The following is a 56,911-nucleotide window of genomic DNA, read 5'->3' on the forward strand; positions in this document are numbered from 1 at the left end:
GCACGGTGCGACGCGAGACGACGATATTGCCGCGCCGGCGGTCCATCTTCAGGATGTGGAACGGCTGCGGCACGTTCATCAGCGGGCCGACGTCGCGGATCGGTCGGATGTCGACCTGGCTGCGCGGTAGAAAGGCCACGGCGCCGTCGAGGTCGACGGTGAAGCCGCCCTTGACCTGATTGAAGATGACGCCCTCGACCTTTTCATTGGTCTCGAAGGCTTTTTCGAGCTTGACCCAGCTCTCTTCGCGCCGCGCCTTGTCGCGCGAAATGACGGCTTCGCCGAGCGCGTTCTCGACGCGCTCCAGGTAGACTTCGACCTCTTCGCCCACTTGGGGAGCGGGGTCGCGGCCATAGCCGGTGAATTCCTTGATGGCGACGCGGCCCTCGGTCTTAAGGCCGATGTCGATGACGGCGACATCCTTTTCGATGGCGACGACGCGGCCCTTGATGACGGAGCCTTCGAAGGCCTCGTTCTGGCCATAGCTCTCATCAAGCAGAGCGGCGAAATCTTCGCGCGTAGGCGCGCGATCGGTCGTAGCGGACATTTGTTCTCCCGAGAGCCCAGAGAGGGCGGCGCCGGCAAGGGTTAGCGTTGCAGATCGGCTTTCGGCGATCGGACGTCCCCCGCGGCTAAAACGCGAGGCTGGACGAAAAGTTCGCTAAGCGAACTGCCGGCGCGGCCCGATGTCGAAAACCAAAGCGAATGCCCCAGCTTGGTTACCGAGGCGGGGCCTATCTACCAGCGGCGCGCCGCCGTCGCAAGCGCGCCGAAAAGAAAAGAGTCGACGCGGCCTGCGCAAAGCCATGATATTGCACTGCAATAAGTTAACAATATACTGTTTTAATATAATAATCATAATGCAAAAGGGCTCGTTTGTTGGCGAATTTCTCGCTAGCGGAATCGCAGCCGCACGCATAGTCTGCGTCCTACTGCCACGCTTCGGCGCGCCGCCAAGCGTCAGCGCCGGCGCGCCCGCCGCCCGGAGCAACATTGGCGCGCCGGGCCGCTTGGCCGAAGCCCAGTAGAACTTCGCTCTCGCCGTCCAGACGGCGAGAGCGTCGACTTCCCGTCGTTGCGACGGGGATATAAAGAGGAGAAGAGATGAAGACGAATATTATTTCAGGTTCGGCTCTTGCCGCCGCCGCCGTCGCCCTTGCTCTGAGCGGCGCATCGGTTGCGCCCGCCCACGCGCATTCCGCGAAGTCGACCCACGCGAAGACCCATTGCGGCGCCAAGGGAACATGCCGCGGCATGGCCAAGTGCCACCACAAGGCGCAGTGTCACCATCACAAGGGTCGCTGCAACATGAAGAGCCGCTGCCACAGCAAGTAATCGGCTTGCGCGGGGGCGGCGCCTACGGCCGTCCCCGCCACGCTGATGCGGCTCCGGCATGAGCGGCGATGCCTGAGAGGGGAACACGTCATGGAAAAACCCGCGCCGCTTGGCTACGGCTTGGGTCTGCGGCCAATCTATTATGAAGAGATCCTGTCGTCGCGCCCGCCGATCGACTGGTTCGAAATCATTTCTGAAAACTACATGCTCGCCGGCGGCAGGCCTTTGGCGATGTTGGAGCGGATACGCGCCGATTATCCCGTCGTCATGCACGGCGTCTCGATGTCGCTTGCGTCAACCGATCCGCTCAACTTCGACTATTTGCGGCAGTTGAAGGCGCTCGCCGAACGCGTCCAGCCGGCATGGGTTTCAGATCACATCGCCTGGACAGGCGTTCATGGCGTGACGCTCCACGATTTGCTGCCGATTCCCTATACGCGCGAGTCGCTTGCGCATGTTGTCGAGCGCATCCAGCGGGTGCAGGATTTTCTCAAGCGTCGTCTGGTCGTTGAGAACGCCTCGACCTACGTGTCCTTTGTCGATTCCGAGATGAGCGAACACGAGTTCGTTCGCGAAATGGCCGAGCGCGCCGACTGCCTGTTGCTGCTCGACGTCAACAATGTTTTCGTCTCGAGCTTCAACCACGGCTTCGATCCGGTCGCGTTCATCGATGGCGTTCCGGCCGATCGCGTCGTGCAATTTCACATGGCGGGTCACACCAATAATGAGACGCATCGCGTGGACACACACGACCAGCCGGTCTGTGATGAGGTCTGGGCGCTCTACGAGCACGCGCGTCGGCGCTGCGGCGACGTCTCCGCCATGATCGAGCGCGATGACAATTATCCGCCGCTCGCGGAGCTTTTGGACGAACTCCAGAATATGCGTGATATCGACGCCCGTATCTCAAAAGAGCAAGCGCTCAGCGCGGCATGAAACTCGCCGATTTTCAGTCTCTGTTTCAGCAGCGTGTGCTGGCCGGCTCTGGAGAGGCGGACAAGCCCCTCCTGAAAAAATTGAGGCCGTCGCCGCGCGGCGCCACGCCAGAGACGCTGCTGGACGTCTATCAGACGGGCTACCGCATACGACTGGCGGACTTTGTCTCGCAGGATCACCCGGGGCTGCGCGCGATTCTCGGAGACGAGACGTTTGACGGGCTGGTCGACGACTACATCGACCAATGTCCGTCGCGCGATCCGAACGCCCGCTGGTTTACGACCGGACTGCCGGACTTCATGCGCGAAAATGCGCGCTGGCGCGACGATGGCGCGGCCGTGTCCATGGCGCTGTTTGAGCGCGCCATGGTCGACGCCTTCGACTCCGCTGACGAAACGCCGGTGACGGTGCAGGCGCTGGCGGGTTTTGCGCCCGACGATTGGGCGCGGCTCGCCTTCGAATTCGACCCGAGCCTAACGCTGCTCGAACTCGTCGCTGGCACTATCGAGGCCTATAGCGCGGCGATCAGCGAGGAGGCGCCGGCGAAAGTCGATAAGCCCGCGGCGGGCGATCACATCGAATATGCCGCCGTATGGCGCGTCGATCATGAATCCGCCTATCGCCAGCTCGAGCCCGACGAATATGTCGCGCTTTCCGAAGCGCGCGCCGGCCACGCCTTCGGCGACATTTGTCAGATGACCGCCTTTCAGCAGGCGGGCGAGATTGCGCCGGAGCGGCTGGCGCAATCGCTGTCGAGCTGGTTCGAGGACGGCATGATTATCGGCGTGCGCGTCCGCGGGGACGATCAGTCTTCGAATACGCCTTCAAGCGCGTAGTGCTGGACGCTCTTGCGGTTGGCGATGAGTTCGTCGGCCGTGGGCTCGCCCTTCATGGCGCGAGAGATCGCGAGCTTCGTCGCTTCGTAATTGGTGCGATAGAGATCCTTCTTGTCGAGCTCCGCATGGGTGGCGCAACGCGGATCGAGCCAGACCATGATGATCATGCAGAGCTCGTTGAGCTGATCCTTGGGGAGTATCCCTTCGGCGATGCAGTCGACGATGGCGTCGCCGGTCGCCGCCTGCACGACGCCGCCGAGAAGCTCGACGTAATCTTCCGATTTAACCGTCATCTTCGTGGTCATCATGGTCGACGGCCGCACCTGCTGGTTGAGGTCGCGGATGACGAACATGCGCGGATGGCCGGCGACCTGGCCGGCCATGCTGGCGAAGGCGTGCCCGACCGGGCCCTTGACGTTGCCGATCATCACCTCCGGCATGGCGTCGGTATATTGTCCGTCCGCGGCCAGAACCGTCGCTTCGCCCGTCGCCAGCCAGATATGCTCGGTCATCGTCGTTCCTCTTGCGTTGATCGAGGGCTCGATAGCATCGCGCGCCGTTACATGGAAGCCGGCGATCCTCCGGCTGAGCGGCGTTGCCGGCGCATTGGCCGCACGTCATGATAGGCGGCGCGCGCCCTCAACATGCACGCATCGTGAAGGGGAACCCTGTGACAGACAATCCAACTCGGTCGTCGTTGCGGCTGTGCGTCGCGATTGTTGCGGTTGCCTCCCTAGGAGCCGCAACCTCGGCGCATGCTGGTTGTCCGCGCGCGCGTTCGCAAAACAGCGACGTCGCGACGACGATCACCTTCGTCAATCAGTCGGGCGAATATCGCGGCATCTATTGGAAGGACTTCTCCGGAAGCGACAAGAGTTATGGCGGTCTTAATCCTGGAGAGCGCAAAACGATCAGCACCTATTTGACCCATCCGTGGGAAATCACCAACGGACCGGGAGATTGTTTGCAGCTCGTATTTCCGCGTCCGGGCGGTTCAATCGTGCGCCTGACGGCGCGCAGTCAGCGTGCGCAGCATCCCCCACAGGGCGAGTAGCGATGAAGAATCGCAGGGGAAACCCTCCTCGAGCGTTTGATCCGGCGCTAAAATGATTTCGCCCTTTTGCCGATCCTTGCGGCCAGCGCCTCTTTGTCGCGCGAGAGAGTTTCGATCAACCCGCGCTTGATGCGCGTGACCAGCCCTGGCCCTTCATAAACCAGCGCGGAATAAAGCTGCACCAGCGTCGCGCCCGCTTCGATCTTGGCGAGCGCCGCATCGGCGCTGTCGACGCCGCCGACGCCGATCAGCGGAAACTGCCCTTCCACGCGTAAAAATGTTTGCGCGAGCATGCGCGTCGAGAGGTCGAACAGCGGCGCGCCGGAGAGGCCGCCGCTCTCCTTCGCCAAAGGCGAACGCAGCGTCGCGGGGCGCGACACCGTCGTGTTCGACACGATCATGCCGTCGATGCGCCGATCGCGTGCGACGCGCACGATGGCGTCGAGCTGTTCGAGCGTGAGATCGGGCGCGATTTTGAGGAGCAGGGGCCGCCGAACCGGCGCCGCGTCGCGCGCCTCAATGACGCGCGCGAGGAGATCGGACAGCGCTTCCGGCTCCTGAAGATCACGAAGGCCCGGCGTATTCGGCGAACTGACGTTGATCGTGAAATAGCTGGCGACGTCGGCGAAGGCGCTGACGCCCGCGACATAGTCCGCCACGCGGTCGGCGGCGTCTTTGTTTGCGCCGATATTGACGCCGACGATTCCTCGCCGCGCGCGCTTCGACAGGCGCGCCAGCGCCGGCGCATGGCCCTCATTGTTGAAGCCGTAGCGATTGATGACGGCGCGGTCCTCGATGAGGCGAAAGGCGCGGGGACGCGGATTGCCAGGCTGCGCGCGCGGCGTCAGCGTTCCGACTTCGACGAAGCCGAACCCGAAACCGAGCATGGCGTCGGCGACTTCGGCATTTTTGTCGAAGCCTGCCGCGAGGCCGATCGGATTGGGAACGTCGAGACCGAAGGCGTGGACCGCGAGACGCGAATCATTCGCCGGCGGCGCCCGACAGGGCAGCAGTTTCAGCGCGGCGATCGTCGCATGATGCGCCGTTTCAGCGTCGAGCAGACGCAAAAGCGGCGATGCGATCGCGAAGGCGCCCGTCATTTCAGGACGGCCGAAAAGTCATGCCGGCCGTCCGCGCCTAAGGGCAGCGGATCAACGCGCGCAACCGACTCGAGAGGAAGCGGCGCATAAAGATGCGGGAAAGGCGCGCCGCCGCGCGAAACCTCCCATCTGAGCGCCTCGCCGAGCGCGGCGGCGTTCACCGCGACGAGCAGCAGATCGGTTTGGCCGGCGAAATATCTCGCCGCTGTTTCCTCGACCTGATCCGCGGCCGAAAAGTGAATGAAGCCGTCGGCGAGATCGACCGCCGCGCCGCTAAAGACGCCCGCCGCTTCCACTGCACGCCACTCGGATTGCGAAACGATTTTGTAGATATGAGTCACGAGCCAATCAGCCTTGTCTCAAGCCCGCCGAGTCACTCCGCGGCGCGCGGAGTTCTCTGCGCAGCGGCCGCCAGCGCGGCGCGGCGCGGCAGACGCGCGATCATGCCGATGAGCGCACGGTCGGAGAGCGCCACCAGCCGCTCGCCGCGGTTCAGCCAATTGACTGCGTCCTCGATTGTCTCGGCGTCGGCGATTTTAGTTTCGGCCAAGGCGCGGTCCGCGGTGATCTGCCCGCGCTGCCTCGGGCGTCGCGTCGGCAGCCAGCTTTCGTGCAGCGCGCGCAACTCCGGATCGGCGTGGAGCGCCAGCAGACCATTGACGTCATCTTCGCCGGCCCGCGCCAGCGCCTTGGAAAGCGCCTTGCCGCGCTTGGCGATCGGCGGCGTCGCTGTTTCTTCGGGAGTCGTCAGCACGCCGGCGCGACGAAACATCAGGCCCAGCCAACGTTGACTCGTCGCCCAGGAAATCAGGATCGCGAGCACGAGGCCGGCGATCGTCGGCGACATCCAGGCGACGAGCGAGGGCGAAATCATGAAGCCTGCGACGAGGCTTAAGAGGCCCAGCGCCACGTGCCATATGTGGCGGCGAACGATATCGCCAAACGGCACCGATCCGTCGTCGCGTCGCTGCGGATCCCAACCGGTATCGAAGCCGAAAACGATGTGCAGCACATGGCCGGTCTGAATCAGCATCATGATCGGCGCCAGCAGGGCGGACAGCACGACTTCGAAAAGAGTCGAGATCAGCAGCATGATCACGCCGCCCGAGCCTTTGCGCGTTTCCGGCTCAAAGATGGCGACGATCAGGCCCAACATCTTGGGGGCGAGCAGAATGCCCATCGTCAGTCCGAAGAGTTCGAGCGACCGTTCGGCGTCGAACCGCGGGAAGGTCGGAAAGAGCGCAAATTCGCCGGTAAAATATTCCGGTCGGAAATAGCTCGCCTGGAAGACGATGACGATGCCGATGAGAAGTTGCAGCAGCCAGAGCGGCGACGTCAGATAGCCGAAGATGCCGGTGAGAAAATGCTGCCGCGACGCCCAGTGGAAGCCTTTGCCGAGCAGCACGCGCGCATGCTGCAGATTGCCCTGACACCAGCGGCGGTCGCGAATCGACAGGTCGATCAGGGAAGGCGGGCTTTCTTCATAGGAGCCGCCGAGCGTCGGCGTCATGTAGACCGCGTATCCGGCGCGGCGGATAAGCGCGGCTTCGACGAAGTCATGGCTCAGGATATGGCCGCCCCAAGGCGGCCGGCCGCGCAGGTCGGGCAGGCCGCAGTGTCGGGCGAAGGCCTCCGTGCGGATGATCGCGTTATGTCCCCAATAATTGCCGTCGCGGCCCATCCAGGCGGTGAGGCCCATCGCGATGACGGGGCCGTAGATGCGCGCGGCGAATTGCTGGACGCGGGCGAAGAGCGTGTTGCGGTTGATGATCAGCGGAAGCGTCTGGATGATGCCGCTGTCGGGGTCGGCCTCCATCGCGGCGGCGAGCTGCACGATGGTCGGTCCGCTCATCAGGCTGTCGGCGTCGAGCACCACCATGTGCTTATAGGCGCCGCCCCAGCGCGAGACGAAATCTTCAATATTGCCCGCCTTGCGTCCGGTATTCTTTTCACGCCGGCGGTAGAAGATTCGCGCCTGTGGGCCCAGCCGGCGGCGAATGCCGATGAAGGCGCGCTCTTCGGCGACCCAGATGTCGGGATTGGTGGTGTCGGAGAGGAAGAACCAATCGAAATGCGCGCCAAGGCCGGTCGCTTGCACGTCTTCGTAGATCGTCTGCAGGGCGGCGAACACCCGGCTCGGCGCCTCATTGTAGATCGGCATCACGACGGCGGTGGTCTCGGCGAGCGCCGTCGGAAGAGCTGGGCGCCGGCGCCGGCGCATCAGCAGGGCGAAGCCAACGATGCAGCTCGTGAAGGACAGCGCGATCCAGGAGAAGTTCAGCACGAACAACCCCAGCAGCGCCCACTTCAATGTCGTCACCCCGCCGACGTCGACGACCTTATACATCTCGTGAGCGCCATAGGCGGTCAGCGCCAAGCCGCCGCCAAAAGTCAAAATCCTCGCAAGCCATGGCGTGCGCCACAGCCAAGGCGCTTCGGCTTTACGCCGCTGGCGCTTGTCGAATTTGAAGAGATTTTGCGCCGGCATCGACAGCCGGCTCTCGATCGGGGTTGGCGGGGCGGCGGCGGGATCGGCGCTGGCGGTCCGCCATTCCATTGCCCGCGGCGGATCGTCTGAAGGAGCGAGGGTCACGACGTCCATCGATAAAGCCAGGTCTCGCTGATCGGTCGCTCGTCAGACTGCAAAACGAGCCGAAGCTCACAGTAGTTCTCGCCGGCAGGGTCTACGTCGAAAGCGACGCGGCAGGACTTTGCCGACGGATTTAAATAGGTGCGAATATTCGTCGCCAATCCCGGAGAGGTCGTCAACGCCGCTTTCAGCTGCGTTGTGCGTTGAGGGTCCGCCAACACGTCGCCGGAAAAGGCGACAATAAAACGGCGGAGCTTGCCGCCCGGCGCGCGGCCCGAGCGCGCGCTCATCGCGATCGCCAGCGGCGGCCGCGTCGGCGGCTCCCAGCACCAGAACTGCCGATAGGCGAAGGACGTCTCCTTGCCGGCGACGAGAGCGGTCTTGGGCCGCCAATAGGCGACGATATTGGCGTTGATTTCGGATTCGGAGGGAATTTCGACGAGCTGCAGGCCGCCTTCGCCCCATTCGCCGAGCGGTTCGACCCATAGCGAGGGACGGCGCTCCCAGTGCTGCTGGTCGTCCTCATAGTCGTTGATGTCGCGCTGCCGGATCAGAGAGCCAAAGCCCTGCGGACTGTCGTCGACAAAGGAGGAGAATTGCAGGCTCTCGCGGTTCGACACGGGTCGCCAGAGCCATTCGCCCTGGCCGCTGAGCATCTGAATGCCGTTGATGTCGGCGACCATCGGCCGCCAATCGTCGAGCCTGGGGCGGTCAAGCGGCGTAAACAGCGAAGCCCCGGCAAAGCCGGCGATTCCCAAATGATCGACCGCCGTCCGCGGATAGAGCGTCAACTCCGTGTCGATGAGCGTCGCTTCGCCGGGCCGCAGCGTGAAGCGATAGACGCCGGCGACGCTGGGCGAATCGAGCAGAGCATGGATGACGAGCGCGTTGTCGCTGAGCGCGGGCTTCTCGATCCAGAAACTGCGGAAGGCGGGGAATTCCTCGCCGCGCGGATCGGCTGTTCGAATGGAGAGGCCCCGCGCCGTGACGCCCAGATTCTGCCCGCGCGCGACGGCCCGATAGAAACTCGCCCCCTGGAAGATAGCGAGTTCCGCTTCGCCGCCGCCATTTTGGGCGTGAAGCACCCGAAAGCCCGAAAAGCTGAGGTCGGGAAGCGTCTCCGGGACATTGAGTGCGCCATAGTCGAAGCGGCTCGCCTCATAAGCCAGTCGCGCGGTGGCGGCGTTCTCCACGACGTAGATATCCACAGCCGCCGCAAAAATATGGCCGCGGTGAAGCGGCTCGATGCTGAAACCCGTGTTCTCGTGACGCCAAATCGCCGCGTCGGGCTTCGTCTTGATCCCGACGAATTGTTCGTAGGAGAGATTAGCGAAAGGTTCGGGCAGGTCGGTTCGCGGCGGCGTATACGGCTTTGCGGCCAGCGCGCGGGCAAGTTCGACCACCATGTCGCGCGAGAATGGCGCAGACTTTTGAACAGTCGGGGGGGCGACTTGACTGGCGGTCCCCGCGCTTGACGGCGGCGGAACTAATCCCGCCGCGATTGCGCCCAAGCCCGCTTTCAAAACATCTCGACGTTCAAACATGAGCTACCGAAGGAGGCCGATCCGCGCGGTCCATGAACGGGTGATTGAGCCTTTTTGCGGCGCTGGGCTGGCGATAGCCCCTCTATACAAGAAAGCTAAGGAGACAAAATGGTTTTCTTGGCGGTTTTTGAAGGCTGCGCGCGAAAGCCGCGGCGGCTTGCGCTCCGCCGCTCGAATCTGCCAGAACCGCGGCCTGAGCGGCGTCGGTGCGCCGGCTCCTTACGCCAACGTCTAGCCTTTGGGCGCCAGATGCCGAAATCCAGAAGCGCGCTCGCGATCGTCCTTGCCGCCGGCGAAGGCACGCGGATGAAATCCGACCGGCCGAAGGCGCTGCACGAGGTCGCCGGCCGCTCCATGCTCGCCAATGTGCTGTCGAGCGCCGCGACGGCGGGCGTCGGCCGCGTCGCCGTGATCGTCGGCCCGGGACGCGACGACGTCGGCGCTGAAGCGCGCCGCACTATCGCTGACGTAGACATCTTCGTGCAGAGCGAACGGCTCGGCACGGCGCACGCCGTTCTCGCCGCGCGCGCCGCCATCGCCGAAGGATGCGACGACCTGCTGGTGCTCTTTGCCGATACGCCGCTGGTGACGGCGCCGACGATCGGCGCCTTGCGCGCCGCCCTCCGCGAAGGCGCGGCAGTCGCCGTTCTTGGATTTTGGGCTGCGAACCCCTTCGGCTACGGACGGCTCTTGCGCGACGACTCGGGGCGTCTCGTCGCCATCCGCGAGGAAAAAGACGCCACCGATGAAGAACGCGCGGTCACGCTCTGCAACGGCGGTCTGATGGCGCTCGACGGGGCGGAGGCGCTGCGCCTTTTGGAAAAGATCGACAACAAAAACGCCAAGGGCGAGTTCTATCTTACCGACGTGGTCGAGTTCGCGCGCGCCGACGGACGCGAAGCGAGAGTCGTTATCGCCGACGAAACCGAAGTTCTCGGCGTCAACGACCGTATCCAGCTTGCGCAGGCAGAGGCCCTCGCGCAGACGCGTCTTCGCCGCGCCGCCATGGCGGGAGGCGCGACGATGATCGCGCCGGAGACGGTTTTTCTCTCCGCCGACACCGTAATCGGCCGCGACGTGACGATCGAGCCGCATGTCGTCATCGGACCGGGCGTTGAAATCGCCGACGGCGCGGTGATCCACGCCTTCTCGCATCTTGAAGGCGCGCGCGTCGGAAAACGCGCGAGCGTTGGTCCCTTCGCGCGACTGCGTCCGGGCGCGGCGCTTGCCGAGAAAGCCAAGGTGGGGAATTTCGTCGAGATCAAGAACGCCAATGTCGCGCCAGGCGCCAAGGTCAATCACCTGTCCTATATCGGCGACGCCGACATCGGCGCCAACGCCAATATCGGCGCAGGAACCATCACCTGCAATTACGACGGCTTCCTCAAATATCGCACGACGATCGGCGAAAACGCCTTCATCGGCTCAAACTCGTCGCTTGTCGCGCCGGTGACGATCGGGCAGGGCGCCTATGTCGGGTCCGGCTCCGTCATCACCAAGGATGTTGCGCCCGAGTCGCTCGCGGTGGCGCGCGGCCGGCAGATGGAAAAGGCGGGCTGGGCGGTCTCGTTTCGTATGGCGCAGGCGGCGAAAAAGGCGGAGAAGGGATAATGTGACGCCGTTAAGCCCGCGCATCATCATTTGACGACATTTTTCGCCCATCCGCCTTTGGCGGCGCTCTTGCTATTATGCTTTTGGAGGTCGTCATGTGCGGCATTGTGGGAATCATCGGAACGGCTCCGGTCGCCGGGAAAATCGTCGAGGCGCTCAAGCGTCTCGAATATCGGGGCTATGATTCCGCCGGGATCGCCACTCTGGAGAATGGGCGGCTTACCCGTGTGCGGGCGAGCGGCAAGCTCAAGAATCTCGAAGAAAAGCTCGCGACCGCGCCGCTCTCCGGCGCCATCGGCATCGGCCATACGCGCTGGGCCACCCATGGCCGTCCCACCGAGAACAACGCCCATCCGCACGTCAACGACCGCGTCGCGGTGGTTCATAATGGCATCATCGAAAATTTCCGCGAGCTGCGCGCCGAGCTGACGGCGAAAGGCCATGTCTTTTCGAGCGAGACCGACTCCGAGGCCGTCGCCCATCTTGTCGCCGACGCGCTGCGCACTGGCGCGACGCCGGAAAAAGCTGTCGCGGCGGCGTTGAAGCGCTTGAAGGGCGCCTTCGCGCTCGTCTTTCTTTTTGAGGGCGAAAACGATCTTCTGATCGGCGCGCGGCGCGGTTCGCCGCTCGCCGTCGGCTGGAGCGACGAAGGCGCCTATCTCGGCTCCGACGCTCTCGCGCTCGCGCCATTCGCGACGTCCATCGCCTATCTCGACGAGGGCGACTGGGTGACGCTGACGCGCGACGGCGCGCGCTTCCATGACGCCAGCGACGCTTTGGTCGAGCGGCGCTTTCAGCCGCTGACGGCCGGATCCTTCCTGGTCGACAAGGGCAACTATCGCCATTTCATGGCCAAGGAGATCCACGAGCAGCCGGAGGTCGTCGGCCGCACGCTCGCGCATTATCTTGATCTCGCCGAGGGCGTCGTGCGCCTGCCATTTGAATTCAAATTCGATCCGCGGACGCTCTCGCGCGTCACCATTTCGGCCTGCGGCACGGCCTATTACGCCGGTCTCGTGGCGCGCTACTGGCTTGAGCGCTTTGCCCGCCTTTCGGTCGAAATCGACATCGCGTCGGAATTTCGCTACCGCGAAGCGCCGCTGCCCGAGAATGGATTGACGATTCTGGTCTCGCAGTCCGGCGAAACCGCCGATACGCTCGCCGCGCTGCGCTACGCCCGCGAACAGGGCCAGCACATTCTCTCGATCGTCAACGTCGAAACCTCGACGATCGCGCGCGAGAGCGACACGGTGGCGCAGACATTGGCGGGACCCGAGATCGGGGTCGCCTCGACCAAGGCCTTCACCTGTCAGCTCGCGGTTTTCGCCTGTCTTGCATTGGCGCTGGGTCGCGCGCGCGGCGTTTTGAGCAAGGAGCGCGAACGCGAACTGGTCGCCGAGCTTGTCGCGGCGCCGGGGCAGATGGCGCAGGCGCTCGCGCACGAGGCGCAGATCGAACCCGTGGCGCGCGACGTGGCGCGGGCCTCGAGCGTGCTCTATCTCGGTCGTGGACCGGCCTTTCCTCTGGCGCTGGAAGGCGCGCTGAAGCTCAAGGAACTCTCCTATATCCACGCGGAGGGCTATGCGGCGGGAGAACTGAAACATGGGCCGATCGCGCTCATCGACTTCGCCATGCCGGTGATCGTGCTAGCGCCCCCGGACGCGAGCCTAGAAAAAACTGTCTCGAATCTCCAGGAAGTCGCGGCGCGCGGCGGCCACCTGATTCTGATCGGTTCGCCGCACGCCCGGGACGCCGCGGCCGCCGAACTCGCCGGTTTCATCGAAATGCCGGAAAGCGTCGCGGGCCCGTTCGCGGTCATCGTCTACGCCGTTCCGGCGCAGCTCCTCGCCTATCACGTCGCGACCTTCATGGGCAAAGACGTGGATCAGCCGCGCAATCTCGCCAAGAGCGTGACGGTGGAATAGGGCGCTCAGCCCCTCGTGATGATCTCGACGGCGTTCTGCGCCTCGACAAGGGCGCTCTCGACCGCTGGCATGCCCTGACCGTCCGAATGGGCGAGTAGGACGTTGCCGAAGCGTTTTGGCAAGGCGCGCATCGTGGCGACGATCCCCGGCGCGGCGATGAGGTGATGATGGCCCCAGCGCGTCAGCCGCACCTCGGCGAGCCGCGCCTTGCCGAACGCCTCCGGCATGAAACGTCGCAGCTCCTCGACGATCGGCGCGGCGAAGGCGGCGCGGTCCCCAGCGAGCAGGCGCGCCCGCCCCACGCCAGGGTCGCGGAACGGCGCGTAGACGGTCAGGACGCTGTGATCCTTGGGCTGCTCGGCGGCAGGTAGCACTGCGGTCGCGCTGATTGCGTCGCTGAAGCTCTGGGCGCCCAGGGCCCAGCTGTCATAGGGCAGCTCCGCCGGCGGTCCCTCGAAACAGCAGTTGGCGACGAGATAGCTACCCTGCCGCAACTGGGTCATTTGCGCCGTCGCGGCGGGATCGACGCCGCGCAGAATGCGGCCGGCGAAAAAGTAGGGCGCGGCGACGACCGCCCAGCGCGCCTCGAGACAGCGGGGCTCCCCAGGGTGTCGCGCGTCGAACCAGCCCACGCGGGCGTAGCCGTCTTCCGCCGGTTCGATCGCGTAAACCGCGGCGCCCGTGACGATGCGTCCCTCGCCGGCGCGTGATAGGCGCGCCGCCAAGGCGCGGGCGATCGCCGCGTTGCCTCCTGGGAAGGCGTAGATCGGCGCGTTGATCTCCGAAAGAAAATTGACGCCCGCATAAGCGGATATTTCGGCCGTGGGCGCGCCGAGCGCCGAGAGGCTGTAGGCGTCAAGCAGGCCGAAGAGTTCGGCGTCGATATGCTCGCGCCGCAAGAATTCCTGCAGGGAGATCTGGTCCAGCGCAAGCGCAGGCGTCGACGCCTCCCCGATCGGAATCTTGGGAAAGTCCGGGCTCTCGCCGAGGCGGCGCAAAAGCGCCTTTAGCCGCTCATAGCCGCCGCGCCATTCCCGCTCCCGGGGATCCCCCGCGCCGGCCGCCCCGGACCGCGCTCTGTCGACCGGTTCGCTGACAGGGCGCGGCGCGAGGCCCAGCGTCTCGTAAAGCGCCATAAAAGGATGGGATATGTCAACGATATAGGCTGATCCGAGCGCATAATCGACATCGCGCCAACGCTCGGATTTGGCGACGCCGCCAGGATCCGACTCGCGCTCAAGGACGAGCACGTCGCGATCCCGTAGCAGCGCCGCGACGGCGAGGCCGGCCAGGCCGCCGCCAATGACGACGACGTCGATGCGCCGCTCGGGGACCGAAAGCGGAGCGCGCCAAAGCCCGTCGCGGATCGCGTGCATGGGCGCGAAACTGTCGCCCGTCCATTCGCCCAGCTGATAGGGCGGCTCTTGCGCCGCTTCGGCGCTCGGCAGGATCAACTGAGTCGCCAGCGCGCCCAGTCCTGCGATCGTCGCGCGACGCGTCACCATGGCCGCTTCCAAAGACAACAAGCTCGATACTGCATGCCGTTCCACTGAGGGTGAGCGTCGCCATTGACAGGGGGCGGGCTGAACTGGTCTATGCGGGCGACGCCGCGCCAGGCGCGATAGCTTCGATCGGCGCACGATCCCGTCCGAGGGACGCCTCGCGCTTTTCGAAACCAAGTTCTGAACCTGAAAGGACGCGCCGACACTTGCTCGCCTCGATCCCTCCTGTCTATGTCGCGCCCTTCGAACGGGCCTGGCGCAACCGGGAGCTTATCCGCGCCGTCGTGCGGCGCGAGTTCATTTCCCGATTTCGCGGCTCGGCGCTTGGACCGCTCTGGGCGGTGCTCTCGCCGCTCTTCATGCTGCTCACCTATACCGCGCTGTTCTCGATCACGGTTCCTCAGCTTTCCGCCGGCGTGAGCGTCACTGACTATGCAAGCTCGATTTTCATCGGGCTTATTGTCTTCAATCTGTTTAGCGAACTCGCCTATCGGGCCCCAATGCTCTTGCACGAGCATGTCAACTTCGTGAAGAAGTCGATTTTCCCCAGCGAAACCATCGCCTGGACTGCGACGATCCGGGCGTTCACCTACGGTGGAGTGGGCTTCGCCGTCTACATCGTCTTTCGGTTGCTGACGGCAGGAACGATTCCCTTAACGATCGTGCTGACGCCATTCCTGATCGCGCCCTTTTTTCTCTTTACCATTGGCGTCGTGTGGTTTCTGATGGCGCTCGGGGCGTTCACGCGCGACGTCGCCCATATCATGGCCTCCGTCGTGCCGGTGCTCATGTTCGCGACGCCGATCTTCTATCGCCTGGACCAGATCGCCGCCATGTCCGGATCGGTCGCATTGTGGCTGCGTCTCAACATCGTCGGCGATTACATCGAGATGCTGCGCGGCCTTGCGCTTGATGGAACAATTCCAAACGTCTTCGGCTATTTCGCGCTTGTCGCGATCTCCTACGCCGTGTTCCTTGGCGGCTATCAGTTTTTCATGCGCTACAAATCGGTCATCGTCGATGTCATCTGAGCCCACAATCCGCTGCGCGGGCGTCGGCAAGGCTTTCCAGCTCTATGCGCATCAGAACGATCAGCTCAAGCAGATCCTGTTTGGCCTATGGAAGAAGTTCTATAAGGACAAATGGGTTCTGCATGACGTCAATTTCACGGTCGAGCGAGGCGAGCGCGTCGGCATCGTGGGACGCAACGGCGCCGGCAAGACAACGCTGCTGCAGATTCTGTGCGGCATTACCCAGCCAACGAAGGGCGATTTCAGGGTCGGCGGCCGTATCGCGCCAATTTTGGCGCTCGGCTCGGGCTTCGACGGCCTGCTGACGGGGCGCGAAAACGCCCGCATCGGCGCGGCGATCCTGGGGCTGTCGCGCAAGGAGGTCGACGCGTGCATCGAAGACATCGCCGCCTTCGCGGACATCGGGCCATTTTTTGAGCAGCCGATGCGCACCTATTCGATGGGCATGATCGCGCGAGTGGCTTTCGCGATCTGCGCCTACGCCAAGGCCGACGTGCTCATCGTCGATGAAGCGCTTTCGGTCGGCGACGAAATATTCCAGCGCAAGTGCGAGAAATACATCGCCGAATTCGCCAAAACCGGCACCATTCTGATGGTGTCGCACGATCTCAGCTTTCTCGCCTCTCTGTGCAACCGCGTGCTCTGGCTGGAGGACGGCGTCGTGCGCGAGATCGGCGACCCGGCGAAGGTGGTCGCCAACTATCGTAAGGCGATGCGCGCCGAAGAAGGTCAGGCGAGCGGCGTCGCGTAGGCGTCCCGCGCGGATGAAGCGCGTTGGCCGAGAAGGCGCTTGGGCTTTGGACTGCGGTTGAGCCGGGCAAGGAGCCAAACTGAAACGCCGACTTCGGCGAGGGCGAGCGCGGCAAGCAGCAAGACGAACAGCCCATTGATGCGCAGGAGCGATTCGAGCGCGACGAGAAAGCCGATGTGCACGGCTGGAACCGCAATCGTGGCGAGGCCTCCCGCCGCGCCGCGCCGGCCGGTGATGTTCCCGAATGTCAGGACGAGCGCCAGCGCGAGGAGCGTATGGGCAAAGGCGAGCGCCGGCACGCCGAAGCGCTTCGCCGCCTCGGCCGTCCACTCTCCGAGCTGGCGCGGATCGCCCCGCGCCGCAGCATAATTGGCGAGAAAGGTGCCGGCCGACAATTCATAGACGCCGCGCCAGCCCCGGTCGGGCAGCGAAGCGCTGCCCTGCATCGGCAACGCCATGGCGTATTCATCGAAATTGGCGATGCGCACGTCGCCTGTCGTCAATGAGCGCGTCTGGATGCTGCCGTTGGAGAGCGCGACGATGACGCCTGATTCGTTGCGGCGAAATTCGGCGCGCGCCGCCGTCACCGTCTCTTCCTGCATCTTTTCGATCGAAAGCTGACGCACGAACAGATTGACCGCAAGGTCAGGCGTCTCCCAACGCTCGATGTAGAGCGTCTTCACGCCATTGTCGAAAGTGTAGAAACGCGCCGCGTCGAGCATGCGATGGTTAAGCGAATTGCGCACGACATTGAGCACATCCTGCATGCCGCTCGAATAGTAGGGCGCCGCGAAATTGGCGAGCAGATAGCCGAGGACGACGACGCCGGCCGCCAAGACCAGCGCTGGGCGGCAGATGGCCCAGACAGAAAGGCGCAGCGCATAGAGAACGGCGATCATGCCTTCGCTCGACATGCGGCCGAACTCGAGCGCGGTGGCGACGCCAACCGCCATCGGCAAAGTCACGTAAGCCACCGTCGGAGTCACCCCGATCAAAGCGGGAATGACAAGGCCGCCGCGCACGGCGGCCGGCGGCAGTTGGTAAAGCAGATATGACAAGACGACCGGAATGGAGAGCGCGAACTGCACGATGAGCACGCCGAACCCAATGCGCTTGAACAGATAGCGGAACAACAGGCGCGGCATGGCGGGGGCTCCGCGCTATCGTTCGGCGTCGCGCCGAGCGGCAAAGAAAGTTCGCGTCGCGCCGCCCAAGCGGAAGAGCGGCGCGCCGGCGCAAAGCGGGCCATGAGGCGAGACGCCGCGCGTCACTGCTTGAACCTCGCCCAGGCGGCCTGCGAATAGTGCGTCCACGCCTCATCGAACACGCCATTCTTCGGCAGCGTTGTCGCGCCGGCCCAATGCGCGAAATAGATCTCCTTGCCTTCGTAGTCGACGGGCTTGCCGTTCTTAAATTCGACGCCTGGCGCCTTGTAGAAGCTTTCGTGGGAGGCGCCCGCGATGACGTTCGGCAAAAGCTCGATTTTCAGGCCCCGGCGGTGCGTGACGAAATTGACGAGCGGCTGGGCGAAGAGCTGACCGCGCTTGCGCACGTCATGGAAAATGACGGCGTCGTCGCGGATCGTCTCGATGAAATCGGACAGCTTCAGATATTGATTCGATGTGATCCAGAATCCGTCATTGAAGAGAAGCGCGTCCTTGAGAAACGGATAGTGGTCGCGTCTGTCGTTGTAGACATATTCGAAGCTCGGCGAGGCGACGATGAACTCCGTCTTGCCTTTGTCCAGACGGCCGAACAGCGGCGTGAAGTCGCGAAACAGAATGACGTCCACGTCGACATAGGCGACTTCATCAAGCGGCAGCGCGAGCGCTTGCAGCTTTCGCAGCCGACGGCGATTGGTGTTGAAGATGCCGGGATAAAGCTCGTGCGAGAGCTTGTCGATTTCGGTCGGCTCTTCGCCGACGTAATGCGCCCCGTAGATTTCCGCGGCGCGGCGCGTCATGCCGACATTGTCGTCATAGGGAATGAGATAAAGCGGCAGCGTGGAATTTGTGTCTCGGTAGCTTTCGAGAAAAGGGAGCAGCCAGTCGATGATTTTGTCATTGCCGACGATGGCTACGCCGTACCGCTTGGCGGGCGCGGCGGGGGCGGGGCTGGGCGCCGCGGCGCCCTCGGGCGATAAGACTGGATTTGGGACGCGAAGCCTCATATACGGGATGTATTTGAAAATGGCGGGCAAAAGCAAGGGGCGGCTCGGCATTGAGGGAAGATGCGGGTCGGACGCCTCAATCTGAAACAGCAGCGAGTCGGCGCGCCTGAGAGGCCGAGTGCGCGATTTTCGTATGGTATTTGAGAACGATCGACCATGTTGCAGCACGATGTCTGATACGATGGGCCACGTTTCGTCATCCGCGGCGCGGGGGTCGGAGACCGCAGGCCCGCAGGCGCGGCCTTTCGCCGGCAAAACCGTCGCCGTTGTTCATGCCGCTTGGCACAGTTGCGGCAGTTATCAGGTGAACGTCAGTCAGATCGCCGCCTATAAGGCGCTTGGCGCGCGCGTCGTGTCTGTCGCGATGATGGACGATCTCGCGCGCCGTCCACCGCGCGGCGGGCGCTGGACAAATTATTTTGAGGCGTCGCGCGACATCGGCGCCGACCGCCGCTTTTATTCGGGCGCGCCGTTCTCCGCCTTGGCGTCCCGGTTGCTCGTCGATGGCTGGTGGCGACTGATCCACGGCGATCAGGCGTCGTGGCTCATCGAACTCGCAAAGCGCGCGCCCCTGCCCGAAGGGTTCGAGAGCGAGTCGATCGACTTCATTCACGCCAATCATTACTTCACGCTGCCCTTCGCGGAAATGCTGATGCGCGGCCGTAAAGTTCCCGTCGTTCTGGAGACGCAGGACATTCAGGCGCGCCAATATGTGTTGCGCAACAAGGGCGGGTTCTTCATCAGGCCCCAAGCGACTTACGACGACATGCTCGAGGTCGAACTCTCATGGATGCGCCGCGCTGATCTTTGCGCGCATCTCAATGAGGAAGAGCATCGCGATTTTCAAAAGCTCCTTCCGGAGTTGCGACATGCTCTGATCTATCCGGCGGTGCCGTCGGCGCCCTTGGCGCGCGGACACGACATTATCATCGTGGCGAGCGACAATTACGCCAATTACATCAGCCTTCGCTGGTTCTTGCAGGAGGTCATGCCCTTTGCGGCAGGCGCCCGCGTCGCGATCTACGGCAATATCGACGGCGGCGTGAAGAGACGCGACGCGGCGCTCTATGAGTCGCATCGCGCCTTGTTCAAAGGCCGCGTCGACGACATCGGCGCGGTTTACGCCAACGCCGGTTGCGTGCTGCTCCCGACCGTCGAGGGCCACGGCCTGTCGATCAAGGCGGTCGAGGCGCTCTCCTGTGGCGCGCCCCTGATCGCGGCCCCGCTGGCGTTCCGCGGCATGCGGGTCAATCCCGCCAAATTGGGAAATGTCGCTCTCGCCGAAAACGCCAGGCAATTTGCGGCGTTATGGCGCGACGCTCAGGCGCGGGCCGTAAGCGGAGAACCTGCAGAGCCGGAGCGAAGCGACACGCGCCGCCTGTACGAAGACGCGTTCAGCCCCGAAGCTTATGCGCGCGCGCTGGCGATGGCCGCCGCCACGCTCTGAATTAGGCCCCGCAAAACTACGCGGCAATTGTCGGAACAGCGAGCTCTGCATAGGCTGCGCGGCTCGCGCCAGCTGGAGGAACGGGTTGAGCGTTGCATCGAGGGATTGCTTGGCCTGCGCGCAGCGTCCGCTTCTTGGCCGGCGCGTCGCGCTGATCCACCCGGCTTGGCACTCCTGCGGCACCTACCGCGTGGTCCTTGGCCAGATCGCCGCCTATCGCGCGCTGGGAGCTGAAGTTTTTCCGATCGCGGTCAGTTCCGATCCAGGCTTCGTTCCGGGCCGGAACTGGATTTGGAAATCTTTCAACCAGGCGACTCCGGAACTTGATGGCGGCGCGCGCTATTACGGCGGCGCGCCGTTCCACGCGATGCTCTCGCCCCGCTTTTTGCGTGACGTGCTGTGGCCCTATCTCCATGGCGATCAGGCGGTGGTGCGTCTCGCCATGGCGGAGCGCGCGCGGCTGTCGCGCGCCATCGAGGGCGTGACGTTCGACCTCGTGCATTGCAATCACTTTTTTCTGATGCCGATTGCGCGCCGTCTCGCGCGTGGCGCCGCGCCGATCCTGCTCGACACGCATGATCTGCAGGCGCGGCAATTCGCGCTGATCAACGAAACAATGCCGTGGCTGTCCCCGCGCGCCTCCTACGAATCGATGCTGGCGCAAGAACTTGAGGCGATGCGCGGCGCGGATCTGCTGCTGCATCTCAATGCGCAGGAGGCCGAAGACTTTCGCGCTCTGGTTCCCGAGAACGCGCATGCGCTGCTCTATCCCGCAACGCCTGAGGCGCCGACCGGCCCTGGCGGTCCGGACATCATTCTTGTCGCGAGCAACAACACCGCCAACGTCGAAAGCGTCGTCTGGTTTTTGCGCGAAGTCGCGCCGAAAGCGCCGGGCGTCACGGTGAAGATCGTCGGCAACGTCGACGCCGGGGTGCGTTCAAAGGCGCCGGAGCAATACGCCGCCTACAAGGACTGGTTTCTGGGCCGGGTCGAAGATCCCGGCGTCGTCTACGCGAACGCCCGCCTCGCGCTGCTTCCGACGATCAGCGGCACTGGCCTTTCGATCAAAACGGTCGAAGCGCTGTCGAGCGGCCTGCCGCTGATCGCCACCAGGCAGGCGATGCGCGGGTTGGATGAGGCAGCGTCGCGCCTTTCCGGCGTCGTCATTGTCGATTCAGCCCAAGAATTCGCCGACGCGCTGAGCCGGACGGCCGCCAGCGCGCCTTTGGACGAAGCGGGGCGGCGCGGCAGCCCGGCGCGCCGCTATTACGAGTCGCGGCTTTCGCTCGCGGCCTATAAGGCGAGCCTCGGCGTCCTCGCGGCCGCGCTGATCAGCGCCGGATCAGGCAAGTAGACTCCGAGAAAATCAGCACGTTGCGCGCAAGTGTGTCCCATCGGCAACGGCGCCGGAAAAACGCCGTTGCATAGCTCTGCGGTAATTACGTCTTAGGTTTGATAGTGATACTTTGCATTCGAAACTGCCGTTCGTCCCAAGAGGACGAGCTTATTGGAGGCGCCTCGGATGACTTTCAAAACCTATATTGTTGGCGCCTTTGCGTCGGTGCTGGCGGTGAGCGCCGTTTCGGCGGCTGACCTCCCGATTTACAAGGCTCCGCCGCCGCCGCCGCCGCCGGCTTTCAGCTGGGAAGGCTTCCACATCGGCATCAGCGGCTCTTACGCCGGGGGCGTTTCCAACCAATATTCGCAAACCTACCTGCTGACGCCCGGCGCCTTCCTGGCGATTCCGACATCGACTTCGTTCGGCACGAGCGGATATTTGGTCGGTTACCAGAACGGCTATAACTGGGTGTTCGCAAACGGTCTCGTCGCTGGTTACGAAAGCGAATTCAACTACGCCGACGTTCGCCCGACGAATGCGGGCTCCTATATCGGAGTCGGCGCCGGCAGCCGCCTGCAATGGTTTGGCATGGAGCGCCTGCGCTTCGGCTACGCCTTCGGCCGGTTTCTGCCTTACATCACTGGCGGCCTGGCCTATGGCAAGGTGCTTCCCTATGGCCAGCAGTGGGGAGGGTTGTACCCGACCAACCAGTCCGTGTGGCAGGGAGGTTTCGCCATCGGCGCCGGCATCGAATACGCCATCCTCGACAACTGGACCGTCAAGGCGGAATATATCTTCACCCGCATGAAGGGGGCCAGCAGCGCGAACCTCAGCCCGTTCACTTACCGCACCGGCACCGGCAACTACCTGGATACGAACATCGCCCGCATCGGCGTGAATTATCAGGTCAAGAGCATCGGCGCGCTGATCGGCATGCCTGAACTCGGCCTCTGATCGACCGTCCTCCCCCGACTTCGACGAAGCCCGGCCTCGCGGCCGGGCTTTTTTTGTTGGCGCTCCGATGCGATATTCTCGTGGAATGATCCGCAACGCCCCGCTTGCCCACCCTTCGGCTCTGAGTCTCGCGCAGCTCAGCGAGCGCTCCCGCGAAATCTTCAGGCATATCGTCGACAGCTATCTCGCCTCAGGCGATCCAGTCGGCTCGCGCAATCTCGCCCGGCTTCTACCGATGACGCTGTCGCCCGCCTCGGTGCGCAATGTCATGCAGGATCTGGAGGAGCTCGGCCTCATCTATGCGCCGCATACGAGCGCCGGACGTCTTCCAACCGAGCTTGGGCTGCGCTTTTTCGTCGATTCCATGCTGCAGATTGGCGACGTTGAAGAGAATGAGCGCGCGCGTATCGCCGCCGAAGTTGAAGCGGCTTCCAAAGATCATGATTTTCCCGGCGTCCTTGCGGAAGCGACGAGTCTGCTGTCGGGACTGACGCGCGTCGCCGGCGTCGTCGTCGCATCCAAGGGCAATGTGCGCTTGAAGCAGATCGATTTCGTGCGGCTCGAGCCCGAGCGGGCTCTGGTCATTCTGGTCGCCGACGACGGATCGGTCGAAAACCGCGTGATTCCCGTCGCGCGCGATCTCCCGGCCTCAGCGCTTACGGAAGCCGCGAACTATCTGAATGCGCGCGTCTGCGGACGGACCATCGCTGAAGCGCGCGCAAGCATCGAAAGCTCGCGTCAGGCCGCGCAAATGGAACTCGACGAACTCGCCGCGCGGATCGTCGAAGCCGGGCTGGCGACCTGGGCGGGCGCCATGGGCGAATCGCGGCAGCTGATCGTGCGCGGGCAGGCGCATCTTCTTGAGGACCTGACCGCCGCCGTCGACCTCGAACGCGTTCGGCTTCTGTTTGCCGATCTCGAAACAAAGACCGAGGTCATCGACCTTTTGGAGCGCGCCGAGCAAGGCGAAGGGGTCCGCATCTTCATCGGCTCGGAGAACAAGCTGTTCTCGCTGTCAGGCTCATCGATGATTGCTGCGCCGCTGCGCGACAGCGAGCGCCGGATCATCGGCGCGCTCGGCGTCATTGGCCCGACCCGGATCAACTACGCTCGGATCGTGCCCATGGTCGACTATACGGCCAGGGTCGTGGCGCGAGTCATCGGAGGGTAAGGCGCCGCGCCGTCCCGTAGCCTATTCGCAGCGCTGCTCCGACGGAGCGGAGAATAGGCGAAGGGCTTTTACGAAAAATTCTGCGGGTCGACGTCCACCTGCACGCGCACGCCGCCGCGCTCCTTCGGTCCGCCCGCGAGCATGTCGCGCAGAAACGCCTGCATGTCGGCGCTGCGCGGTCCTTTGGCCAGCAAGCGGAATCGATAGCGGCCGCGGATGAGCGCGATGGGCGCCTCCGCTGGACCAAGCAGCGCGATTTCATTCTGCTCTGGCCAGGCGCCGGGGGCGGCGACTCTGTAGCGCGGCGATGGCGGCAGTTCATGCGCCGCGCGCGCGAGCGCGCGCGCATGCGCTTCCGCCGTGGCGGCGTCCTTGGCGGAAACGATCAGCGCGGCGAGACGGCCGAAGGGCGGAAGTCCCGCGCGCTCGCGTATGGCGATCTCCTGTTCGTAGAACTTTTCCGCGTCTCCCGAGAGAAGCGCCGCGATCACCGGATGCGACGGGTGAAACGTCTGGATCAGCGCGTGGCCGGGCTTGTCGCCGCGACCGGCGCGCCCTGTGACCTGATTGAGCAGTTGAAACGTGCGCTCGGCGGCGCGCGGATCGCCGCTGCCCAAGCCCAGATCCGCGTCGACCACGCCGACAAGCGTCAGATGCGGAAAATTGTGGCCTTTGGCGACGAGTTGCGTCCCGATGACGATGTCGAAGGTCCCCTTTGCAATCTCCTCCAATTCGCGCCGCAGCCGGTCGGCGCCGCCGGGAAAATCCGACGAGAGGACGAGTGTGCGCGCATCTGGAAAGAGCGTCGCCGCTTCCTCGGCGAGTCGCTCGACCCCCGGTCCGCAAGCGGCGAGCGAGTCCTCGCTGCCGCACTCCGGGCACAGGTTCGGACGGCGCTCGATATGGCCGCAATGATGGCACATGAGCGCACGCCGAAAACGATGCTCGACGAGCCACGCGTCGCAATGTTCGCAGCGGAAGCGATGGCCGCATGTGCGGCAAACCGTTAGCGGCGCATAGCCACGCCGATTGAGGAAGAGTAGCGCTTGCTCGCCGCGCGCGATCGTTTCGCCGACCGCCAACGCCAGCCGCGGCGCGATCCATCGGCCGCGCGGCGGGCCTTCCTTGCGCATGTCGATCGCTTCGAGCGTCGGCATCAGCCGCGCCCGCGCCCGCGATTCGAGTCGTAGATAACCGTAGCGGCCGCGCATGGCGTTGACGCGGGTTTCGATGGACGGCGTCGCCGAGGCGAGAACGATCGTGGCCTCCTCCATCCGCGCGCGCACGACCGCCATGTCGCGCGCGTGATAGCTCACGCCGTCGTCTTGCTTGTAGGCGCCTTCATGCTCCTCATCGACGACGATCAGCCGCAAGTCCGAAAAGGGCAGGAAAAGCGCCGAGCGCGCGCCGACGACGACGCGAACGTCGCCCGTCGCGCAGCCGCGCCAGATGCGCGCGCGTTTGCGCGCCCCGACGCCGGAATGCCACTCGGCCGGCTTTTCGCCGAAACGGGCCGCGAAACGCTCAAGAAATTGAGTCGTCAGCGCGATTTCCGGCATCATGACGAGCGCCTGTCCGCCTGCCTCCAACGCCTGGGCGATCGCCTCGAAATAGACCTCGGTTTTGCCCGAGCCGGTGACGCCTTCGAGCAGAAAAGGCTTGAACGCCCGCGGTGAAAGCGACGCCTTCAGCGCGTCGGCGGCGTTCTGCTGCGCGGGCTCCAGCGCCGGCGCGGCGAACAGAGGGTCGAGCAGCGGCGAAATCGGCGCCGGCGGCGCGGCGATCGCCTCCAGCGCGCCCTCATCGACAAGCGCGTCGATGACGCCCGTCGAGCAGGCGGCGGCTTCGGCAAGCGCTTTCTTGGCGAAAGCAACGCCGCCTTCCGCGGCTTTGAGGACGCGGGCGCGCGTCGGCGTCAATCGTTCCGGGACATCGCCCGTCGCGCGATAGAGCATGCGCGGCGCCTCGGGCCCGGCGTCTTCCGCCGCGCGCGTGGCGAGCCGCAGCGCCATGCCGCGGGGGCTAAGTGTGTAGCGTGCGAGCCAGTCTATGAAGCTGCGCAGCTTTTGCGAAAGAGGCGGCCGATCGAGACGGGCGCTGACCGTCTTGAGATTCCCGCCCGGGCCGGAGTCGCCGTCGATCGACCAGACGACGCCATAAGCCTCCCGGCGTCCAAGCGGGGCCGTGACGCTGTCGCCGGGGGAAAGCCGCATCGCCGCGGGGGCGAGGTAGGAATAGGTCGTATCGACTGCGACGGGCGCCAAAATCTCGACGACTCGCGCTCTTTCTTGCTCGTCCTGCGCCGCGCTCATGCCGAGGGCTTAATCCATTTCCCACCCTCAGCGAAAATTTTCTGGAACGAAGCGGCGTGCGACCGGGTTCGAGTATCTCAACCTCTCCACGGAGCCTTCGATGGAAAAATTGTCGCGCATCGGTCTGTCAGCGCTTGTGACGGGAAGCGTCGCAAGCGTCATCTCGACCGCCGCGCTGGCGGCGCTGGCGAAGCTTGAAGGCAGGGGCGCGCTCGAGCCCACCAACGCCACCAGCCATTGGCTTTGGGGGCGCAAATCGCGCGGCCGGCGCGACGTCGACGCCGCACACACAGCGGTGGGCTACGCGACGCATCACGCATCGGCGGTCTTCTGGGCCTTACCCTTCGAGGCCTGGCTCGCGATGCATCCGCCCCGCTCAGCGCTCGAATTGATCGGCGATGCGGCGATGATGTCGGGAATCGCCGCCACCGTCGATTATGGCGTCGCGCCCAAGCGGATCACGCCGGGCTGGGAACTCGCCTTGTCGGACCGCTCGATGGTTGCGGCCTTCGCCGCCTTGGCGGTCGGTCTGGCGTGCGGCGCGGCGGCGTCTCGCGCGCTTCTGGGGGAAGCGGAGATGGAGCAGAGTTAGCTCCGGCCTCCCGTCGGCGCTGACTTAGCGCGTAATCAATCGCGAGCCTCGATTGCCTGTCAGATAGGTCGCGATCCAGCTGATCGCGACGAAGATGCGGCTGCGCAAATTCACTAGAAAATAGATGTGCACGACGCTCCAGAAGAGCCAACCCGGAAAGCCGGTCAATTCCAGTCGGCCGAGTTTGACGATCGCGGAGTTGCGTCCGATCGTCGCCAAATTGCCGTAGTCCCGATAGCGGAAGGGTTTGCGTGGAGAGCGCCCCTTCAGACGGAGTCGGATGGCGCGTCCGGCGTATTTCCCCATCTGCTTGGCGGAAGCGGCGAGAGCCGGAACGGGCGCGCCATCAGGACCGGTCAGGAGAGCGAGATCTCCAATGACGTAGACATCGGGAAGGCCGGGAACCGTCAGATCCCCGCTCACCGGAATGCGTCCGGCGCTGTCGCTTTCAACGCCCAGCCAGTTCGCGGCGGGCGAAGCCCTTACGCCAGCGGCCCAGAGAATCACGCCGGCGGGAATCTCCTTTTCTCCAGCGACGAGTCGGTCCTCGAAGATCTGGTCGACGGGCGTATCCGTCCGCACTTCCACGCCCTTTGCTTCGAGCGAATCGCGCGCATACTCCGAAAGCCGTTCGGGAAAGCTTGCAAGAATGCGCGGCCCCGCCTCGAGCAAAATGATGCGCGCGTTCCTTGGATCGGCGCGGCGAAACTCCGGTGGGAGCGTTCGCCGGGCGAGTTCGGAAATCGCGCCGGCGAGTTCGACTCCCGTCGGTCCGCCCCCGACAATGATGATGGTGAGCAGTCTCTCGCGCTCGACGGGGTCGACGCTAACCTCAGCGCGTTCGAACGCAAGAAGCAGCCGGCGGCGGATGAGCGTCGCGTCTGAGATGGATTTCAGCCCCGGAGCCAAACTCGCCCAGTTGTGACCGAAGTAGGAGTGGGTGGCCCCTGTCGCGACGACGAGGACATCATAGCCGATCTCGCATTTGTCGGTCTTTACGACTTTGCGGGCGGCGTCGACGCTCTCAACCGTGAGCATCAGGACGGTCACATCCTTCTGGCGCCGCACGATGTGGCGTATCGGCCAGGCGACATCAGGCGAAGCAAGGGCTGCGGTCGCGACCTGATAGAGCAGGGGCTGGAAGCAATGATGATTGTTGCTATCGAGGATGAAGATGCGCGCTCCGGCGCCATCAAGCGCCTGCGCAGCCGCAATCCCGGCGAAACCGCCGCCGATGATGACGACGCGAGGTTTGCGCTCGGCGGCGCTGCTGTGCTGCATGATGAACCATCCATGGGCGGGCGAGTCGTCAATTGGGCAAGCCGCCCATCGCGACTCAAGATTTAAGCCGTCAAAGGCGCCAAGGTTCCAGTCTCGCGCGACGCCTTCTCGCCGACATCCGAGGCAAAGCAACAAACTCAGACAGTGCAGGGCGCGACGCAGCGCGGTCCCGCGGAAATTGAAAAATGATCAGCGTAAGGATCGAGAAATGTAGGCTTCAACTTGGGAGAGCCGCGACGCGCAGCATGCGCATCGCGGCTCATCGCTTTATTGATTTGCCGCCTTCAAATGAATGAGCGCGGACTGGGCATGACGAACGCCTTTGTCAATGCGGCTGGCGTGGTGGGTGCGCTTGGCCGTCTTGAGCGCCCGACTGAGATGCTTCATCGCCGTCTTGATGTGGCCCTTGGGGTCTTCCCCGCTGGCCGCCTTGGCGTGATCCCAGGCGTTATGCGCATGCTCGGCGAAGGAGGAGGCCATATGCCGCTTGCCCTCCTTGATCGCCTCATTCGTCTCCTCGATCGCTTGAGTCAGATGCTCGCTATGGCTTTGCGCCAACGCCATATGCGGCGTCACAAGAAAAGCGGCCGCGATGGCCAAAGCGGCGAAAATCGAACGACGTGCCAGCATTATTAATACTCCCCTATCGCATTTCTCTTTGGTCTCGGCTCGGCGCCCGTCAGCCTTAGCCAAGGCGAAGAACCAATTTATGAGATGGGACTATTGCTTAGCTATCCAAGGCGACGTTTTGACGCCCGTCTTGCATTCCGGCTCGGGGGCGCCTATCCCTCAAGAGGCCAGTCGGCTGGACGGCCGCTGCCGAAACGCAGAGGAAAGTCCGGGCTCCACGGAGACACGGCGCCGGATAAGGTCCGGCGGGGGCGACCCCAGGGATAGCGCCACAGAAAGCAAACCGCCGCGCAAGCGGTAAGGGTGAAAGGGTGCGGTAAGAGCGCACCGCCCGAACGGCGACGTTCGGGGCACGGCAAGCCCCGCCGGGAGCAAGACCGAATAGGGGCGACGGAAGGCCTTAAGCGCGAGCTTTTGCCTTCAACCCGTCTCCGGGACTGTCGCCCGGGTTGGTTGCTTGAGGCGGGCGGCAACGTCCGTCCCAGAGGAATGGTCGTCACGTTCTGCAAAGAACGTACAGAACCCGGCTTACAGGCCGACTGGCGTTTAAATCAGCGGTATTTCGTAGAGCAGATAAGCGGTCGAGATAGCTTTCGCGAAAAAGCGGCGTCGGCCGGACCAGAAAGCTTTGCGTCATTTTGCTTGCGCCGCCTTGCGCTCGCCAAATTCGCGCCACCGTAAACGCTCCCTTAACGATAAAAAAGCCTAATAAGGCCGGTTGCCGATCGGCGCGTGGCGACCAGCCTGCTTCCGACGCCTCGCGGTTCCATGTCGATCAAGACCGCCCAGCCGCAATCGAACCGTCTTGGCGAGCCAGCGCTCGCCGGACGCACAGCGTCGCGCCGCCGACCCTCTCGCGCCGCGCGCCGCCTGGTGAGGAGCATGAGAATGACGTCGGCGCCGCATATTCCGGTGCTGCGCGAGGAGGCGATCGCCGCCCTCGGCGTCCATCGTGGCGGCCGCTATATCGACGCCACCTTCGGCGCCGGCGGCTATACGCGCGCCATCCTGACGCAGCCGGAAACGCGCGTGCTCGCCTTCGACCGTGATCAGACCGCCGTCAAAGCTGGTCAGGCGCTTGTCGACGAGATGCGCGGACGGTTGACGCTCGTTGAAGCGCGCTTTTCTCAACTCGAGGACGTTGCGCGCGCGCAAGGCTTCACGCCGCTTGACGGCGTCGTCTTCGACATCGGCGTTTCGTCGATGCAGTTCGACCAAGCCGCGCGCGGCTTTTCCTTCCGCGCCGAGGGACCGCTCGACATGCGCATGGAGGGGCGAGGGCGCAGCGCCGCCGACATCGTCAATGAAGCGGATGCGGAGACGCTCGCCGACATCCTGTATTTCTACGGCGAGGAGCGCGCCGCGCGCCGTATCGCGCGCGCCATCGTCCACGACCGCGAAATTGCGCCTTTCACAACGACAAGAGCGCTGGCCGAAATGATCGCTCGCGTCGCTCCCAACCGCGCCAGCGATATTCATCCGGCGACCAAAAGCTTTCAGGCGTTGCGCATCGCCGTAAACGACGAGCTTCAGGAATTACTGAAGGGGCTGCTTGGCGCGGAACGGCTTCTCGCCGAAGGCGGTCGTCTCGTCGTCGTGACGTTCCACTCGCTTGAGGATCGTATCGTCAAGCAGTTTCTCTCCGAACGCTGCGGTCGCGGCGAAACCGGCTCCCGCCGTCTGCCGGGCGAAGCCGCGCCGCCGCAGCCAAGTTTCGTTTGCGAAGGCCGCCAACCGGTGACGCCCACGCCCGGTGAAACGGCCGCCAATCCGCGCGCGCGTTCGGCCAAATTGCGTTACGCGACCCGCACGGCGGCGGCGCCTCACCCGCTCGACCCAAAGCTCGCGCGCCTCATTCATCTCCCCGATCGCGACAAGGGAAAAGCCTGATGCTGCGGCTCCTCAATATCGTTGCGGTTCTCCTGCTCGTCGGTTCGGCGGTTTACGCCTATTCGATCAAGTATCAGACGAGCTATCGCGCCGAGCAGATCACTAAGACCAAGATCGAGATCAGGCAGGAGCGCGATGCGATTGCGGTGCTGCGCGCCGAATGGGCTTATATGACCCGGCCTGAGCGCATTCAGCAGCTCGCTGACGCTTATCTGCCCGGCATGAAACAGATTGAAGCGACGCAGATCGTCGCCGCGCAATCGCTTCCCGAGAGATCGCCGCGCGTCGACTCCATCGGCAATAAGCTTGACGCGCTCGGATTGAGCATGCCAGCGACGCCGCCCGTCCCCGGCAGCGCGCCGACGACCACGCCCAAAGCGCAGGGACAAAGCCAAGAGCGACGCAAGCCATGACGCAGACGATGCGCGACACGCAACCTTCGCCGCCGCCGAGCGGTAAAATTCGCGCGTTTCTGCGCGCCCTATTTTCAACGAGTCTCGCGCTGAGCGCGTCGCGCATGCGGCTCGCGGCGCTCGGCTTTCTCGTGCTCTACGCGGTGATTTCGATCAAGCTCGTCTATCTCGGCTTTAAGCCGGAGGCGGCGACGTCGCGGCGCGCCGCGGCGGAGGCCGTCGCGGCGTCCCGCCCGGACATCATCGATCGCAACGGCGAGGCGCTCGCAAGCGACGTCAAGGTGATGTCGGTGTTCGCCGAGCCGCGCCGCATCATCGACAAGGACGAGGCGACCGAGCTGCTGACCGCGGTTTTGCCTGGCCTCGACGCCCGCGAATTGCGAGAGCGGCTCGGCTCCAAGAAGGGCTTCGTTTGGGTGAAGCGCGAGGTCACGTCGCATCAGCGCGACGAAGTTTTCCATCTCGGACTGCCGGGCGTCGGATTGATCCCCGAGAACAAGCGTGTTTATCCCAACGGGCCGATCGGCGCGCATGTGCTCGGCTTCGCCAATGTGGACAATCAGGGCATCGCCGGCATCGAGAAATACATCGACGGGCAGGGTCTCGCCGATTTGCACGGCGCCGGCTTCGGCGTAACGCCCGAGGAACTCAAGCCCGTGTCGCTTTCTCTCGACATTCGGGCCACGCATGCGTTGCGCGACGAACTCGAAAAGGGCGTCGTTCATTTCAAAGCGAAGGCAGGCGCCGCGGCGATCTTGGACGTCAACACCGGAGAGGTCATCGCGCTCGCATCGCTTCCCGACTACGATCCGAACAAGCCGACCGAAGCGCTCGATCCGATCCACATCAACCGCATGAGCGTCGGCGTTTATGAGATGGGCTCGACCTTCAAGGCGCTGACCATCGCGATGGCGCTCGACTCCGGCAAGGTCAATCTGAATTCACGGCTCGACGCGCGCGGCGTGCTGTCGTTCGGTCGCTTCAAGATCCATGACTATCACGCGCAAAACCGCGCGCTCACATTGCCGGAAGTTTTCACCTATTCTTCCAATGTCGGCACCGCGCGTATGGCGATGGGACAGGGCGTGGAGCGGCACAAGGCGTTTTTGCGCAAGATGGGCCAGCTCACGCGCATGCGCACCGAACTGCCCGAAAGCGCCGAACCCATCGTGCCGAAAAACTGGGGCGAGTTGAACACCATGACCATCGCCTTCGGGCATGGCCTTGCGGTGGCGCCGCTCCAGGCGATGATGGCCGTCGGCGCGCTGATGAATGGCGGCTATCTGATCACGCCGACCTTCATCAAGCGCAGTGAGGAGGAAGCGAAGGCGGGCGCCGAACGCGTCGTGAAACCGGAGACGAGCGAGGCGATGCGCTATCTCATGCGTCTCAACGCCGAAATCGGCACGGCGCGAAGAGTGAACGTCGCCGGCTATTACGTCGGCGGCAAGACCGGCACCGCGGAAAAGGTCGTTAACGGCCATTATTCGAAGAACCGGCTGTTTAACACTTTCATGGCCGTCGCGCCGTCGGACAAGCCGAAATATCTGTTCCTGACCATCATGGACGAACCGCAGGGCTTGCCGGAAACCGGCGGCTACGCCACGGCGGCCTATAACGCGGGACATGTAACGGGCGAGATCATCGAGCGCGTCGGTCCGATTCTCGGCCTCGCGCCGCGTTTCGAGCCGCCGCACCAGCCTTTCCCGCTCCTCGCCAAATTGGGTTATGGCTATGCCAATGTTCCAGCCCGCGGCGGCGGAGGACATTGATGCTGCTTTCCGAACTGCTTGCGACGCCAGACCTTGAGCCCGCCTTGCGCGGGCTTGCCGTCTCTGGCCTGACGGCGGATAGTCGAATGGCGCGCGGCGGTTTTGCCTTTTTCGCCATCCCGGGCCACGCCGGGGACGGCATGTCCTATGTTGCCGACGCGAAGTTGCGCGGCGCCTGCGTCGTCGTCGCTCAACGGCGAGCGGACAGCCCGCTGCCGCTCGTCGTCGTCGATGACGTTCGGCGCGCCCTGGCCCTTGCCGCGGCGCGCTTCTTTTCTCGGCAGCCGTCGACGATCGCGGCCGTCACGGGAACGAGCGGCAAGACATCGGTGGTGGCCTTCTTGCGCCAGATCTGGGCCGCGCTTGGACATGAGGCGGCCTCGCTAGGCACCGTCGGAATCGTCGATTCTCGCGGCGCGCATTATGGAGCGCTGACGACGCCCGGACCCGTCGAACTGCACAGAACGCTGGACGAACTTGCTGGACGGGGCGTGACACATCTCGCCATGGAGGCGTCGTCGCTCGGGATCGATCAGCGGCGGCTCGACGGCATGCGCGTCGACGTCGCGGGCTTCACCAATTTCTCGCGCGACCATCTCGACCATCACGCCGACATGGAGGAGTATTTCGCGGCGAAGATGCGGCTCTTCGACACGCTGCTGCACCCGGGCCAGACGGCTGTGATCGACGCCGACAGCGACGTTGCGTCCCGCGTCATCGACATTTGCCGCGCGAGGGGCCTCACAATTTTGAGCGTCGGTTCGAAGGGAGAGACGATAAGGCTCCTTTCGGCGACGCCGTCCGCCTTGGAAACGTCGCTGCGGCTCCGCCATAATGGCGCCGAATATGAGGTGAATCTGCCGCTCGCCGGCGCCTTCCAGGTCTCGAACGCGCTTGTCGCCGCCGGGCTGGCGATCGCAAGCGGCGATGATCCGGGGCAGGTCTTTGCGGCGCTCGAAGCGCTCAAAGGCGCGCCGGGGCGGCTCGAACTCGTCGGCCAGCGCAATGGCGCGCCGATTTTCGTAGATTACGCGCATAAGCCCGACGCGCTGGAGAAAGTGCTCGCCACTATACGGCCGCTGACAAAAAAACGCCTGATTGTCGTCTTCGGGTGCGGCGGCGATCGTGATCGTGGCAAGCGCCCGCTGATGGGGGACATCGTCGCCCGGGCGGCGGATGTCGCTATCGTCACGGACGACAATCCGCGCAGCGAGGACGCCGCCGCCATTCGCGCAGAAATTCTCGAAGGAACCCGCGGCGGCGCGGCGCACATTATCGAGATCGGAGACCGGCGCGCGGCGATCGCCAACGCCGTCGCGGGGCTTGAAGCGGGCGATGCGCTCGTCGTCGCTGGAAAGGGCCACGAAACCGGGCAGATCGTCGGCGACCGCGTTTTGCCTTTCTCCGATCATGAGGCGATTGCGCAGGCGCTCAAGGAGAATCATCCATGACCAAGAGGCCGTTATGGTCGGGATTGGCGCTGGTCGGCGCGCTGCGGGCGCGTGCGAGCGGCGGCCTTGCGCGCGAAGCCGCCGGCGTTTCCATCGATACCCGCACCCTTCAGCCCGGCGATCTGTTTATCGCGATCAAGGGCGAAACGCGCGATGGTCACGACTTCGTGCGGACGGCGTTCGAGAAAGGCGCGGCGGCGGCGGTCATCGACGAAGCGCATGCGTCTGAGCTTTCCGGCGCCGGGCCGCTTTTCGTCGTCAGAGACGTGCAACAATCGCTCGAGTCGCTGGGTGCGCGGTCACGCGAGCGAAGCGCCGCCTTCATCGCCGCCATCACCGGCTCCGTCGGCAAGACCTCGACGAAGGACATGATCCGGCTGATGCTGTCGCGTTTCGGCGAAACGCATGCCTCGGCGGCGTCTTACAACAATCACTGGGGCGTGCCGTTGACGCTTGCGCGCATGCCGGCGGAGTCGCGCTTCGGCGTGTTCGAACTCGGCATGAATCACGCGGGCGAGATCGCCGCGCTCGTCGCTCAGGTGCGCCCCCACGTCGCCGTCGTGACCCGCATCGCCCCGGTTCATCTCGAATATTTCGGATCAATCGAGAAGATCGCGGACGCCAAGGCCGAGGTTTTTTCCGCGCTGGACGGCGGCGTCGCGATCATCAACCGGGACGACGGATTTTACGAGCGTCTTGCCGCGGCGGCTGCCCCAACCGCCAGCCATGTCTTTGGTTTCGGCGAGACGGACGGCGCGCATGCGCGGCTCCTGTCTTACGAGACCGCCGGCGAAGGCGCGCTGGTCGAGGCGGAAATTCTCGAGCGGCGGCTGCGCTTTCGCATCGGCGCCCCAGGCAAGCATATCGCCATGAACGCGCTGGCGGCGCTGCTCGTGGGCGTCGTTTTCGACGTGGATTTGGAGGAAGCTGCTGCGGCCTTTGCCGAATTCACGCCGCCGTCCGGACGCGGCCAGCGCGAGAAAATTGCGACGCCAGACGGCGAGTTTACGCTTATCGACGAAAGCTACAACGCCAACCCGACCTCCATGCGGGCGGCGCTGCAGCTGCTGGGCGGCGCAGCCATAGGACCGGGGGGTCGGCGCATCGCCGTGCTCGGCGACATGCTGGAGCTCGGGCCTCAGGCGGCCGAACTGCACGCCGAGCTCGCTCCGGATCTTATCGACGCCAATGTCGATCTGCTATTCACCTCGGGACCATTGATGTCGCGCTTGAGTTACGCTGCGCCTGATTCGATGCGCGCCGCGCATCGGGCGACGCCGCTGGAGCTGGAAGAGGCCGTTCTTGCAGCGGTTCGTCCCGGCGATGTGGTGATGGTGAAAGGCTCCAATGGTTCGCGGATGGCGCGGATCGTCTCGGGCTTGAAAAGCGCATTCGCTCGCGAGATGGCGAGCTGAGGAGAGACGATGCTGACGCTGCTTGCGGACTTCTCTTATCTATACAGTCCGCTCAACATCTTCCGCTACATCACTTTTCGCGCCGCTATGGGGGCGGCGACGGCGCTGTTCTTCGTGTTTTTCTTCGGACCGGGCGTCATCGCCGCGTTGCGGATCAAACAGGGCAAGGGCCAGCCGATCCGCGAGGACGGACCGGCTTCGCATCTTGTGACCAAAAAAGGCACGCCGACGATGGGCGGCCTGATGATCCTCTCGGGACTGGTCGCGGCGACGCTGCTCTGGGCGAATTTGCGCAACGCCTATGTGTGGATCGTGCTCTTCGTCACCGTCAGCTTCGGCCTCATCGGCTTTTATGACGACTATCTGAAGGTGAGCAAGCAGTCGCACGCCGGCTTCTCGGGCAAGATGCGATTGGCGCTCGAGTTTTTGATTGCCGGCCTGGCCTGTTACGCGTTGATGGAAACGGGCGGCGAGAACATGACGAAGCTCGCCATCCCCATGGTGAGGGGCTATGTCGCGACGCTGGGACCGCTCTTCATCCTGTTTGGCGCCTTCGTCATCGTCGCCGCCGGCAACTGCGTCAATCTCACGGATGGACTCGACGGCCTCGCCATCGTGCCGTCGATGATCGCCGCCGGCGCCTTTGCGATCTTTGCCTATCTCGTCGGCAATTCGATCTTTTCGAACTATCTCGGCGTCAATTACGTCGCGGGCGTCGGCGAACTGACCATCGTTTGCTCGGCCTTCATCGGCGCGGGACTCGGCTTTCTGTGGTTCAACGCGCCGCCGGCGCAAATCTTCATGGGCGACACCGGCTCGCTGGCGCTCGGCGGGCTCGTGGGCGCCGTCGCCGTCGCGGTGAAGCAGGAATTCGTGCTTGTCATCGTCGGCGGGCTCTTCGTGATCGAAGGCGCCTCGGTCATCATCCAGGTCGGCTATTTCAAGCTGACCGGCAAGCGCATCTTCCTGATGGCGCCGATCCATCACCATTTTGAACAGAAGGGCTGGAAGGAGCCGCAGATCGTTATCCGCTTCTGGATCATCGCCTTCGTCCTGGCCCTGATGGGTCTCTCGACCTTGAAGCTGAGGTGACGATGACGCCGATCGAGACCTTCAAGGGCAAGCGCGTCGCGCTTTTCGGCCTCGGCGGTTCGGGCCTTGCCACGGCCCGCGCGCTGATCGCTGGCGGCGCGCAGGTCGCCGCATGGGATGACGGCGAGGCTGGCCGACTCAAGGCGGTCGCGCAAGGCGTAGCGCTCGAGGATCTCGCGGCGGCGGATTGGAGCGGCTTCGATGCGCTCGTCCTTTCTCCCGGCGTGCCGCTGACCCATCCCGAGCCGCATTGGACCGTGCAGGCGGCGAAGGCCGCCGGAGTCGAGATTATCGGCGACGTCGAACTATTCTGCCGCGAACGCGAGGCGCGCGCCGGGGGATCGCCCTTCATCGCCATCACCGGCACAAACGGCAAATCGACGACCACGGCGCTGATCGCGCACATTTTGCGCGAAGCCGGCCGCGACGTTCAGCTCGGCGGCAACATCGGCGTGCCGATTTTCGACCTCGAGCCGCCGTCGGACGAACGCATTCACGTCATCGAATGCTCGTCGTTCCAGATCGATCTTGCGCCCTCGCTGGCGCCGACCATCGGCGTGTTGATCAACATCACGCCGGACCATATCGATCGTCACGGCGCGATCGAAAATTACGCCGCCATCAAGGAGCGCCTCGTCGCTGCGGCGGAAGTGGCTCTGGTCGGCGTCGACGACGCCTATTGCCACGCGATCGGCGCGCGCCTCGTTGAAGCCGAGACCCCCGAGCGGCGCGTCGTGCCGGTCTCGGGGAAGCGCGCGCTCGACTGGGGATTTTATGTCGAGGATCGAAGCGTCTATTTCCGCGAGCAGGGACATCCGCCCGAGGAAGCCGAGCTGATCGGTTCGCTCGAAGGCGCACGCGCGCTTCGCGGCGCGCATAATGCGCAGAACGCGGCGTTCGCCGCCGGGGCCGCGTGGGAATGCGGATTGGACGACGACGAGATCTTGAGCGGCCTGTTGAGCTTCCCCGGCCTGCCGCATCGGATGGAGGAAGTTCTGCGCATCGAGCGCGCGCTGTTCGTCAACGACTCGAAGGCGACCAACGCCGACGCGGCCGAAAAGGCCTTGGTGAGTTTTACCGATATCTACTGGATTCTCGGCGGCCGATCGAAAGAGGGCGGCGTCGAACCGCTGCGTCCGCATTTCTCGCGCATACGCAAAGCCTATCTGATCGGCGAGGCCGCCGACGATTTTGCGCGCACGCTGGAAGGCGCGCTGCCTTTCGAACATTGCGGAACGCTCGACGTCGCGACGACGCGCGCGGCGCTCGACGCGCTTGCCGAAGACGCCCCCGAGCCGGTCGTGCTGCTGTCGCCGGCCTGCGCCTCCTATGACCAGTTCGCCAATTTCGAGGCGCGGGGCGACGCGTTTCGCGGCTTCGTCGAAGGGCTTCCCGCCGTGATCGCGGCGCGAAAAGGAGAGCTGACATGATCTCGCGCGCGGAACGAACACTATTCTCCGACTGGGCGTGGACAGTGGATCGCTGGCTGCTCGCGAGCCTCGCCCTGCTGATCGTCGCCGGTCTCGTCTTTTCCATGGCCGGCAGCCCGCCCGTCGCGGAGCGGCTGCATCTGGCGACCTTCCACTTCGTCAACCGGCAGGTGCTCTATCTTCTGCCGGCGCTGGTCCTGATGATTGCGACGTCGTTTCTTTCGCCGCGTCACGTGCGCCGACTGGCGCTCGTGATTTTCATCGTCTCTCTCGCGCTCGTCTTCGCAACCATCTTCTACGGTCAGGAAGTGAAGGGCGCGAAGCGATGGATCTTCGGCGTTCAGCCCTCGGAATTCTTGAAGCCCGCCTTCGTCGTGCTCGTCGCCTGGGCCTTCTCCGAAGGGGCGCGTCGCAAGGATGTTCCAGGCAATCTGATCGCGCTTCTGCTCCTGCCGATCGCGATCACGCCGCTGATGCTGCAGCCTGATTTCGGGCAGACGATGCTCATTTCGATAGTCTGGGCGGCGCTGTTTTTCATGGCCGGCCTGCACTGGATCTGGGTCGTCGGGTTGGGCGGGCTTGGCGGCGTCTCGGCGCTGCTCGCCTATAAATTCGTGCCGCACGTCCATGCGCGCATCGAGTCCTTTCTGGAGCCGCCGCCGCCGGTCGCAGGCGTGCCCGCGAATTTTCAGTCGGAGACGGCGCTTGAGAGCTTCATCGCCGGTTCGTGGTTCGGCAAGGGTCCCGGCGAAGGGGTCATCAAGCGCATCCTGCCCGACTCGCACACGGATTTCATCTTCGCGGTCATCGGCGAGGAGTTCGGCGTTCTTATCTGCATCGCGCTTGCCGCGGTGTTCGCCTTCGTCGTGGTGCGGGGGTTGTTTTCGGCGGCGCGCAACAGCGATCCCTTCTGCCGATTTGCGACTGCGGGACTCGTGATGCTGTTTGGCCTGCAGAGCTGCATCAATATGGCGGTGAACGTGCATCTCATGCCCGCCAAGGGCATGACGCTCCCTTTCGTCTCCTATGGCGGCTCTTCGCTTATTTCGCTGTCGCTCGGCATGGGCTTTCTGCTCGCCGTCACGCGTAAGCGGCCGCGGTCCCGCGTGCTGTCTGAGTTCGCCGCGACGGGCGCGCCCGCCGCCGCGTGATAAAAGCCTCGATATGATCGATTCGCCGATTCTCCTCGCCGCCGGTGGCACCGGCGGCCATCTTTTTCCGGCCGAGGCGCTCGCGCATGCGCTCGCCGCCCGCGAGCTGGCGGTGGAGCTCGTCACCGAGGAGCGCGCCCTGCGCTACGGCGGCGCCTTTCCGGCGCGGGCCATGCATGTGATTCCCGCCGGCACGCCGCGGGGCGGCTCGCTGCTGGCCAAGGCCCAGGCGGTCGCGCGTCTCGCCCTCGGCACGGCGCAGGCGGCCGCGCTGCTGCACCAGGTCAAACCGGCCGCGGTGATCGGTTTCGGCGGCTACCCGACCGTCCCGCCCTTGCTTGCGGCGTCCTATCTCGGCGTGCCGAGCGCTTTGCACGAAGCGAACGGCGTCATGGGCAAGGCCAATCGCTTCCTCGCCGGCCGCGTCGACAGGATCGCCGCCGGCCTGCCGACTCTCGCCGTGCCGGCGGCCCTGCAAAACAAGCTCGTCGTCACCGGCAATCCAGTGCGTCCCAATGTGCTCGAGGCCGCCAAGACTCCCTATCCTTCGTTCGACGATGGAATGTTCCGGCTGCTCGTCGCCGGCGGCTCTCAGGGAGCCCGCGTCATGGCGGACATTGTGCCGGCGGCCGTCGCGGCGCTCCCCGACGCGCTGCGGGCGAAAGTCGCCGTCGTGCAACAGGCGCGTCCCGAAGATATCGCGCGCGTCGAGGCGATCTACGCCGGCGCTGGGGTCGGCGCCGAGATTGCGCCCTTTTTCGCCGACTTCCCGGCGCGGCTCGCTGCGGCGCATTTCGTTATCACCCGCGCCGGCGCGTCGACGGTCTCGGAGCTTGCGGTTATCGGGCGACCGGCGATGCTGGTGCCGCTGCCGCATGCGCTCGACCAGGATCAGGCGGCGAACGCCGCTTTTCTGGAAGCGGCGGGCGGCGCGGAAACCGTGCGCCAGAGCGACTTCACGCCGGAATTTTTGACGCGGCGGCTTTGTGACCTCATCAATGCGCCGGCGCAGCTTTCCGCGCGCGCCGAAGCCGCCAGACGAGTCGGCGTCGCCGACGCCGCCGATCGTCTCGCCGATCTGATTATCGACGTGGCGCGGACAGGCGCTACGAAACGGAGCTAGGAATGAAACTGCCGAAAGAGTTGGGCCCGATTCATTTCGTCGGCATCGGCGGCATCGGCATGTCTGGAATCGCCGAAGTGCTGCTCAATCTCGGCTACAAGGTGCAGGGGTCGGACGCCGCCGAAAACGCCAATGTCAAGCGTCTCGTCGAAAAGGGCGCGACGGTCAGCATCGGACATGACGCGAAAAATCTCGGCGACGCCGCCGTGGTCGTCGTCTCGACCGCAATCAAGCGCGACAATCCCGAACTTGTCTTGGCGCGCGAAAAACGTCTGCCGGTGGTGCGCCGCGCCGAAATGCTGGCCGAGCTGATGCGCCTCAAGCAATGCGTCGCCATCGCCGGCACGCATGGCAAGACGACGACGACCTCGCTCGTTGCGACGCTGCTCGACGCCGGCGGCCTCGATCCGACCGTGATCAACGGCGGCATCATCAACGCCTATGGCACGAATGCGCGTCTTGGCGCCGGCGACTGGATGGTGGTGGAGGCCGACGAAAGCGACGGCACATTTCTCAAACTGCCGGCGGACGTCGCCATCGTCACCAATATTGATCCCGAACATCTCGACCATTTCCATACATTCGACGCGATCAAGGAAGCTTTCCGCAACTTCGTCGAGAATATTCCCTTCTACGGCTTCGCGGTGATGTGCCTCGATCATCCGACCGTGCAGGAGCTCGTCGGCCGCATCGAGGATCGCCGCGTCATCACCTATGGCGAAAATCCGCAGGCCGACGTGCGTCTGCTCGACGTCGATCTCGAGGGCGGCGTGTCGAAGTTCAATGTGCTGCTGCGCGACCGAAAGACGTCGCAGGCGATCTATCTCGAAAATCTCGTCCTGCCGATGCCGGGCCATCACAATGCGTTGAATGCGACGGCGGCGATCGCCGTCGCCAATCAGCTCGGCCTGTCGCCCGAACAGATCCGCAAGGCGCTTGCCGGCTTTGGCGGCGTGAAGCGGCGCTTCACCAAGACGGGCGAATGGAACGGCGTGCAGATTTTCGACGACTATGGACATCATCCCGTCGAAATCTCCGCTGTGCTGCGCGCGGCGCGCGCCTCCACCAAGGGCAAGGTCGTCGCGCTGATGCAGCCGCATCGCTATTCGCGGCTGCAGTCGCTTTTTGATGCGTTCGCCACCTGCTTCAACGACGCGGATGTGGTCATCATCGCCGACGTGTATTCCGCAGGCGAGCAGCCGATACCGGGCGTCGATCGCGACGCGCTCGTCTCGGCGATCAAGGCGCACGGCCATCGCCGCGCGATGGGGTTGCCCTCTCCCGAAGTGCTGGCGGCGATGGTTCGCGAGATCGTCGCGCCTGGCGATTATGTCGTCTGTCTTGGCGCCGGCAATATCACGCAATGGGCCTATGCGCTGCCGGAGCAACTCGCGGCGGGGCAGGGGTGATGGCGTTGGTTTCGCCCCCTCCCTGTCCCTCCCCCGCTGAAGCGGGAGAGGGGACCCTAACGAGCGGCGTTCGCGCGGTTTGGATGAAACGCGTGGCCCGCTCCCTCTCCCGCGAAGCGGGGGAGGGTTGGGGAGGGGGCCTCTCGTGACCTTCCCCGACCTTTCCGCCGAAATCGCCGCCGCCATGCCGCAATTGCGCGGGCGCGTCGCGGCGAATGAGCCGCTTGCGCCTTACACCTGGTTTCGCGTCGGCGGGCCGGCGCAGATCCTCTTCATGCCGGCCGACGAAGCCGATCTCGCCTATTTCCTCGCGCGACTGCCGCGAGAGATTCCCGTGACCGTCGTCGGCCTTGGCTCCAATCTGATCGTGCGCGACGGCGGCGTCGAAGGCGTGGTCATACGGCTGTCGGCCAAGGGCTTCGGCGAGATCGTCGTCGAGGACGGTTGCAGGGTGCGCGTCGGCGCCGCCGTGCCGGATGTGAAGGCGGCGCGCGCCGCGGCCGAAGCCGGCGTTGACGGATTGGCCTTCTATCGCGGCATTCCCGGCGCGATCGGCGGCGCGTTGCGCATGAACGCCGGCGCGCATGGCGGCGAAACAAAGGACGCGCTGATTGAAGCGCGCGGCGTCGACCGCGCCGGCGACATCCGCGTCTTTGGCGTCGCCGACATGGGCTACGCCTATCGCCATTGTTCCGCCCCCGACGACGTGATCTTCACGCAGGCGCTTTACCAGGGCCGTCCCGGCGATCCGGCGACGATCATCGCCGAGATGGAGCGCATCACCGCGGCGCGGGAGGCCTCGCAGCCGATCAAGGAAAAGACCGGCGGCTCGACCTTCAAAAATCCTGACGGCGAAAAGGCGTGGCGGTTGATTGACGCGGCCGGCTGTCGCGGACTCGTCGTCGGCGATGCGCAGGTGAGCGAAATGCACTGCAATTTTCTCATCAATCGCGGCCGTGCGAGCGCCGCCGACATCGAGGCGCTTGGCGAAGAGGTGCGCCGGCGCGTGCGCGAGACGAGCGGCGTCGAACTACATTGGGAGATCAAGCGCATCGGCGTCGCTTGAGATGAATGGCGTGATGAGATTGCGTCGTCGCTTCTGAGATCTTAGCCTGGACGCTTGAGGAGATTCAGTCGTGCCGCCCCGTAAAGAATCCACCGATCCTCGGACGCCGCTGAAACAGCTCCGACCTCGAAAAGCGGCGACGATCACGGACCGAAGAAGAGTCCTTCGGTCAATGATCGAGTTTTTCCAGCGTCAGGCGCATTAAGCGACTCGCTCTGTCCTTTCGCCACATTCACCGAATGGGCTTCGGAAGCCGACGAAGCCGCCTATTCGGATCTTTAGTTGGCATTTTTCAAGTCGAGAGCACATGACCAAGCACGTCGCCGTTCTAATGGGCGGACTTTCCGCCGAACGCGAAATTTCCTTGCGCTCGGGCGAGGCCTGCGCGAAAGCCCTCGAAGAGCAGGGATTTCAAGTGTCCCGCGTCGATGCGGGGCATGACGTCGCGAATGTTCTTGCGGCGCTCAAACCCGATGTCGCCTTCAACGCGCTCCATGGCAGGTTTGGCGAGGACGGCTGCATTCAGGGCGCGCTGGAGCTTTTGCGCATCCCCTATACGCACTCAGGCGTGCTCGCCTCTTCGGTGGCGATGAAAAAGGATATCGCGAAGACGGTGATGGCGGCCGCCGGCGTTCCGACGCCAAAAGGGCGCGTTCTGCACAGGCTGGACGCCGCCAAAGCGCACGCGCTGCCCCTTCCTTATGTCCTCAAGCCCGTCTCCGAAGGCTCCTCTTTCGGCGTCTTCATCGTCAGCGAGGGCCAAGAGCATCCTCCGCAGGAATTATGGCGTGAGGATTGGACTCATGGCGATATGATGCTCGCGGAGCAGTTCATCGCCGGGCGCGAACTCACATGCGCAGTCATGAACGACAAGGCTCTCGACGTGATCGAAATTCTCGCGGCCGACGGCGGCTGGTACGATTATCACGCCAAATACGCCAAGGGCGGCTCGAAACACGTCCTTCCGGCAAATCTTAAACTGAATATTTACCAAGAGGTCCAACATTTGGCCCTTGAGGCTCACCGAGCTCTCGGCTGTCGCGGCGTAAGCCGCGCGGACTTCCGATACGACGACCGCCCCGGAGGTACGGGCGAGCTCGTCGTATTGGAAGTGAACACGCAGCCGGGAATGACGGAGACCTCGCTCGTGCCAGAAATGGCGGCATACGCAGGTTTTTCATTCGGCGAGTTGGTCAGATGGATGGTGGAAGACGCATCCTGCGATCGTTGAGAGAGTCATTTGCGGCTCGGCACTCGCTCGTCCCCATCGTTCCCGGAGAAGCCCCATACGCCTTGGCGGCGGCCGCTGTAGCGTCCATCCCGCCGGCAGCCGTTCCCGCCGCCCCCGCGGCGGTCGCTCCGCGCGCGTCGGCGCGAAGAACCCGCGGTGAACGTCTCTTTTCGCGCCTCGCCTTGCTGGGCTGTCCCGGCGTCGGCGCTCTGGCGACGCTCGCGCTCTTCGCCGCGATCGGCGCGGCAGGATTCGTCGAGAACGGCGGCTACGCCGCTCTCGTCGCAAGCGAGGGCGAGCTCTACGACATAGCGGCGCGCGTCGCCGGGTTTCCGATTTCCGCCGTCACCATCACCGGTCAATCGCGTTTGACCGAACGCGAACTCCTCGACGCTGCAGGCGTCGGGCCGCGAAACTCCTTGCCCTTTCTCGATGCGACGGCGGTGCGCGACCGGCTGATGCAGGTCCCCCTCGTCAAATCCGCGCGGGTGATGAAGCTCTACCCCGATCGCCTGGTCGTCGCGATCGAGGAGCGTCAGCCAAGCGCCTTATGGCAGCGCGACGGACGCGTGGCCGTCATTTCCGAAGACGGGGTGCCGATCGATGAGTTGCGCGACCAGCGCTATCTCGGTCTGCCTTTCGTCGTCGGCGAGGGCGCGCAGAAGCGGCTGCTCGAATTTCTCATGCTGATGACGACGGCCGGCGACCTTGCGCATCGGATCAAGGCGGGCGTGCTCGTCGCGGGGCGCCGCTGGAACTTCGAGATGACGAACGGCGTCACGGTGAAACTGCCGGAGATCGGTCCCGCGAGCGCGCTGGAGACGCTCGCGCGGCTGCAGCGAGAGGCGCGGATCCTCGACAAGGACGTCATGTTCATCGACTTGCGCATTCCCGACCGCGTCAGCGTAAGGCTGACGGAAGAGGCCGCTGTGGCGCGCGAAGCGCAGCTTGCGCCGCGCAAGTCGACCAAGAGTGGTGGTTAGCTGCATGATTTCCCCTGGTGTCCCGCCGCGCCTGAAGCCGCTCTCGCCACGTCGCTCGGCGACGTTCGCGGCGCTTGACGTCGGCACGTCCAAGATCGCCTGCCTGATCGCGCGGCTCACGCCGCTTGGCGCGGTCGCGCCCGGCGATTGGCGCACGCATCGCGTTCGCGTCGTTGGCATTGGCCATCAGCGCTCTCTGGGCGTGAAGAACGGCCTGGTGGTCGACATGGACGCCGCCGACGCCGCGATCCGGCAGACCGTCGACGCCGCCGAGCGCATGGCCGGCATGCAGGTCGAGCGCGTCATCGTCACGGCGTCGGGCGGCCGACTGTCTTCGCAGCATTTTCAGGCGAAACGCGTGATTGGCGGCCGCGAAGTCGCCGAGCACGATATTCATCGGGTTCTCGAGGCTTCGGCCGCGCATCATCTCCATCGCGGCCGCGTCGCCATTCACTCGCTGCCGACGGGCTTTTCGCTCGACGGCGTGTCCGGCATCCGCGAGCCCAAGGACATGATCGGCGAAGAACTCGCGGTCGATCTCCACGTCGCGACCTGCGATCAGGCCGCCGCCCGCAATCTTCTCGTCGCCGTCGAGCGCAGCCATCTCAGCGTCGAAGCCATGGCCGCCACGCCTTATGTCGCCGGGCTCTCCACGCTCGAACCCGACGAGGCCGAGATGGGCGTCATGGTCGTCGACATGGGGGCTGGATCAACGTCCGTGGCCGTCTTCGCGCGGGGCGAGATGATTCACCTGGACGCCGTGACGCTTGGCGGCGCCCACGTCACGATGGATATCGCGCGCGGACTCGACGCGCGGCTCTCCGACGCGGAGCGGCTGAAGACCTTTCACGGCTCGGCGATCGCTTCGACCTCCGACGAGCGCGAAACCATTTCCTTCGATCACGTCGGCGAGAGCGATCACAAGGCGCATGCGCCGAAATCGCATCTCGTGCGCATCATCCGCCCGCGAATAGAGGAAACGCTCGAGTTCCTGCGCGACCGCTTGGCGAAGGCCGGCCATCCGAGCGGTCCTGGCCGCCGCATCGTGCTGACGGGCGGCGCGAGCCAGCTCACAGGCGTCGCCGAGGCGGCGCGCCGCATTCTCGGCGGACAGGTTCGGGTCGGACGGCCGATCGGTATCGAAGGCTTGCCGGATTCCTCGAAGAGCCCCGCCTTCGCGGCCGCCGCCGGGCTGCTCGTCTATCCGCAAGTCGCCGCGCATGAATATTTCGAGCCGCGCCGGGTCGAGCGCGCGGCGACGGGAACTGACGGATACATCTCGCGCGTAGGGAGATGGTTAAGAGAAAGCTTCTAGTATCGCGTGAGAGTGATTCTTTCGACCCGGCGCGCCCTTCGACGCGCCGAGCATGATTGCCAAGGACGACGCGTTCGGCGACCGGGCGTCCAAGGGCGAAGGACAACGGGCGCCGAGTTGTGAACGCATTGGTGAGAGGCCTGGCAGATGACGATCAACCTTAAAGCTCCCGAACTCAGGGAATTGAAGCCCCGCATCATGGTTTGCGGCGTCGGCGGCGGCGGCTGCAACGCCGTCAACAATATGATCACCTCTGGTCTGTCGGGCGTCGATTTCCTTGTCGCCAATACGGACGCCCAGGCGCTCGCGTCGTCGCAGGCCGAGCGAATCATCCAAATGGGCCTGCAGGTGACGGAAGGACTGGGCGCCGGCGCTCAGCCAGAAGTCGGCCGCGCCGCCGCGGAAGAAGCGCGCGAAGAAATTCGCGAGCATCTCTCCGGCGCGCATATGTGCTTCGTCACCGCCGGCATGGGCGGCGGCACCGGCACGGGCGCCGCGCCGGTGATCGCGCAGATCGCGCGCGAAATGGGCATTCTCACCGTCGGCGTCGTCACCAAGCCGTTCCATTTCGAAGGTCAGCGTCGCCTGCGCATCGCCGAATCGGGCATCTCCGAACTGCAAAAATGCGTCGATACGCTGATCGTCATCCCGAATCAGAATCTCTTCCGCATCGCCACGGAGAAGACGACCTTCGCCGACGCCTTCGCCATGGCTGACCAGGTTCTCTATTCGGGAGTCGCCTCGGTCACCGATTTGATGGTCAAGGAAGGCCTCATCAATCTCGATTTTGCTGACGTTCGCTCAATCATGCGCGGCATGGGCAAGGCGATGATGGGCACTGGCGAAGCCACGGGCGAAAATCGCGCCAATCTTGCCGCGGAAGCCGCGATTGCGAATCCGCTGCTCGACGAAGTGTCGATGAAGGGCGCCCGTGGCCTGCTGATCTCGATCACCGGCGGCCACGATCTGACCCTCTATGAAGTCGACGAGGCGGCGAGTCGTATTCGCCAGGAGGTCGACGAGGACGCCAACATCATTCTGGGCGCGACATTCGATTCGTCGCTTGAAGGCGTGGTGCGCGTCTCCGTTGTCGCGACGGGCATCGACCTGACCGCGATCACGGCCGATGATCCGACGAGCGAATCGCGTCTCGCCGAGGCCGCCGAGCGCCTGCGCGCCCAATTGCAGCAGGCGCGCGTCCAGCAGGCCGCGCCGGCTGTCGACGCCGCGCCGGTTCTGCGTCCTCGCGAAGAGCCGCAGGCCGCAGCTGGCTATTATTCGGAGCAGGCGCCGGCGCATGGCGTCTACCTCGAGCCGGCGCCGCCGCGTCTCGCCTATGGCGAGCCGAGCTTCGAAGCCGAGCGCCACGAAGCGCCGGCCGGCGCCTATGTGCCGCCGGCTCCGGAGCAGCCGCGCGCGCCGCGCATGCCTCAGATCGAGGATTTTCCCCAGCCCATCCAGGAACAGCTGCGTCAGCAGATGGGCGCTGGCGATCCTCGTCGCAAATCGATTTTCGAGCGGCTCGCCTCCTTCGGTGCGAGCCGTCAGGAAGATTCGATGCATGGCGCGCCTGCGGCGCCGACCCCGCGCCCGCAAATGGCTCCCCCAGGCCAGCCTTCGGCGACGCACGCCGAATATGGCAAGCGACCGGCCGCGCCGGCGCCGGTTGTTCCCGGCGGACATGCCGCGCTCGATTCGCACGGTCGTCGCGCCCTGCAGCCGCGCCCGTCCGAGGAGGATCATCTCGAGATCCCGGCCTTCCTGCGTCGCCAGGCCAACCACTGAAACATTCTCGACAATCGGCAAAGGCCCGCCTCGCGCGGGCCTTTTCATTTTGGCCGCCGGGTCTTGTAACAAACTGTAAGAAAGCGTGACTGGAGCGTCGGCGCCCGGATTTGCTATCGTTCGTCCGGGCTTTAGGGGAGGGTTGCGCCATTCGTTCGGATTCACGCCGACCTGCGTTGCGCGCGCGCCGCGCTGCGCATCCCGGGAGCGCGGCCGCGCCAGCGGTTCAGCAGACACTCGCACGAAGCTTCACATTAACCGGCCAGGGCGTGCATGGCGGTCGTCCCGCCAGGATGACGCTCGCGCCGGCCGGCGCTGACGTCGGGATCGTTTTCGGCGTCGCCGGAGCCGAGATCGAAGCGCATTGGTCGCGCGTCGACGCATCGACATTGCGCACACGGCTCGCCGGCGACGGCGCAAGCGTGTCGACGGTCGAGCATGTGATGGCCGCGCTCGCCGCGCTTCGCGTCGACAATGCGCTGGTTGTGCTCGACGGCGACGAGGTTCCAGCGATGGACGGCTCGGCCCGCGACTTCGTCTCGGCGATCGACGAAGCCGGCGTCGTCGCTCTATCCGCGCCGCGGCGCGCGCTGCGCGTCGTCAAGCCCGCGCGAGTATCCGACGGGGCCGGCTGGGCGGAGCTGCGGCCAGCGGAAGCCGGCCTTCGTTTGGATGTGGAAATCGCCTTCCCCTGTCCGATCGGACGCCAGCGCTTGGCGCTCGATCTGACGCCCGAGACGTTTCGGCGCGAATTGGCCGGAGCTCGCAGTTTCGGATTCATGCGCGATGCGGAGCGGCTTTGGCGAGAAGGTCTGGCGCTTGGCGCCAATCTCGACAATACGCTGGTCTTTGACGCGCGCGGCGCGATCAATCCGCACGGGGAGCGATTCGCCGACGAATGCGTGCGTCACAAGATGCTCGACGTCGTCGGCGATCTGGCGCTGGCCGGGGCGCCGATCATAGGCGCCTTCCGCTCCTATCGCGGCGGGCATAGCCTTAATCTCGCGCTGCTCGAAGCTGCGGCGCGCGCGGGCGCCCTGGCGCTCGAACTCGACGCGCATAACGAAGGCAAGAGTGCGACAGGCCGAAGCCTATCGCCATAATCTCGCCAGATGAAGGTTCTTCTTTCAGCCGACCGCAAAGGCGGGATCGGTGCGCCGCCGCGCCGTTAGGGGCAGGGCAGGGGCGTCCTGCGAGGGCGATTTGGCTGATTGAGCATAGAGGGCGCCGGGACCGCGCGAGCGTCGCGCAGCGCCGCAATGGGGCAACACATGTCGGTTTTCGCTCGTGCATTCAAAGTGTTGGCTTTGGCGTCAGCCTTGTCGATAGGCGCGGCGCCGGCGCGCGCCGACCTCATGGACTCGATCACCAGCGGTTTCGGTCTCTTTGGCAGCGGCGGGACGAAATATCAGACGGAGATCACGCCCGATATTCCGGCCGAGGATCTCTATAACGCCGGTCTGGCGCGGCTGAAGGCCAAGGACTACGAGGGAGCAGCCAAGAAATTTGGCGAATTGGAAAAGCAATATCCCTCATCGGACTGGGCCCGCAAAGGCCTGCTGATGACGACTTTCGCGCAGTACGAGCACCCCAAATATGACGACGCCGTGCAGTCGGCGATGCGTTATATCGGGCTTTATCCGAACTCCGCCGACACGCCCTATGTCTACTATCTCGCGGGCATGTCCTTCTATAGTCAGGTGCCGGACGTCATGCGCGATCAGCAGTCGGCGGAGAAGGCGCTGGAGGTTTTCACGCAGCTCATACAGAAATTTCCGAAGTCGGAATATGTGAACGACGCCAGATACAAAATCCAGGTGACGCGAGACCAACTCGCCGCCAAGGAGATGAACGTCGGGCGCTTCTATCTGCTTCGCAAGAATTACCCCGCCGCGATCAACCGTTTCCACGACGTTCTCGGCAAATATCAGATGACCCGCCATACCGAAGAGGCGCTCTATCGCCTCACCGAAGCCTATCTCGCGATGGGCGTCACCAATGAAGCGCAGACGGCCGCCGCCATCCTGGGACATAATTACCCGGATTCGCAGTGGTATAAGGACGCTCACGCCTTGCTGAAGACTGACGGTCTCGAGCCGCACGAATACACGGATTCATGGCTTTCGAAGATCGGAAAGTCGCTCCACGCGAATCTGGCCGTCCTCCAATAATCGCGCCTGTATAAATGCGCCGGCATGCGTGAGCGCGCGCCGGCCGTCCTCAAGCCTTGCATTCCATAAATGCCACGCATGGATCATGCGCGGCCAGATCTCCAGCGTGACCGAGACGTCGGCGGCGCCGGCCGCAGCGGCGAGTCGCGTCGAATCGGCGAGCAGCGTTTCGTTTGAGCCCACCTGAATCATGAGGGGCGGCAAGCCGCTCAGATCGCCAAACAGCGGCGAGACTCGGGGGTCACGGCGATCGACTCCCGCCGGGACATAGGCCTGCGCGAGTTCCTCGAGATAGGCCTTATGCAGCAGCGGATCGACGTCGTCTTTCGTCGCCAGCGTTTCGCCAGAGAGGGTGAGATCGGTCCAAGGCGAGACAAGCCAGGTGCAGGCAGGGAGCGCTTCCTTGAGGTCGCGCAGCCGCATCAGCAAGGCAAGCGTCAGCCCGCCGCCGGCGCTGTCGCCGCCGACCGCGATTTGGCGCGCGGAAAACCCCTGTTCCCGAAGAAATCTCCAGGCCGCGAGCGCATCGTCATAGGCCGCTGGAAACGGATGCTCGGGCGCCAGTCTGAATTCGACGGCGAGCGCCCTGGCGCGCGCGGCGCGTCCGGCTTCCGTGGCCATGCGGCGGTGGCTGACGATCGAACCGGAGCAGTAGCCGCCGCCATGGAAGAACAGCAGCGCGCGCGAGGGGTCGCTCGTTGGCGCGCAAGACCATTCGCCGGCCATGCCGTCGATCGACGCGCGCTCCAACGAGATATCCGCCGCGACCGGCCAAGCGGCGCCGACTTCCTCGATGCGGGCGCGCCGCGCCGGCCAGCCGACGGGTCGCGGTTTTGCGCTCAGCAGCGCGCGAATATCTTCGATGTCGAGATCCGCCACGAAAAACTCCGTTTGGAAAAGGGCGCTGGCGACTATAATCGAGGGCCGTCCGCGCGTCGCCGACGCGCGGCTTCCGGCGCATCTGCGCGCCCAGGGCATTTGAGCAAAGCCTCATGCTGGTCCGTCTTTCCATTCGCGACATCGTGCTGATCGACGCGCTCGACCTGGAATTCGCGCCGGGCCTGACGACGCTCACCGGAGAGACCGGGGCGGGAAAGTCGATCCTGCTTGACGCCTTCGTGCTGGCGCTCGGCGGGCGCGGCGACGCGTCGCTGGTTCGCGCCGGCTGCGAACAGGGCCAGGTGACGGCGGCGTTCGATACGCCGGCGAATCATCCCGCGCATCTCGCGGCGCGCGAATTCGGATTGGCGAGCGAGGACGAGCTGGTGTTGCGCCGCGTGCAGGCGGCGGACGGCCGCACCCGAGCTTTTGTGAACGATCAGCCAGCCACCGCGCAGGCGCTGCGCGCGATCGGGCGCGAACTCGTGGAGATTCATTGTCAGCACGACGAACGCGCGCTCGTCGATCCGAACGCGCATCGCGCGCTCGTCGACGCGCATGGCGGCCTTATCGCGCAGGCGAATGACGTGCGCGCGCGCTATGGCGCCTGGCAGGCGGCGCGCCGCGCATTGGCGGAAGAAGACGCGCGCATCGCCAAGGCGCGCGCCGACGCAGAATATCTACGCCATGCGCACGCCGAGCTTTCGGCGCTGGCGCCGCAGGAGGGCGAGGAAGAGACGCTCGCCGAACGGCGGCTCTTCATGCAACGCGCCGAAAAGGTCGCCGCCGACATTTCCGACGCGCTCTCGGCGTTTTCAAATGACGGATCGCCGGCGCGGGAAATCGCTCAGGCGGCGCGGCGGTTGGAGCGGCGTCTGACGCAGGCGCCGCAACTGCTGGACGCGCCTGCGCGCGCCTTGACGCAGGCTGTCGACGCCTTGGGGCTCGCCGAGGAAGCGCTTGAGCGGGCGCTTGCGGAAACGAAATTCGATCCGGCGGAATTGGAGCGGGTCGAGGAGCGGCTGTTCGCGCTGCGCGGCGCAGCGCGCAAGCATCAGGTCGCCGTCGCCGACCTTGCGAAGCTTGAAGAAAAATTCGCCAATGACATCGCCGCGCTCGATGCGTCCGAAGCGCGGCTCGTCGCGCTAGGGCGCTCGCTTGCGGACGCCAAGCAATCCTATGACGAGACGGCCTTGGCCTTGTCCGCGGCGCGACGCGCTGCGGCGAAGAAACTCGATGTGCTGGTCGACGCCGAGTTGAAGCCGCTGCGGTTAGAGGGCGCGCATTTTTCGACGCAGGTGACGAGCGACCCGGAGTCCGCCGGGCCGGAAGGAATCGATCGCGTCGAATTCTGGGTGCAGACCAATCCGGGCTCGCGCCCCGGTCCGCTGACCAAGGTCGCGTCGGGCGGCGAGCTCGCGCGCTTCATGCTGGCGCTGAAGGTCGTGCTCGCCGATCGCGGCTCGGCGCCGACGCTGGTTTTTGATGAAATCGACACGGGGGTCGGGGGCGCCGTGGCCGACGCCATCGGTCAGAGGCTGGCGCGTCTCGCCGCGCGCGCGCAGGTGCTGGCTGTCACCCATGCGCCGCAGGTCGCCGCGCGCGCCGGCCAGCATCTGCGCATCAGCAAAGGCGCGCCGGCGAAGACCGGCAAGGATAAGCGGGTCGCGACCAGCGTCGCCGTGCTGGCCGAGGGCGAGCGGCGTGAGGAAATCGCCCGCATGCTGTCCGGCGCCGCCATCACCGAAGAAGCGCGCGCCGCCGCGGCGCGGCTGCTGGAAGGGGCGGGGTAGCGGAGGCTTTGGGAGGGGTCTCCGCTAAATATCAGCTGGGCGCAGAGCCAAGTGAGTACACCCCGGAGACTTGTCCCCATTCCTTTGGATGCTTGTTTATAATTCGTTTGGTATTGGCGTCCAGCTGTTCCGGGCGCGGCGGGCGAGCCAGTGTTCCTAGACCCTGTTGAGGGCTAACTGGGCGAGCTAATCGACGAGTTTGGCGAGCCGGCGCGACAGGGACTCCAGACGCGGTTGCTCCCGGTGCCGGGGTTGTGCTTGTACTTTTTTCAGATTCGCTGCCGTGCTGGTCGGCAAGCACCAAGATTTGGACGCATCGTGCCCCGCGAAATAGAGCCTTCTGTGTGGAGGCCCGACATCGGCCGCATCGAAGTACAGCTGGTTGCAGGCACCAACGCGCCGCCCGTGCTGCTGGAGCGAACGCCTGAGGTCGAATGGGCGGATCACGCCTTCACATCGGTGCTCGCTGCTAGCCAGCGCTTGGCGGACTTGCTGGCGACGCTTGAGGCGGTGGGTGCACGTTACTGCGTTTTTGGCGGATGGTTGCGCGATATGCTTGCGGCACATGCATACGGTACGCCGGGGCCTCGGGACGTTGACGTTGTCGTCGTCGATATTGGTATCGATGCGCTGATAGCAGCGCTCCCAGCTGATATTCGTCCGACCATGTTTGGCGGGGTGCAAAGTGCTGCAGAACCGGTGCCCTTTGATATCTGGCCGCTCCACGAAACCTTCCTGATCCGCAAGCTTTCTATGCCGGTCTCATTTGGCAGCCTTCTCCAGACGGCTGACTTCAACATCAACGCGGCGCTCTACTTCCCAGCGCAAGCGGGATTGGCATCGGCGATCCTTGATGCTGGCATGCTGAACGCTATCCGGCGCAAATGCATATCGTTCAACGCAAGTCATTTGCCTTTTCCGATTATGCAATGCTCGCGGCTCCTTGCTTACAGCGTCAAGCTCAACTTGGATTTCGATGCAGCTGTGATCGCCTTCATGCGAGAAATTCTGAGGAATTCTAGCAATCAGGCGCAAATCATCGAAGGCTTGCGGCGCTATCAACCGAGAGTTGCAGATAAAGCGATTGCAGCGATCTTGTCGATTGTCGGGGGTGGATATTGAAAAGTTTCTATTTTTCCAATTGCATGGCGGCGTTTGAAGGTGGGGGCGTGAAAGGGGCTGCCTATGCCGGCGCCTATGCGCAAGCGGTCGCCGCTGGCATTCGCTTTAGCGAAGTTGCCGGCAGTTCGGCTGGTTCGGTCGTTGCAGCACTGATCGCCGCGGGCGCCTCGGCACCCTCGGTGCGCAAGCGCATGCTCGCGACCGATTTTGCCGGACTGGTGAAGCCTCCGCAACCGGACAAGGCACCATACAGGAAGAGCGGATTGCCCTTTTATGCGGGGGCATTGCGCCTTGGGAACGGCGAGTGGCTAGATGCAATTGAAGCAGGCGGCCTGCATAGTAGCAGTGCGCTCTATGATTGGATTGAGCAGAACCTGCGTGAAGTGCTCGCCGAGCAGGGGCGCGATCTACCCGAGCGGCCGATCCACTTCAGAGATTTGACCCTCCCGCTCTACATAGTCGCCGCCGATGTCGCCCAGAAGCGGCCCAAACTTTGGAGCCACGATACTACCCCCGACGAGTCGGTGGCGCTCGCCGTGCAGTCATCTTGTGCGATCCCTGTGTTCTTTCAGCCGGTGATTACTGCTGCGTCTGTCTTAATCGATGGCGGTGCTGTCAGCAATTTACCGACTTTCGTGTTTCCTCCGCACAAGGGGCATCAAGGGCGCTTTGCGGAGAAGACGCTCGCGTTCCGGCTCAAATCGAAGCCTTCGTCGCAATCGGCCGAGTTTAAGGACGCCTTGGGCTATGCGCTGGGCGTTGCAAGTACATTAGTGACTTCTGCTACTCAAATCCAGCAATCACTTCAGGATGGCATCTACCCGGTAGAGATCGACACCGGCGAGATCGCTGCGACCGATTTTGGACTAATGACCCCAGAACTCCGCCAGACATTGTTCGACAGCGGTGTGACTGCAATGCGCAAGTTCGTCGCTGGGGAGCGGGAGATCGTCGGACGCCACCGCGCCGCCAAGAGGTTCGAAGGATTTGACGAGCGGCTACACGGCTATGTCCATGCCTTTGGCGAGGCGCGCTCGACGATCTGGATTTCGGACGTATCGACCTATTGGCTGTGGTTCGTCTTTCCCTCCCTTGCCGCCGCGATTCGGCGGGGTGTGCAAGTGCGCATGGCCGCAGGACCTGCACCAGCCGGCAAGGGAGCCGAGGAGGCCAAGCGGCGCGCTTTACTCCAATCAATGGGCTGCGAAGTTAAAGAGTGTCCGATTGCCTTCACCGGCATCTTGGTCGATTATCCAAGCGATGCCGCCACGTCAGTGATCAGTTCGGAGCGCGGCGCAGTCGGTGAGGATTTCCACTACGGGTCCGAGATCGTCCGCATCTACACCAGCGATGATGATCTGCCGATAATCAATAGCCTGGGTGTCGGTCTCGCCGAGCAATTCGGTGCGGCAAGCTCATCGCTAGAACCTGCGGAGTTCAAAATCGAGCCGATGGAGCGCGGGGAGCTGTTCACCGCGCTTTCCACCGTTCGTTATTATGAGAACGCGCGGTTCGAGATCTACGACCTGCCTCTCGATGCCAGTTTACGCGTCAGCCAGACGCGTGTGAAGGAATTCAAGCTTCTCCAGGTCGCCGGACTCGTCCAGGAATTCGACAAGACGGGCATCGAGCTGTTCGCGCCGTGCCGCTACCGTCTACCCGACGGTTCTAAGAGCATCATTACGCCGCCGGTCGCGGAGATGACGCAGCAGGGGCCCGTCCTGATCGAGGGCCACACGCGTGCCTTTTACGCTTCACAGCAGGGCCGGACCCATTTGAAGGCTGTAATTGTCTACCAGGTCCAGGCAGCATTTCCGCTCGAACCGAGGCCCTTTGTCGATCTCAGGATCTCGCACGAGACGATCGAAGTTGCGGCGAACATGCCAGGACGCAATCCGTCCTTGATGCGCAACATCGAGGGTGCCTTGCACCCATAAGCCGTCGGTCAGAACCGCAATGAGCTACCGGGTCCTGCCAAACTGTGCGTAACTGGATTAAGCACCGGCAGCAATGTGGCTCCTTGCTTCCTTTTGCACGATCAGACCGGGCACCTAAGGGCCAACATCGATCGTCTGCCCCCTGGTTGGCCTGCCAAGAACGAGACGTCTTCAACGCCCGCTAAGGGTCAAATCAAGCCCTTCATCATCCGCTCAGCGGGGCGACTGCTACGGGTCGCGAGCCGAAATTCACGCTGATAACCTACCGCCTTTTGGAAGGCGCGGGTTGACTTCACAGCGACTCCGGCCATCGACGTGCGCCATGATAGATGCGCAATATCTGAAGCGCGTTGTCCTTGACGCGATAGGGAACGATGTAGGGCGTCTTGTCGATGATGAATTCGCGCGTTCCAGGCACGCGGCCGGGGCGGCCGATAGGCGGATTCTCGGCAAGAGTCGTCTCGACCATTTCGAGAAGGTGAAGGGCGACGCGTCGCGCAGCCGCGGGATTGTCCCGCGAAATGTCTGTGCGTAGGGCGGCGAGATCGTCGATCGCCTCGGGCGACCAGATGATCTTCAAGGTCGACGCGTTTCGTCAGGCGTTTCCCAGCTCTCGATCCAATGACGCACGTCTTCATGTTCAACGCCGCCGCCGCGATCGAGAGAGCCCAGGGCTTGGCGAATTCCGGCGACTTGCCACTCGTTGGCGTCGAGATATTCGGCGATCGCCTCGGCCGTGAGAAAGGAGCGGCTGCGGCCCGTGCTCGCCGCGAGGCTGGCGAGCCGCTTCTTGATCTCGGGACCGACCCTCACGGTGAAGGTCTCGGATGTTTCGCGCTTTGTGCGCTTGATCTTTGCAGCCGGTGATTGCATGTACACAACATAACACACCGCCTGTCGGCGACAATTGTCATTCAACAATATCCGGGAGGACGGCGCGTCGCCTTTCGTTGCCTCCTGTCCCGCGCTGGCCTAAGAGAGTGCGCCATGCAGAATGCGCCTTTGCTCATGCCCGCCGCGGACACGCTTGCCGAATTGCGCGACGAGATCGACCGGATCGATCGCGACATGCATCGGCTGTTGATGGAGCGCGGCGAGATCATCGACCGGCTGATCGCCGTGAAGCGCGCGCAGGGCGTCGGCTGCGCCTTTCGACCCGATCGCGAGGCGCAGATGATGCGTGCGCTGGTCGAGCGTCACCAGGGGCTCCTGCCGCTCGACGCCGTCGAGGGCGTATGGCGCGTCATCGTTTCGACCTTCACCTATGTGCAGGCGAATTATTCGGTGCATGCGGATGATTCCGGCGGCGACGCGCAGATGCGCGATTCGGCGCGCTTCCACTTCGGCTTCACCGTTCCCTATGTCGCGCATC

Annotated in this window: 49 protein-coding genes and 1 other RNA gene (2 of these 50 only partly in view); 35 read left to right on the forward strand and 15 right to left on the reverse strand. The window is 64.2% G+C overall.

Features of this window, described 5'->3' with window-relative positions:
• Window positions 1-547, reverse strand: the beginning of a protein-coding gene (gene rpsA, locus HUN39_RS01335) for a 30S ribosomal protein S1 (RefSeq protein WP_175092710.1). Its footprint begins 1,199 nt before the window's first position; only the first 547 of its 1,746 coding nucleotides appear in the window; it begins with the start codon at window positions 545-547; its stop codon lies beyond the left edge, outside the window.
• Between the two features lie 557 nt (window positions 548-1,104).
• On the opposite strand from rpsA, the gene HUN39_RS01340 reads away from it, so the two are divergent.
• The 3 genes from HUN39_RS01340 to HUN39_RS01350 all read left to right on the forward strand — a co-directional run bounded on the left by HUN39_RS01340 (window position 1,105) and on the right by HUN39_RS01350 (window position 3,107).
• Window positions 1,105-1,335 carry a hypothetical protein gene (locus HUN39_RS01340; protein ID WP_124738695.1) on the forward strand — a complete coding sequence of 77 codons (231 nt, stop codon included), beginning with the start codon at window positions 1,105-1,107 and terminating at the stop codon, window positions 1,333-1,335.
• A 90-nt stretch (window positions 1,336-1,425) separates the two neighbouring features.
• Window positions 1,426-2,271, forward strand: coding sequence for an MNIO family bufferin maturase (bufB, locus tag HUN39_RS01345; protein ID WP_175092711.1), 846 nt, complete (start codon window positions 1,426-1,428; stop codon window positions 2,269-2,271).
• Window positions 2,268-3,107, forward strand: coding sequence for an HvfC/BufC N-terminal domain-containing protein (locus HUN39_RS01350; protein ID WP_175092712.1), 840 nt, complete (start codon window positions 2,268-2,270; stop codon window positions 3,105-3,107). Before bufB ends, HUN39_RS01350 begins: the two co-directional genes overlap by 4 nt.
• Here the strand turns inward: HUN39_RS01350 and fae are convergent.
• On the reverse strand, window positions 3,077-3,619 hold the full coding sequence (gene fae, locus HUN39_RS01355; RefSeq protein WP_154453408.1) for a formaldehyde-activating enzyme: 543 nt from the start codon (window positions 3,617-3,619) through the stop codon (window positions 3,077-3,079). The genes HUN39_RS01350 and fae overlap by 31 nt on opposite strands.
• 158 nt (window positions 3,620-3,777) lie before the next feature.
• Between fae and HUN39_RS01360 the strand changes: the two genes are divergently transcribed.
• Window positions 3,778-4,161, forward strand: coding sequence for a VHL beta domain-containing protein (locus HUN39_RS01360; protein ID WP_175092713.1), 384 nt, complete (start codon window positions 3,778-3,780; stop codon window positions 4,159-4,161).
• Between the two features lie 47 nt (window positions 4,162-4,208).
• On the opposite strand, the gene HUN39_RS01365 is transcribed toward HUN39_RS01360, so the two are convergent.
• The 4 genes from HUN39_RS01365 to HUN39_RS01380 are packed head-to-tail and all read right to left on the reverse strand — an operon-like array spanning window position 4,209 to window position 9,395.
• Entirely contained in the window at window positions 4,209-5,261 is a 1,053-nt protein-coding gene (locus HUN39_RS01365; RefSeq protein WP_175092714.1) for a quinone-dependent dihydroorotate dehydrogenase, read from the reverse strand.
• On the reverse strand, window positions 5,258-5,602 hold the full coding sequence (locus tag HUN39_RS01370) for a DUF952 domain-containing protein (RefSeq protein WP_175092715.1): 345 nt from the start codon (window positions 5,600-5,602) through the stop codon (window positions 5,258-5,260). The genes HUN39_RS01365 and HUN39_RS01370 overlap by 4 nt, the downstream gene beginning before the upstream one ends.
• Before the next feature lie 32 nt (window positions 5,603-5,634).
• Window positions 5,635-7,818, reverse strand: coding sequence for a glucans biosynthesis glucosyltransferase MdoH (mdoH, locus tag HUN39_RS01375; RefSeq protein WP_175092716.1), 2,184 nt, complete (start codon window positions 7,816-7,818; stop codon window positions 5,635-5,637).
• Window positions 7,819-7,850: 32 nt separating this feature from the next.
• Complete coding sequence (locus tag HUN39_RS01380) at window positions 7,851-9,395, reverse strand: glucan biosynthesis protein (RefSeq protein WP_175092717.1); 1,545 nt, start codon at window positions 9,393-9,395, stop codon at window positions 7,851-7,853.
• Window positions 9,396-9,644: 249 nt separating this feature from the next.
• Between HUN39_RS01380 and glmU the strand changes: the two genes are divergently transcribed.
• Window positions 9,645-11,006, forward strand: a complete 1,362-nt coding sequence (gene glmU, locus HUN39_RS01385; RefSeq protein WP_175092718.1) for a bifunctional UDP-N-acetylglucosamine diphosphorylase/glucosamine-1-phosphate N-acetyltransferase GlmU — start codon at window positions 9,645-9,647, stop codon at window positions 11,004-11,006.
• A 95-nt stretch (window positions 11,007-11,101) separates the two neighbouring features.
• Window positions 11,102-12,931, forward strand: a complete 1,830-nt coding sequence (glmS, locus tag HUN39_RS01390) for a glutamine--fructose-6-phosphate transaminase (isomerizing) (RefSeq protein ID WP_175092719.1) — start codon at window positions 11,102-11,104, stop codon at window positions 12,929-12,931.
• Between the two features lie 5 nt (window positions 12,932-12,936).
• Here the strand turns inward: glmS and HUN39_RS01395 are convergent, their stop codons facing one another.
• Entirely contained in the window at window positions 12,937-14,436 is a 1,500-nt protein-coding gene (locus HUN39_RS01395) for an FAD-dependent oxidoreductase (RefSeq protein ID WP_175092720.1), read from the reverse strand.
• A gap of 203 nt (window positions 14,437-14,639) precedes the next feature.
• Here HUN39_RS01395 and HUN39_RS01400 point away from each other — a divergent pair, with 203 nt between their 5' ends.
• Both HUN39_RS01400 and HUN39_RS01405 read left to right on the forward strand, forming a co-directional pair.
• On the forward strand, window positions 14,640-15,464 hold the full coding sequence (locus tag HUN39_RS01400) for an ABC transporter permease (RefSeq protein ID WP_175092721.1): 825 nt from the start codon (window positions 14,640-14,642) through the stop codon (window positions 15,462-15,464).
• Complete coding sequence (locus HUN39_RS01405) at window positions 15,454-16,215, forward strand: ABC transporter ATP-binding protein (protein ID WP_175092722.1); 762 nt, start codon at window positions 15,454-15,456, stop codon at window positions 16,213-16,215. Before HUN39_RS01400 ends, HUN39_RS01405 begins: the two co-directional genes overlap by 11 nt.
• Here the strand turns inward: HUN39_RS01405 and HUN39_RS01410 are convergent.
• Together HUN39_RS01410 and HUN39_RS01415 are read right to left on the reverse strand one after the other, a co-directional pair.
• Entirely contained in the window at window positions 16,194-17,360 is a 1,167-nt protein-coding gene (locus tag HUN39_RS01410; protein ID WP_175092723.1) for an LptF/LptG family permease, read from the reverse strand. The genes HUN39_RS01405 and HUN39_RS01410 overlap by 22 nt on opposite strands.
• 122 nt (window positions 17,361-17,482) lie before the next feature.
• Complete coding sequence (locus HUN39_RS01415; RefSeq protein ID WP_175092724.1) at window positions 17,483-18,436, reverse strand: hypothetical protein; 954 nt, start codon at window positions 18,434-18,436, stop codon at window positions 17,483-17,485.
• A 118-nt stretch (window positions 18,437-18,554) separates the two neighbouring features.
• Between HUN39_RS01415 and HUN39_RS01420 the strand changes: the two genes are divergently transcribed.
• From HUN39_RS01420 to hrcA, 4 genes are all read left to right on the forward strand, one after another.
• On the forward strand, window positions 18,555-19,832 hold the full coding sequence (locus HUN39_RS01420) for a glycosyltransferase (RefSeq protein WP_232365837.1): 1,278 nt from the start codon (window positions 18,555-18,557) through the stop codon (window positions 19,830-19,832).
• A 109-nt stretch (window positions 19,833-19,941) separates the two neighbouring features.
• Window positions 19,942-21,186 (forward strand): glycosyltransferase, encoded by a 1,245-nt coding sequence (locus HUN39_RS01425; RefSeq protein WP_232365838.1) that lies wholly within the window; start codon window positions 19,942-19,944, stop codon window positions 21,184-21,186.
• 168 nt (window positions 21,187-21,354) lie between these two features.
• Window positions 21,355-22,125 carry an outer membrane protein gene (locus HUN39_RS01430; protein WP_175092726.1) on the forward strand — a complete coding sequence of 257 codons (771 nt, stop codon included), beginning with the start codon at window positions 21,355-21,357 and terminating at the stop codon, window positions 22,123-22,125.
• 85 nt (window positions 22,126-22,210) lie between these two features.
• Window positions 22,211-23,296: a heat-inducible transcriptional repressor HrcA gene (hrcA, locus tag HUN39_RS01435; RefSeq protein WP_175092819.1), complete on the forward strand. Its 1,086-nt coding sequence runs from the start codon at window positions 22,211-22,213 to the stop codon at window positions 23,294-23,296.
• Between the two features lie 68 nt (window positions 23,297-23,364).
• On the opposite strand, the gene HUN39_RS01440 is transcribed toward hrcA, so the two are convergent.
• Window positions 23,365-25,608, reverse strand: coding sequence for a primosomal protein N' (locus HUN39_RS01440; protein ID WP_175092727.1), 2,244 nt, complete (start codon window positions 25,606-25,608; stop codon window positions 23,365-23,367).
• 100 nt (window positions 25,609-25,708) lie between these two features.
• On the opposite strand from HUN39_RS01440, the gene HUN39_RS01445 reads away from it, so the two are divergent.
• Complete coding sequence (locus tag HUN39_RS01445; RefSeq protein WP_175092728.1) at window positions 25,709-26,200, forward strand: hypothetical protein; 492 nt, start codon at window positions 25,709-25,711, stop codon at window positions 26,198-26,200.
• Between the two features lie 24 nt (window positions 26,201-26,224).
• On the opposite strand, the gene HUN39_RS01450 is transcribed toward HUN39_RS01445, so the two are convergent.
• Complete coding sequence (locus HUN39_RS01450; protein ID WP_175092729.1) at window positions 26,225-27,481, reverse strand: NAD(P)/FAD-dependent oxidoreductase; 1,257 nt, start codon at window positions 27,479-27,481, stop codon at window positions 26,225-26,227.
• A 267-nt stretch (window positions 27,482-27,748) separates the two neighbouring features.
• Complete coding sequence (gene smbP, locus HUN39_RS01455; RefSeq protein ID WP_175092730.1) at window positions 27,749-28,111, reverse strand: small metal-binding protein SmbP; 363 nt, start codon at window positions 28,109-28,111, stop codon at window positions 27,749-27,751.
• 167 nt (window positions 28,112-28,278) lie between these two features.
• Between smbP and rnpB the strand changes: the two genes are divergently transcribed.
• From rnpB to HUN39_RS01545, 18 genes are all read left to right on the forward strand, one after another.
• Window positions 28,279-28,658: RNase P RNA component class A (rnpB, locus tag HUN39_RS01460), an RNA gene on the forward strand.
• Window positions 28,659-28,999: 341 nt separating this feature from the next.
• Window positions 29,000-30,001 carry a 16S rRNA (cytosine(1402)-N(4))-methyltransferase RsmH gene (rsmH, locus tag HUN39_RS01465; protein WP_232365839.1) on the forward strand — a complete coding sequence of 334 codons (1,002 nt, stop codon included), beginning with the start codon at window positions 29,000-29,002 and terminating at the stop codon, window positions 29,999-30,001.
• The gene (gene ftsL / locus HUN39_RS01470) at window positions 30,001-30,414 is read left to right on the forward strand and encodes a cell division protein FtsL (RefSeq protein WP_175092732.1); all 414 of its coding nucleotides are present in this window, start codon (window positions 30,001-30,003) and stop codon (window positions 30,412-30,414) included. The genes rsmH and ftsL overlap by 1 nt, the downstream gene beginning before the upstream one ends.
• Complete coding sequence (locus HUN39_RS01475) at window positions 30,411-32,186, forward strand: peptidoglycan D,D-transpeptidase FtsI family protein (protein WP_175092733.1); 1,776 nt, start codon at window positions 30,411-30,413, stop codon at window positions 32,184-32,186. The genes ftsL and HUN39_RS01475 overlap by 4 nt, the downstream gene beginning before the upstream one ends.
• Window positions 32,186-33,637: a UDP-N-acetylmuramoyl-L-alanyl-D-glutamate--2,6-diaminopimelate ligase gene (locus HUN39_RS01480; protein ID WP_175092734.1), complete on the forward strand. Its 1,452-nt coding sequence runs from the start codon at window positions 32,186-32,188 to the stop codon at window positions 33,635-33,637. The genes HUN39_RS01475 and HUN39_RS01480 overlap by 1 nt, the downstream gene beginning before the upstream one ends.
• Window positions 33,634-35,052 (forward strand): UDP-N-acetylmuramoylalanyl-D-glutamyl-2,6-diaminopimelate--D-alanyl-D-alanine ligase, encoded by a 1,419-nt coding sequence (locus HUN39_RS01485; RefSeq protein WP_175092735.1) that lies wholly within the window; start codon window positions 33,634-33,636, stop codon window positions 35,050-35,052. The genes HUN39_RS01480 and HUN39_RS01485 overlap by 4 nt, the downstream gene beginning before the upstream one ends.
• Before the next feature lie 9 nt (window positions 35,053-35,061).
• Window positions 35,062-36,144 (forward strand): phospho-N-acetylmuramoyl-pentapeptide-transferase, encoded by a 1,083-nt coding sequence (gene mraY, locus HUN39_RS01490; protein ID WP_175092736.1) that lies wholly within the window; start codon window positions 35,062-35,064, stop codon window positions 36,142-36,144.
• A gap of 2 nt (window positions 36,145-36,146) precedes the next feature.
• Window positions 36,147-37,574 (forward strand): UDP-N-acetylmuramoyl-L-alanine--D-glutamate ligase, encoded by a 1,428-nt coding sequence (gene murD, locus HUN39_RS01495; RefSeq protein WP_175092737.1) that lies wholly within the window; start codon window positions 36,147-36,149, stop codon window positions 37,572-37,574.
• Window positions 37,571-38,725 carry an FtsW/RodA/SpoVE family cell cycle protein gene (locus HUN39_RS01500; protein WP_175092738.1) on the forward strand — a complete coding sequence of 385 codons (1,155 nt, stop codon included), beginning with the start codon at window positions 37,571-37,573 and terminating at the stop codon, window positions 38,723-38,725. The genes murD and HUN39_RS01500 overlap by 4 nt, the downstream gene beginning before the upstream one ends.
• A gap of 13 nt (window positions 38,726-38,738) precedes the next feature.
• On the forward strand, window positions 38,739-39,848 hold the full coding sequence (gene murG / locus HUN39_RS01505) for an undecaprenyldiphospho-muramoylpentapeptide beta-N-acetylglucosaminyltransferase (protein WP_175092739.1): 1,110 nt from the start codon (window positions 38,739-38,741) through the stop codon (window positions 39,846-39,848).
• Window positions 39,849-39,850: 2 nt separating this feature from the next.
• Window positions 39,851-41,257, forward strand: a complete 1,407-nt coding sequence (gene murC / locus HUN39_RS01510) for a UDP-N-acetylmuramate--L-alanine ligase (protein WP_175092740.1) — start codon at window positions 39,851-39,853, stop codon at window positions 41,255-41,257.
• A gap of 145 nt (window positions 41,258-41,402) precedes the next feature.
• A complete protein-coding gene (gene murB / locus HUN39_RS01515; protein ID WP_175092741.1) occupies window positions 41,403-42,323 on the forward strand; it encodes a UDP-N-acetylmuramate dehydrogenase in 921 nt (306 codons plus the stop codon).
• A gap of 307 nt (window positions 42,324-42,630) precedes the next feature.
• Window positions 42,631-43,554 carry a D-alanine--D-alanine ligase gene (locus HUN39_RS01520; RefSeq protein ID WP_175092742.1) on the forward strand — a complete coding sequence of 308 codons (924 nt, stop codon included), beginning with the start codon at window positions 42,631-42,633 and terminating at the stop codon, window positions 43,552-43,554.
• Window positions 43,555-43,736: 182 nt separating this feature from the next.
• Window positions 43,737-44,537, forward strand: a complete 801-nt coding sequence (locus HUN39_RS01525; protein WP_232365840.1) for a cell division protein FtsQ/DivIB — start codon at window positions 43,737-43,739, stop codon at window positions 44,535-44,537.
• Between the two features lie 4 nt (window positions 44,538-44,541).
• Window positions 44,542-45,852, forward strand: coding sequence for a cell division protein FtsA (gene ftsA / locus HUN39_RS01530; RefSeq protein WP_175092744.1), 1,311 nt, complete (start codon window positions 44,542-44,544; stop codon window positions 45,850-45,852).
• A 147-nt stretch (window positions 45,853-45,999) separates the two neighbouring features.
• Window positions 46,000-47,637: a cell division protein FtsZ gene (gene ftsZ, locus HUN39_RS01535; RefSeq protein ID WP_175092745.1), complete on the forward strand. Its 1,638-nt coding sequence runs from the start codon at window positions 46,000-46,002 to the stop codon at window positions 47,635-47,637.
• A 176-nt stretch (window positions 47,638-47,813) separates the two neighbouring features.
• Window positions 47,814-48,740 (forward strand): UDP-3-O-acyl-N-acetylglucosamine deacetylase, encoded by a 927-nt coding sequence (gene lpxC, locus HUN39_RS01540; protein ID WP_175092746.1) that lies wholly within the window; start codon window positions 47,814-47,816, stop codon window positions 48,738-48,740.
• Window positions 48,741-48,908: 168 nt separating this feature from the next.
• Window positions 48,909-49,808, forward strand: a complete 900-nt coding sequence (locus tag HUN39_RS01545; protein WP_175092747.1) for an outer membrane protein assembly factor BamD — start codon at window positions 48,909-48,911, stop codon at window positions 49,806-49,808.
• On the opposite strand, the gene HUN39_RS01550 is transcribed toward HUN39_RS01545, so the two are convergent.
• Window positions 49,752-50,687 (reverse strand): alpha/beta hydrolase, encoded by a 936-nt coding sequence (locus HUN39_RS01550; protein ID WP_175092748.1) that lies wholly within the window; start codon window positions 50,685-50,687, stop codon window positions 49,752-49,754. The two genes, HUN39_RS01545 and HUN39_RS01550, sit on opposite strands and share 57 nt — an antisense overlap.
• Window positions 50,688-50,800: 113 nt before the next feature.
• On the opposite strand from HUN39_RS01550, the gene recN reads away from it, so the two are divergent.
• The 3 genes from recN to HUN39_RS01565 all read left to right on the forward strand — a co-directional run bounded on the left by recN (window position 50,801) and on the right by HUN39_RS01565 (window position 55,539).
• Window positions 50,801-52,480 carry a DNA repair protein RecN gene (recN, locus tag HUN39_RS01555; protein ID WP_175092749.1) on the forward strand — a complete coding sequence of 560 codons (1,680 nt, stop codon included), beginning with the start codon at window positions 50,801-50,803 and terminating at the stop codon, window positions 52,478-52,480.
• 258 nt (window positions 52,481-52,738) lie between these two features.
• Window positions 52,739-53,602 (forward strand): hypothetical protein, encoded by an 864-nt coding sequence (locus HUN39_RS01560; protein WP_175092750.1) that lies wholly within the window; start codon window positions 52,739-52,741, stop codon window positions 53,600-53,602.
• Window positions 53,599-55,539 (forward strand): patatin-like phospholipase family protein, encoded by a 1,941-nt coding sequence (locus HUN39_RS01565; protein WP_175092751.1) that lies wholly within the window; start codon window positions 53,599-53,601, stop codon window positions 55,537-55,539. The genes HUN39_RS01560 and HUN39_RS01565 overlap by 4 nt, the downstream gene beginning before the upstream one ends.
• Window positions 55,540-55,831: 292 nt before the next feature.
• On the opposite strand, the gene HUN39_RS01570 is transcribed toward HUN39_RS01565, so the two are convergent.
• Both HUN39_RS01570 and HUN39_RS01575 read right to left on the reverse strand, forming a co-directional pair.
• On the reverse strand, window positions 55,832-56,119 hold the full coding sequence (locus HUN39_RS01570) for a type II toxin-antitoxin system RelE/ParE family toxin (RefSeq protein WP_175092752.1): 288 nt from the start codon (window positions 56,117-56,119) through the stop codon (window positions 55,832-55,834).
• Window positions 56,116-56,412, reverse strand: coding sequence for a CopG family ribbon-helix-helix protein (locus HUN39_RS01575; RefSeq protein WP_269750290.1), 297 nt, complete (start codon window positions 56,410-56,412; stop codon window positions 56,116-56,118). The genes HUN39_RS01570 and HUN39_RS01575 overlap by 4 nt, the downstream gene beginning before the upstream one ends.
• 114 nt (window positions 56,413-56,526) lie before the next feature.
• Here HUN39_RS01575 and HUN39_RS01580 point away from each other — a divergent pair, with 114 nt between their 5' ends.
• Window positions 56,527-56,911, forward strand: the 5' portion of a protein-coding gene (locus HUN39_RS01580; RefSeq protein ID WP_175092754.1) for a chorismate mutase. The gene runs 494 nt beyond the window's last position; only the first 385 of its 879 coding nucleotides appear in the window; its start codon is at window positions 56,527-56,529; the stop codon falls past the right edge of the window.

This window comes from Methylocystis silviterrae, assembly GCF_013350005.1.
GTDB classification, from domain to species: domain Bacteria; phylum Pseudomonadota; class Alphaproteobacteria; order Rhizobiales; family Beijerinckiaceae; genus Methylocystis; species Methylocystis silviterrae.

Bases quoted from the DNA above. Each gene is read 5' to 3' on its own strand.
- HUN39_RS01380 (WP_175092717.1), bottom strand. From the start codon at position 9,395: ATGTTTGAACGTCGAGATGTTTTGAAAGCGGGCTTGGGCGCAATCGCG.
- HUN39_RS01340 (WP_124738695.1), top strand. From the start codon at position 1,105: ATGAAGACGAATATTATTTCAGGTTCGGCTCTTGCCGCCGCCGCCGTC.
- murD (WP_175092737.1), top strand. From the start codon at position 36,147: ATGACGCCGATCGAGACCTTCAAGGGCAAGCGCGTCGCGCTTTTCGGC.
- HUN39_RS01440 (WP_175092727.1), bottom strand. From the start codon at position 25,608: ATGAGCGCGGCGCAGGACGAGCAAGAAAGAGCGCGAGTCGTCGAGATT.
- HUN39_RS01485 (WP_175092735.1), top strand. From the start codon at position 33,634: ATGACCAAGAGGCCGTTATGGTCGGGATTGGCGCTGGTCGGCGCGCTG.
- glmS (WP_175092719.1), top strand. From the start codon at position 11,102: ATGTGCGGCATTGTGGGAATCATCGGAACGGCTCCGGTCGCCGGGAAA.
- HUN39_RS01500 (WP_175092738.1), top strand. From the start codon at position 37,571: ATGATCTCGCGCGCGGAACGAACACTATTCTCCGACTGGGCGTGGACA.
- bufB (WP_175092711.1), top strand. From the start codon at position 1,426: ATGGAAAAACCCGCGCCGCTTGGCTACGGCTTGGGTCTGCGGCCAATC.
- recN (WP_175092749.1), top strand. From the start codon at position 50,801: ATGCTGGTCCGTCTTTCCATTCGCGACATCGTGCTGATCGACGCGCTC.
- ftsZ (WP_175092745.1), top strand. From the start codon at position 46,000: ATGACGATCAACCTTAAAGCTCCCGAACTCAGGGAATTGAAGCCCCGC.
- mraY (WP_175092736.1), top strand. From the start codon at position 35,062: ATGCTGACGCTGCTTGCGGACTTCTCTTATCTATACAGTCCGCTCAAC.
- HUN39_RS01430 (WP_175092726.1), top strand. From the start codon at position 21,355: ATGACTTTCAAAACCTATATTGTTGGCGCCTTTGCGTCGGTGCTGGCG.
- glmU (WP_175092718.1), top strand. From the start codon at position 9,645: ATGCCGAAATCCAGAAGCGCGCTCGCGATCGTCCTTGCCGCCGGCGAA.
- HUN39_RS01475 (WP_175092733.1), top strand. From the start codon at position 30,411: ATGACGCAGACGATGCGCGACACGCAACCTTCGCCGCCGCCGAGCGGT.
- HUN39_RS01480 (WP_175092734.1), top strand. From the start codon at position 32,186: ATGCTGCTTTCCGAACTGCTTGCGACGCCAGACCTTGAGCCCGCCTTG.
- HUN39_RS01395 (WP_175092720.1), bottom strand. From the start codon at position 14,436: ATGGTGACGCGTCGCGCGACGATCGCAGGACTGGGCGCGCTGGCGACT.
- HUN39_RS01575 (WP_269750290.1), bottom strand. From the start codon at position 56,412: ATGCAATCACCGGCTGCAAAGATCAAGCGCACAAAGCGCGAAACATCC.
- HUN39_RS01350 (WP_175092712.1), top strand. From the start codon at position 2,268: ATGAAACTCGCCGATTTTCAGTCTCTGTTTCAGCAGCGTGTGCTGGCC.
- HUN39_RS01445 (WP_175092728.1), top strand. From the start codon at position 25,709: ATGGAAAAATTGTCGCGCATCGGTCTGTCAGCGCTTGTGACGGGAAGC.
- mdoH (WP_175092716.1), bottom strand. From the start codon at position 7,818: ATGGAATGGCGGACCGCCAGCGCCGATCCCGCCGCCGCCCCGCCAACC.
- rsmH (WP_232365839.1), top strand. From the start codon at position 29,000: ATGACGTCGGCGCCGCATATTCCGGTGCTGCGCGAGGAGGCGATCGCC.
- HUN39_RS01545 (WP_175092747.1), top strand. From the start codon at position 48,909: ATGTCGGTTTTCGCTCGTGCATTCAAAGTGTTGGCTTTGGCGTCAGCC.
- murG (WP_175092739.1), top strand. From the start codon at position 38,739: ATGATCGATTCGCCGATTCTCCTCGCCGCCGGTGGCACCGGCGGCCAT.
- HUN39_RS01415 (WP_175092724.1), bottom strand. From the start codon at position 18,436: ATGCCGAGCCGCCCCTTGCTTTTGCCCGCCATTTTCAAATACATCCCG.
- fae (WP_154453408.1), bottom strand. From the start codon at position 3,619: ATGACCGAGCATATCTGGCTGGCGACGGGCGAAGCGACGGTTCTGGCC.
- HUN39_RS01450 (WP_175092729.1), bottom strand. From the start codon at position 27,481: ATGCAGCACAGCAGCGCCGCCGAGCGCAAACCTCGCGTCGTCATCATC.
- HUN39_RS01410 (WP_175092723.1), bottom strand. From the start codon at position 17,360: ATGCCGCGCCTGTTGTTCCGCTATCTGTTCAAGCGCATTGGGTTCGGC.
- HUN39_RS01365 (WP_175092714.1), bottom strand. From the start codon at position 5,261: ATGACGGGCGCCTTCGCGATCGCATCGCCGCTTTTGCGTCTGCTCGAC.
- ftsL (WP_175092732.1), top strand. From the start codon at position 30,001: ATGCTGCGGCTCCTCAATATCGTTGCGGTTCTCCTGCTCGTCGGTTCG.
- hrcA (WP_175092819.1), top strand. From the start codon at position 22,211: ATGATCCGCAACGCCCCGCTTGCCCACCCTTCGGCTCTGAGTCTCGCG.
- smbP (WP_175092730.1), bottom strand. From the start codon at position 28,111: ATGCTGGCACGTCGTTCGATTTTCGCCGCTTTGGCCATCGCGGCCGCT.
- HUN39_RS01420 (WP_232365837.1), top strand. From the start codon at position 18,555: ATGTCTGATACGATGGGCCACGTTTCGTCATCCGCGGCGCGGGGGTCG.
- murC (WP_175092740.1), top strand. From the start codon at position 39,851: ATGAAACTGCCGAAAGAGTTGGGCCCGATTCATTTCGTCGGCATCGGC.
- ftsA (WP_175092744.1), top strand. From the start codon at position 44,542: ATGATTTCCCCTGGTGTCCCGCCGCGCCTGAAGCCGCTCTCGCCACGT.
- HUN39_RS01520 (WP_175092742.1), top strand. From the start codon at position 42,631: ATGACCAAGCACGTCGCCGTTCTAATGGGCGGACTTTCCGCCGAACGC.
- HUN39_RS01405 (WP_175092722.1), top strand. From the start codon at position 15,454: ATGTCATCTGAGCCCACAATCCGCTGCGCGGGCGTCGGCAAGGCTTTC.